The sequence below is a fragment of the Stenotrophomonas sp. YJH_SMC_6 genome, assembly GCF_059371335.1.
In genome coordinates this window covers 1-57,671 of sequence record NZ_JCAFUM010000005.1, presented here as the reverse complement: position 1 = coordinate 57,671, position 57,671 = coordinate 1, and the positions used below count along the sequence as shown (strand labels likewise).

43 protein-coding genes (1 of these 43 running past the window's edge) are annotated in these 57,671 nt (G+C 67.7%); 26 read left to right on the top strand and 17 right to left on the bottom strand.

Going from position 1 to position 57,671, the window contains the following annotated elements; translation table 11 throughout:
* Both AC5P9N_RS06780 and AC5P9N_RS06775 read right to left on the bottom strand, forming a co-directional pair.
* A protein-coding gene (locus AC5P9N_RS06780; RefSeq protein ID WP_076739444.1) for a phosphohexomutase domain-containing protein crosses the window boundary here: on the bottom strand, positions 1-311 show its start. Its footprint begins 1,036 nt before the window's first position; the window shows 311 of its 1,347 coding nt (coding positions 1-311); the start codon lies at positions 309-311; its stop codon lies beyond the left edge, outside the window.
* A gap of 96 nt (positions 312-407) precedes the next feature.
* The gene (locus AC5P9N_RS06775) at positions 408-3,725 is read right to left on the bottom strand and encodes a DEAD/DEAH box helicase (RefSeq protein ID WP_099484608.1); all 3,318 of its coding nucleotides are present in this window, start codon (positions 3,723-3,725) and stop codon (positions 408-410) included.
* Positions 3,726-3,882: 157 nt separating this feature from the next.
* Here AC5P9N_RS06775 and AC5P9N_RS06770 point away from each other — a divergent pair, with 157 nt between their 5' ends.
* Positions 3,883-4,614 carry a CoA transferase subunit A gene (locus AC5P9N_RS06770; protein WP_099484609.1) on the top strand — a complete coding sequence of 244 codons (732 nt, stop codon included), beginning with the start codon at positions 3,883-3,885 and terminating at the stop codon, positions 4,612-4,614.
* Position 4,615: 1 nt separating this feature from the next.
* Positions 4,616-5,248 (top strand): CoA transferase subunit B, encoded by a 633-nt coding sequence (locus AC5P9N_RS06765; RefSeq protein ID WP_099484610.1) that lies wholly within the window; start codon positions 4,616-4,618, stop codon positions 5,246-5,248.
* Between the two features lie 10 nt (positions 5,249-5,258).
* Here AC5P9N_RS06765 and AC5P9N_RS06760 read toward each other — a convergent pair whose 3' ends face one another.
* A complete protein-coding gene (locus tag AC5P9N_RS06760; protein ID WP_099484611.1) occupies positions 5,259-7,319 on the bottom strand; it encodes a glycoside hydrolase family 99-like domain-containing protein in 2,061 nt (686 codons plus the stop codon).
* A 125-nt stretch (positions 7,320-7,444) separates the two neighbouring features.
* Here AC5P9N_RS06760 and AC5P9N_RS06755 point away from each other — a divergent pair, with 125 nt between their 5' ends.
* On the top strand, positions 7,445-8,032 hold the full coding sequence (locus AC5P9N_RS06755) for an alpha-ketoglutarate-dependent dioxygenase AlkB family protein (protein ID WP_099484612.1): 588 nt from the start codon (positions 7,445-7,447) through the stop codon (positions 8,030-8,032).
* Positions 8,033-8,036: 4 nt separating this feature from the next.
* On the opposite strand, the gene AC5P9N_RS06750 is transcribed toward AC5P9N_RS06755, so the two are convergent.
* Genes AC5P9N_RS06750 through AC5P9N_RS06735 form a run of 4 tightly spaced genes read right to left on the bottom strand, consistent with a single transcriptional unit; the run spans position 8,037 to position 11,555 of the window.
* Entirely contained in the window at positions 8,037-8,678 is a 642-nt protein-coding gene (locus AC5P9N_RS06750) for an ABC-type transport auxiliary lipoprotein family protein (RefSeq protein WP_005407999.1), read from the bottom strand.
* On the bottom strand, positions 8,675-9,601 hold the full coding sequence (locus AC5P9N_RS06745; RefSeq protein ID WP_033835489.1) for an MlaD family protein: 927 nt from the start codon (positions 9,599-9,601) through the stop codon (positions 8,675-8,677). Before AC5P9N_RS06745 ends, AC5P9N_RS06750 begins: the two co-directional genes overlap by 4 nt.
* A 3-nt stretch (positions 9,602-9,604) precedes the next feature.
* Positions 9,605-10,432 carry an ABC transporter ATP-binding protein gene (locus AC5P9N_RS06740; RefSeq protein WP_049450006.1) on the bottom strand — a complete coding sequence of 276 codons (828 nt, stop codon included), beginning with the start codon at positions 10,430-10,432 and terminating at the stop codon, positions 9,605-9,607.
* Between the two features lies 1 nt (position 10,433).
* Entirely contained in the window at positions 10,434-11,555 is a 1,122-nt protein-coding gene (locus AC5P9N_RS06735; protein ID WP_005408002.1) for an ABC transporter permease, read from the bottom strand.
* Between the two features lie 93 nt (positions 11,556-11,648).
* Between AC5P9N_RS06735 and AC5P9N_RS06730 the strand changes: the two genes are divergently transcribed.
* Positions 11,649-12,908 (top strand): threonine/serine exporter family protein, encoded by a 1,260-nt coding sequence (locus AC5P9N_RS06730; protein WP_005408003.1) that lies wholly within the window; start codon positions 11,649-11,651, stop codon positions 12,906-12,908.
* Positions 12,909-12,988: 80 nt separating this feature from the next.
* On the opposite strand, the gene AC5P9N_RS06725 is transcribed toward AC5P9N_RS06730, so the two are convergent.
* From AC5P9N_RS06725 to AC5P9N_RS06715, 3 genes are all read right to left on the bottom strand, one after another.
* Entirely contained in the window at positions 12,989-13,372 is a 384-nt protein-coding gene (locus tag AC5P9N_RS06725; RefSeq protein WP_005408004.1) for an H-NS histone family protein, read from the bottom strand.
* A 222-nt stretch (positions 13,373-13,594) separates the two neighbouring features.
* Positions 13,595-15,298: a proline--tRNA ligase gene (locus AC5P9N_RS06720; protein WP_012479095.1), complete on the bottom strand. Its 1,704-nt coding sequence runs from the start codon at positions 15,296-15,298 to the stop codon at positions 13,595-13,597.
* A 692-nt stretch (positions 15,299-15,990) separates the two neighbouring features.
* Entirely contained in the window at positions 15,991-16,365 is a 375-nt protein-coding gene (locus AC5P9N_RS06715) for a DUF4124 domain-containing protein (RefSeq protein ID WP_005408006.1), read from the bottom strand.
* Between the two features lie 80 nt (positions 16,366-16,445).
* On the opposite strand from AC5P9N_RS06715, the gene pssA reads away from it, so the two are divergent.
* The 3 genes from pssA to rimI are packed head-to-tail and all read left to right on the top strand — an operon-like array spanning position 16,446 to position 18,228.
* Positions 16,446-17,222, top strand: coding sequence for a CDP-diacylglycerol--serine O-phosphatidyltransferase (gene pssA / locus AC5P9N_RS06710; RefSeq protein WP_005408007.1), 777 nt, complete (start codon positions 16,446-16,448; stop codon positions 17,220-17,222).
* A complete protein-coding gene (locus AC5P9N_RS06705) occupies positions 17,219-17,734 on the top strand; it encodes a hypothetical protein (RefSeq protein WP_099474664.1) in 516 nt (171 codons plus the stop codon). The genes pssA and AC5P9N_RS06705 overlap by 4 nt, the downstream gene beginning before the upstream one ends.
* Positions 17,731-18,228 carry a ribosomal protein S18-alanine N-acetyltransferase gene (gene rimI, locus AC5P9N_RS06700; RefSeq protein WP_099474662.1) on the top strand — a complete coding sequence of 166 codons (498 nt, stop codon included), beginning with the start codon at positions 17,731-17,733 and terminating at the stop codon, positions 18,226-18,228. The genes AC5P9N_RS06705 and rimI overlap by 4 nt, the downstream gene beginning before the upstream one ends.
* A 104-nt stretch (positions 18,229-18,332) precedes the next feature.
* Here the strand turns inward: rimI and AC5P9N_RS06695 are convergent, their stop codons facing one another.
* The 4 genes from AC5P9N_RS06695 to AC5P9N_RS06680 all read right to left on the bottom strand — a co-directional run bounded on the left by AC5P9N_RS06695 (position 18,333) and on the right by AC5P9N_RS06680 (position 24,191).
* The gene (locus tag AC5P9N_RS06695; protein WP_099474660.1) at positions 18,333-19,154 is read right to left on the bottom strand and encodes an EamA family transporter; all 822 of its coding nucleotides are present in this window, start codon (positions 19,152-19,154) and stop codon (positions 18,333-18,335) included.
* 149 nt (positions 19,155-19,303) lie between these two features.
* Positions 19,304-22,132 (bottom strand): valine--tRNA ligase, encoded by a 2,829-nt coding sequence (locus tag AC5P9N_RS06690; RefSeq protein ID WP_495223820.1) that lies wholly within the window; start codon positions 22,130-22,132, stop codon positions 19,304-19,306.
* A gap of 72 nt (positions 22,133-22,204) precedes the next feature.
* Complete coding sequence (locus AC5P9N_RS06685; protein ID WP_005408012.1) at positions 22,205-22,630, bottom strand: DNA polymerase III subunit chi; 426 nt, start codon at positions 22,628-22,630, stop codon at positions 22,205-22,207.
* Positions 22,631-22,712: 82 nt separating this feature from the next.
* Positions 22,713-24,191 carry a leucyl aminopeptidase gene (locus AC5P9N_RS06680; RefSeq protein ID WP_049441231.1) on the bottom strand — a complete coding sequence of 493 codons (1,479 nt, stop codon included), beginning with the start codon at positions 24,189-24,191 and terminating at the stop codon, positions 22,713-22,715.
* 104 nt (positions 24,192-24,295) lie between these two features.
* On the opposite strand from AC5P9N_RS06680, the gene lptF reads away from it, so the two are divergent.
* From lptF to AC5P9N_RS06665, 3 genes are read left to right on the top strand one after another with little or no spacing between them, the layout of a single operon-like run.
* Complete coding sequence (gene lptF / locus AC5P9N_RS06675) at positions 24,296-25,378, top strand: LPS export ABC transporter permease LptF (RefSeq protein WP_012479104.1); 1,083 nt, start codon at positions 24,296-24,298, stop codon at positions 25,376-25,378.
* Entirely contained in the window at positions 25,375-26,481 is a 1,107-nt protein-coding gene (gene lptG / locus AC5P9N_RS06670; RefSeq protein WP_005408015.1) for an LPS export ABC transporter permease LptG, read from the top strand. The genes lptF and lptG overlap by 4 nt, the downstream gene beginning before the upstream one ends.
* Before the next feature lie 55 nt (positions 26,482-26,536).
* On the top strand, positions 26,537-27,409 hold the full coding sequence (locus AC5P9N_RS06665) for a hypothetical protein (RefSeq protein ID WP_005408016.1): 873 nt from the start codon (positions 26,537-26,539) through the stop codon (positions 27,407-27,409).
* A 92-nt stretch (positions 27,410-27,501) separates the two neighbouring features.
* On the opposite strand, the gene AC5P9N_RS06660 is transcribed toward AC5P9N_RS06665, so the two are convergent.
* Positions 27,502-27,993 carry an RDD family protein gene (locus AC5P9N_RS06660; protein WP_099484615.1) on the bottom strand — a complete coding sequence of 164 codons (492 nt, stop codon included), beginning with the start codon at positions 27,991-27,993 and terminating at the stop codon, positions 27,502-27,504.
* 56 nt (positions 27,994-28,049) lie between these two features.
* On the opposite strand from AC5P9N_RS06660, the gene xerD reads away from it, so the two are divergent.
* Positions 28,050-29,027: a site-specific tyrosine recombinase XerD gene (xerD, locus tag AC5P9N_RS06655; protein WP_049418524.1), complete on the top strand. Its 978-nt coding sequence runs from the start codon at positions 28,050-28,052 to the stop codon at positions 29,025-29,027.
* A gap of 100 nt (positions 29,028-29,127) precedes the next feature.
* On the top strand, positions 29,128-29,910 hold the full coding sequence (locus AC5P9N_RS06650) for a DsbC family protein (protein WP_005408019.1): 783 nt from the start codon (positions 29,128-29,130) through the stop codon (positions 29,908-29,910).
* Positions 29,911-29,968: 58 nt separating this feature from the next.
* Here AC5P9N_RS06650 and AC5P9N_RS06645 read toward each other — a convergent pair whose 3' ends face one another.
* Positions 29,969-32,068: a glycosyl hydrolase family 18 protein gene (locus tag AC5P9N_RS06645; RefSeq protein ID WP_099484617.1), complete on the bottom strand. Its 2,100-nt coding sequence runs from the start codon at positions 32,066-32,068 to the stop codon at positions 29,969-29,971.
* A gap of 835 nt (positions 32,069-32,903) precedes the next feature.
* Between AC5P9N_RS06645 and purL the strand changes: the two genes are divergently transcribed.
* The 14 genes from purL (at position 32,904) to gspD (ending at position 57,293) form a co-directional block, all read left to right on the top strand.
* Positions 32,904-36,788, top strand: a complete 3,885-nt coding sequence (gene purL, locus AC5P9N_RS06640; protein WP_180863374.1) for a phosphoribosylformylglycinamidine synthase — start codon at positions 32,904-32,906, stop codon at positions 36,786-36,788.
* A 439-nt stretch (positions 36,789-37,227) separates the two neighbouring features.
* Entirely contained in the window at positions 37,228-44,409 is a 7,182-nt protein-coding gene (locus AC5P9N_RS06635; RefSeq protein WP_164212730.1) for an ESPR-type extended signal peptide-containing protein, read from the top strand.
* A gap of 157 nt (positions 44,410-44,566) precedes the next feature.
* On the top strand, positions 44,567-46,459 hold the full coding sequence (locus AC5P9N_RS06630; RefSeq protein ID WP_099484335.1) for a S8 family serine peptidase: 1,893 nt from the start codon (positions 44,567-44,569) through the stop codon (positions 46,457-46,459).
* A gap of 137 nt (positions 46,460-46,596) precedes the next feature.
* Positions 46,597-48,318, top strand: coding sequence for a type II secretion system ATPase GspE (gene gspE, locus AC5P9N_RS06625; RefSeq protein WP_099484334.1), 1,722 nt, complete (start codon positions 46,597-46,599; stop codon positions 48,316-48,318).
* A 24-nt stretch (positions 48,319-48,342) separates the two neighbouring features.
* The gene (gene xpsF / locus AC5P9N_RS06620) at positions 48,343-49,563 is read left to right on the top strand and encodes a type II secretion system protein XpsF (protein WP_099484333.1); all 1,221 of its coding nucleotides are present in this window, start codon (positions 48,343-48,345) and stop codon (positions 49,561-49,563) included.
* Between the two features lie 49 nt (positions 49,564-49,612).
* Positions 49,613-50,056, top strand: coding sequence for a type II secretion system major pseudopilin GspG (gene gspG, locus AC5P9N_RS06615; RefSeq protein WP_099484332.1), 444 nt, complete (start codon positions 49,613-49,615; stop codon positions 50,054-50,056).
* Between the two features lie 6 nt (positions 50,057-50,062).
* Positions 50,063-50,557, top strand: coding sequence for a type II secretion system protein XpsH (xpsH, locus tag AC5P9N_RS06610; RefSeq protein WP_099484331.1), 495 nt, complete (start codon positions 50,063-50,065; stop codon positions 50,555-50,557).
* Positions 50,554-50,979 (top strand): type II secretion system protein XpsI, encoded by a 426-nt coding sequence (gene xpsI, locus AC5P9N_RS06605; RefSeq protein ID WP_099484330.1) that lies wholly within the window; start codon positions 50,554-50,556, stop codon positions 50,977-50,979. The genes xpsH and xpsI overlap by 4 nt, the downstream gene beginning before the upstream one ends.
* Positions 50,976-51,608 (top strand): type II secretion system protein J, encoded by a 633-nt coding sequence (locus AC5P9N_RS06600; RefSeq protein WP_099484329.1) that lies wholly within the window; start codon positions 50,976-50,978, stop codon positions 51,606-51,608. Before xpsI ends, AC5P9N_RS06600 begins: the two co-directional genes overlap by 4 nt.
* Entirely contained in the window at positions 51,605-52,468 is an 864-nt protein-coding gene (locus AC5P9N_RS06595; protein ID WP_005408029.1) for a type II secretion system minor pseudopilin, read from the top strand. Before AC5P9N_RS06600 ends, AC5P9N_RS06595 begins: the two co-directional genes overlap by 4 nt.
* A complete protein-coding gene (locus AC5P9N_RS06590) occupies positions 52,465-53,610 on the top strand; it encodes a PilN domain-containing protein (RefSeq protein WP_005412206.1) in 1,146 nt (381 codons plus the stop codon). Before AC5P9N_RS06595 ends, AC5P9N_RS06590 begins: the two co-directional genes overlap by 4 nt.
* Positions 53,585-54,298, top strand: coding sequence for a type II secretion system protein GspM (gene gspM / locus AC5P9N_RS06585; RefSeq protein ID WP_043033848.1), 714 nt, complete (start codon positions 53,585-53,587; stop codon positions 54,296-54,298). Before AC5P9N_RS06590 ends, gspM begins: the two co-directional genes overlap by 26 nt.
* On the top strand, positions 54,288-55,082 hold the full coding sequence (locus AC5P9N_RS06580) for a type II secretion system protein, XpsN-like (protein WP_005408032.1): 795 nt from the start codon (positions 54,288-54,290) through the stop codon (positions 55,080-55,082). Before gspM ends, AC5P9N_RS06580 begins: the two co-directional genes overlap by 11 nt.
* Before the next feature lie 9 nt (positions 55,083-55,091).
* Positions 55,092-57,293: a type II secretion system secretin GspD gene (gene gspD / locus AC5P9N_RS06575; protein WP_005412208.1), complete on the top strand. Its 2,202-nt coding sequence runs from the start codon at positions 55,092-55,094 to the stop codon at positions 57,291-57,293.
* Positions 57,294-57,456: 163 nt separating this feature from the next.
* Here gspD and AC5P9N_RS06570 read toward each other — a convergent pair.
* The coding region (locus AC5P9N_RS06570; RefSeq protein WP_204304120.1) for a hypothetical protein at positions 57,457-57,671 on the bottom strand (215 nt) is incomplete at its 5' end.

The window sequence follows — 57,671 nt, the reverse complement described above, 5'->3', positions numbered from 1 at the left end:
TTGTAGTCCATCGGGTTGTGGCTGGCGGTCACCATCACGCCGCCGGCCGCGCCGAGGTGATCGGTCTGGAAGTAGACCTCTTCGGTGCCGCACAGGCCGATGTCGATCACCTCACGGCCGGTCCCACGCAGGCCTGCGGCCAGCGCATCCTGCAGTGCCGGACTGGTAAGGCGCACATCATGGCCGAGGACCACCGGGCCTGGAGCGAGCTGTGCGGCCAGGGCGACGCCGATGCGGCGGGCCAGGTCCTCGTTCAGTTCTTCCGGCACACGGCCGCGGATATCGTAGGCCTTGAAAGCGGGCAGGGGCATCGATCAGATCCTTTGTGAGCTCAGCCCTCGATTGTAGTCCCAGTCCCGTATGGGAATCGTTTCCATCGGGAAACGCTACCTGACTGGGTGTTCCGGTCAGTGCTGCGGCGGCCGCCGGCCCGGCCTGCGGGTGCGTTTGGCCGACAGGCCCGGCAGTGGCGCCAGCAGTGCCTGCACGTCTTCTTCGCTGAAGCGCGGCCCGGCGCTGCCACCGCCTTCGAGAATCGATTCGGCCAGCAGAGCCTTGCGCTCCTGCAGCTCGGCAATCCGCTCTTCGATGCTGCCTGCAGTGATCAACCGGTAGACGAACACCGGCTGCTGCTGGCCGATCCGGTGAGCGCGGTCACTGGCCTGGTTCTCGGCAGCGGGATTCCACCAGGGATCGAAATGGATGACGGTGTCGGCCGCGGTCAGGTTCAACCCCACGCCACCTGCCTTGAGGCTGATCAGGAACACCGGGATTTCACCCTGCATGAAACGCTGCACCGGCGTGGCCCGGTCCTGGGTATCACCGGTCAGGGTCACATAGGCCAGTCCCAGATCGTCCAGCGCCTGCGCGATCAGCGACAGCATGCCGGTGAACTGCGAGAACACCAGGATGCGACGACCTTCCTCGACCATCGGCGGCAGCATCTCGCGCAACAGATCCAGTTTGGCCGAGCCTGCAGCCCGTGCCGGTGCGTTGCCCGGCAGCAGGCGCGGATCGCAGCAGACCTGGCGCAGTTTCAGCAATGCATCCAGCACCACGATATGGCTGCGCGCCAGCCCGCTGCCGCTGATGGCCTCACGCACCTGCTTTTCCATCGCTGCACGCACGGTTTCATAGAGATCACGCTGGCCGCCCTCCATTTCGACCGCACGGGTAATGAGGGTCTTGGGCGGAAGCTCCGACGCGACCTGGTCCTTGCGTCGGCGCAGGATGAACGGGCGCAACCGCTGCGCCAGCAGCTGGGCACGGCGATGGTCGCTGCCGCGTTCGATGGGGTGGCGCCAATGCTGGTTGAACTGCTTCTCGGTGCCGAGCAGGCCAGGCAGCAGGAAATCGAACTGCGTCCACAGTTCGCCCAGGTGGTTTTCCAGCGGCGTGCCGGTCAGACACAGGCGATGGCGGGCCTGCAACGTGCGCAGGGTGACGGCAGCGCGTGATTTCGGATTCTTCACCTGCTGGGCTTCATCCAGAATCAGCAGATGGTAGGCATATGCCTGCAGCGCCTGCTCGTCGCGCCACAGCAGGGGGTACGTGGTCAGTACAAGATCGTGTTCGGGGATGGCCTCGAACAGCGCTTCACGTGCCGGTCCATGCAGGGTCAGCACACGCAGGGCAGGGGTGAAGCGTGCCGCTTCGCTCTGCCAGTTGTGCAGCAGCGAGGTCGGCACCACCAGCAGCGCCGGCTGGTCCAGGCGGCCACTTTCCTTCTCGACCAGCAGATGCGCCAGGGTCTGCAGAGTCTTGCCCAGCCCCATGTCATCGGCCAGCACGCCGCCCAAGCCCTGCTGGCGCAGGTACTGCAGCCACGACAGGCCCTCGAGCTGATAGGGGCGAAGCGTTGCCTCCAGCCCTGCCGGCGGCGGTACTTCGCTCGGTGCGGGTGCCTGCATCAGCCGCTGCACGAGCGCCTGGGTATCCTTGCGGCCACGGAACTGCAGGCGCGCAGTGTCCTGCAGCGCCTGCAGGCGGCCACGGTCAAGCGCAGACAGGCGCAGCGGCGCGCCACGCTGGGTAAACAGGTCCGCCAACAGGGCCATGATCGGCTTGAGTCGTGCGGCCCGCAGTGCCAGGCGCGTGTTGTCGCCCGTCGTCAACAGGATGTTCTCGTCGTCGCCGATGTCATCCAGCTGGCCACGCATCCAGCGAGGGTCGGCCTGCAGCACCTGCTGCAGCAGCGGAACCATCGACACATCGCGGCCTTCCACCTGGATGTCCAGGCCCAGGTTGAACCAGCCCGCGTCTTCCGGGTCCGCCTGGATGTCCAGGTCGATCTCCTCCACCCGGGTGATGCGATGGCGGAAATCCTCGTCCGCCTCCACCTTCCAGCCCAAGGCTTCCAGGCGCGGCACGTCGTCCAGCAGGAACCGTGTCCAGTCATGGGTACGCAGCTGGAACTGCGGGCCGGCGCCTTCCAGTGGCGCCCGCGGAGCCGTGTCGCGATGCAAGCCCACCGTGCGCAGCTCGGCCTCGCGCCGTGATTCCTCACCCAGGTCGCGGGGCAGCAGTGCGAGTTGGCCCTCCGGATCGTGGGCGAACAGGCTCGGATCATCCAGGAACCGCACGTGCTCGTCGTACTCGAAGGCCACGGTTGCGATATCGGCCCATTGCGAAGGGTCGCGGGGGCCGAGCCACGGCGGCCGGAATTTGATCGTATGCAGGCGCAGCACGGGGGTCATGGCGCTGATCTGCAGCGTAGGCAGTGTGTCGCCTGCACCGGGGCGCGGCAGCGCGGGGTCGATCTGTTGCAGCAGTTGCGCCACGATCGGTTCCTCATCGGGGAGCAGGTGGGGAAGGGCGAGAAACGCGTCCGCGTCCTCCGGCTTGACGTCCAGCAAGAGAAGGCCGACTTCACCGGAGACCGGATCCAGGTAACCGGCACTAGATCCCAGTACGAGGCCGTCCGCATCGCCTTCCACGCTCAGTGTCGGCGCCAGCAGCAACCTGCCGTGAGTCGTCTCTGCGCTCCACCCCAACGTACCGCGACGTGGTGCGCCGGGCCTGGCCGGCACGCGATCATGCATGCCACATGACACCCAGCCATGCCCGCTGGACACGATCGACTGCAGGATCGTGCCGACGTCGAACCACTCCGGCGGTTTTACCGACTGATGCAGGGCCCACAGCTGCGCCACCGCGGCCAGGTCGGCCTGCGTCAGGTAGGCGGGCGGTTCCAGCAACAGCTGAGGGGTGATTTCCTGCCACTTGTCGAACTCGATCGTATCGTCGAGGGCGTATTTGACGCGGCGGAGCAGGATGGAAGGCCGGTGATTGAACGTGGACAGCTCGAAGATGATGCCGCTTCTACGTGACCGGGGAGGCTGGGTTCTGACGGACTGCCAGCGTGACAGCTGTTCCAGCAGTTCGCGGCGTGGCGACTGGACCGGTTCGTGCTCCGACGCTGGATCGTCATCGCCCAGGTCTGCTGCGTCCAGCATGTGGGCGACCAGCACGGCTGCCACGTGCTTGCAGTGATGGCCGACAGGGCACGAGCATTCACTTTGCAGGCGGCTGCGAGGATGGCGCAGGCTGGCTTCCAGATCGATTTCCACCCGGTAGGGATATCTGGCCGAGCCTTTCACTTCGGCGATGAGCATTCCACTGGTCAGATGCATGTTGCGGACACCGGACAGGCAACGTTCGCTCTTTTCCAGTGTCCACGCGTCCATCCAGCGGAGCAGGTCTTCTTCGGTGTAGGTCTGGGCCATCAACGAGGGTGGGCCGGGCACGGGGCCGGCCATGGCAGGGGAACCGGGCATTCTACGGAACCCAGTGCGATGCCCGTGCAATGCTGCGGCGCATCCAGGCCCTTCGCCGCCCTCCAGCTAGAATGCCGTCATCCTCAACGTGCAGGGTAGTACAGCAATGCAGCAATCGACTTCCACCGGCAAGCGCAGTAAGCGCTTCGCCAGTGCGGCGGAGGCCCTGCAAGGGGTGGTCGCCGATGGCCAGACGCTGGCCGTGGGCGGCTTCGGCCTGTGTGGCATTCCCGAGGCCCTGATCGCCGCGCTGCGCGACAGTGGTGCCAAAGGGCTCACTGTGATCTCCAACAATGCCGGGGTCGATGGCTTCGGCCTGGGCCAGCTGCTGGAAACCCGGCAGATCAAGAAGATGATTTCGTCCTACGTGGGCGAGAACAAGGAGTTCGAGCGCCAGTTCCTGGCCGGTGAGCTCGAGCTGGAATTCAATCCGCAGGGCACCCTGGCCGAGCGCTTGCGTGCCGGCGGTGCGGGTATTCCGGCGTTCTTCACCGCCACCGGCTATGGCACGGTGGTGGCCGAAGGCAAGGAAACCCGCGAGTTCGACGGCAAGCACTACGTGATGGAAACCGCGCTGCGCGCCGACGTGGCGCTGGTCAAGGCGTGGACGGCCGACGAGGCCGGCAACCTGGTGTTCCGCAAGACCGCGCGCAACTTCAACCCTGCCTGTGCGATGGCCGGCAAGATCTGCATCGTGGAGGTGGAGGAGGTGGTACCGGTCGGTGCCATCGATCCGGACCAGGTGCACCTGCCGGGCATCTACGTGCACCGCATCGTGCACAACGCGCATCCTGAAAAACGCATCGAACAGCGCACCATCCGCGCGGAGGGCAACTGACATGGCGTGGACCCGTGACGAGATGGCGGCACGCGCCGCCCGCGAACTGACCGATGGTGCGTACGTGAACCTGGGCATCGGCCTGCCGACACTGGTCGCCAACCACATCCCTGAAGGCGTGGACGTGTGGCTGCAGTCGGAGAACGGCCTGCTCGGTATCGGCCCGTTCCCGACCGACGCGGAAGTGGACGCCGACCTGATCAATGCCGGCAAGCAGACCGTGACCGCACGCGCCGGTGCCAGCTATTTCGGCAGCCACGACAGCTTCGCGATGATCCGCGGTGGCCACGTCAACCTGGCCATCCTCGGTGCCATGCAGGTCACCGACAAGGGCGACCTGGCCAACTGGATGGTGCCCGGCAAGATGGTCAAGGGCATGGGCGGCGCGATGGACCTGGTGGCCGGGGTGCAGCGCGTGGTGGTGCTGATGGAGCACACCGCCAAGAACGGCGAGCACAAGATCCTGGCCGAATGCACGCTGCCGCTGACCGGCGTCGGCGTGGTCGACCGCATCATCACCGACCTGGCCGTGTTCGACGTCACCGATGCTGGTCTGGTGCTGGTGGAAGCGGCGCCGGGTTTGGGCGACGATGAGCTGAAGGAGAAGACCGGCGTGGCGTTTGCGCGCAGCTGAGGCCGGAGCCTCAGCGCTTTCGGGCGTAAGCATATTCCGAGGAGGAAGCGCGCGGGGGAGCGCCTTCCACCTCGGAGGTGTCGGCCACGGTGAACCCGGCAGCGGACACTACGGCTCCAGTCGCACGCTCGATGGCATGCGCCAGCGTGCCATCGATCTGCCCCGCTTCAGTGTCGAACATGCTCGGCAGCAGATGGGCATCGAGCAGCGGGCGCAGCGCCGGCAGGCGTACCCAGAACATGCTGCCGGACGCGAACTGCCCGTCACCGGGCGCGCTGTCCAGGCCCAGCAATGCCCACAGCCGCTCCATGCGCTGCGCATTGCCGCCGATGTAGTCGGCTACCTTCAGCAGGTGGCCCGCCGGAGCCATCAGGCCGATGCTGGGATTTGCCAGCAGATGGGCCAGGTTCGCCGCAGCCTGCGCAGTGCCCAGCAGCGCATCGACCATCTCGCGCCGCCACTGGTCACCATTGTCGCGGTGGGTGGAGCGCTTGGTGTGCAGCTTCAGCACCAGCGATTCGTTCTGCTGCAGCAATCGGTCGGCGGCGTGCAGGAACGGCAGGACGTCCCGGCCGTGGTTGTCGTAGACCCAGATCTCAGCGGTCAGGCCCTCCGCATCGATGATCGACTGCACCTGTGCCTGACGCTCGCCTGTGGTGGTGATGACCAGGCGTGCCTGTAGCCCGCTGTCCTTCACCGCCTGCAACAGCTCCGGCAGCGCATCCAGGTACCACGCGTGGATGACGATGCAGGGACGCGATGGAGCGGCCTGCGAGGGGACCAGCGCGCGCCGGGTGGCCTGCAGCCAGGCATGGCCGAGACGGGCATCCGGTTCAAGAACAGCGCTTTCCGCCCATTCGTTCCAGGCGTTGATGAACACCATGCGCCGGGCCTGCGGTACATCGCGTAGCCGCTCGTGCACCGTGTCGTGCAACCAGTCGCCGTAGCCACGCGGTGAAGCGTGCAGCAGCACGCGTCCGCGCCCGGGCCGCCGCGCCTCGTTGTCCCAGCCCGGGTTGACGCCTGGATACAACGGATAGTCCGCCAGCGGTGCACGGCGCATCTGTGCCGCCAGCTCACGCCAGTCGCGCACGTCGCCTTCGTAATCTGGATTGAGCAGGAACTGCGTGGTGCTCAGCTGGCGCGGGGCGGCAATGTTCGGTGGGAATTCCACTGCGGCATCGAACCCGATATCGCGGGGATCCGGGCGTTCGAAACTCTGCACATAGGCCAGATGGATCTCGCCGATGCCGTTGTCACGGCACCAGCCACGCCAGCGTGCCGCCGTAGCCTTGGGATCGGGCAGCAACTGCGGCCGGTACAGCAACAGCACCGGTCGTCCCTCGACCTTCAACGCACGCCGGTCGCGCAGGTAATCGGCAACGTGGGCGATGAACGCCAGGTCATCCTCGGCACTGTGCTGTTGGCCGATCAGTACATCCTGATTGCGCCCATCCCAGCGCCGGGTCCAGTTCTCGTTGGCCCAGCACAGGCAGAACGGCAGTTCAATCGTGCTGTCGGCCAGCCATTGGCGCAGGGGCTGCTCCATCAGCGTGTGGCCACTGAACCAGTAGAAATAGAAGCAGAAGGCGCCGATGCCATGGTCCGCGGCCAGTTTCGCCTGCGCGCGCAGCGTCTCGCCAACACGAAGGTCGTAAAAGCCCAGGTCGCCGGGCAGGCGCGGCTGCACATGTCCCTCGAACTGCGGCAGGGCACGGCTGACGTTACGCCATTCGGTGAAGCCCTTGCCCCACCAGGCATCGTTCTCTTCGAACGGATGGAACTGGGGCAGATAGAAGGCCACCAGCGTAGCTGGCAGCGTGGCAGGCAATGGCGCGTCATCTTCGGCGGCGTAGCCGATCGCCCGTTCATCGGCGCGCTGCAGTGGACGGGTACCGTCGGCAGCGGCGCCGATGCGACCACGCGGCGGAGGGGGACTCCAGCTGCCAATGCGATCCAGGCCCCGGTTGCGCAGCCGATCACGCAGCGACGCAGGCATCGGCAGGGCACGGAACAGTGCGCGCAGGACCGAGAAGGTGAGCTGGCGGATGCCGGGCGCCGCGTGGCTCATGGATGGAACCTGGGAAAAGAGGGGCGGCGCATGATTCGGGACCAACGGTGGGACTGCAGCCATTTTCCGGTAATCGTCGCTGCAACGGCAAATCCATCAAATCCATCAGGTGCTACTGTGCCGCCATGCTGTTCCCCCACGACCTTCCCGATGCCGACGTCCGCCACCTCCCGGCCTGGCTGTCTCCCGCCGAGGCCGATGCCTTGCAGCGCGATCTGCAAGCCGGCGTGCCGTGGGAGGTGCATCGCATCCGCATGTTCGGCAGCTGGGTGGATTCGCCACGGTTGAGCTGCTGGATAGGTGATCCGCAGGCGCGCTATCGCTTCTCGGGGGCAGAATTCGTGCCGCACCCGTGGCCGCCGTCCCTGCAGGGCATGCGCGAGCGCCTGCAGGACGATGGCTTCGGCCGCTTCAACAGCGTACTGCTGAACCGCTATCGCGGCGGTGGCGATTACATGGGCTGGCACAGCGACGACGAGCCCGAACTGGGCCCGGCGCCGGTGATCGCCTCGCTGAGCCTGGGCGCGGCACGGCGTTTCCTGCTACGCCGGCGTGATGATACGGCGGAGAAGACCGAGTACCTGCTCGGCCATGGCGACCTGCTGGTAATGGCCGGGCAGACCCAGCGTTATTACCAGCACGCGTTGCCGAAGATGGCGCGCGTGCAGGGCGAGCGGATCAACCTGACGTTCCGCTGGATTGCGCCACGCTGATCGATCAGCGCGTGACGGTCGGCTGGTCGGCCTGCCCGCTCACCAGCGTCCAGCCCACCACATCCTGCGCCAGCTGCTGCAGGCCGCGCTCGAACGCGGCGGTCACCGCCGGCACGTCGGTACTGCCGACCGGCTGTGCCTGGCGGAAGGTACGGTCGGCGACCACGCGCTGGTCGGCGACGTGGATCAGCTTGGCGTTGACCTCGATCACCACGGTCGGCGTGGCCTGGCCCTGGTAGTCCGACTCGAAGCGGCGCACGTCGGTGGACAGCTTGTAGTCGGCGCGGATGCCGGCGGTGCTGCGGGCGACGCCGTGGATGCGTCCGGAATCCTCAAAGCCGCGCAGCAGGGTGTCCTCGATCATGTCGGTGGCCGGCTGGGCCCAGCTGGCGCCCTTGTAGATCTCCAGCTGCGACGGCGTCGGTCGCACGTTGATGCGCGGGCTGTCGACCATGCGTGCGGCGCTGGGCTTGGCCAGTACCAGCTGCCAGCTGGCCTGCGGCCACGCCGGATCGGCCTTCACCTGCACGGCGGGCGAGTACAGCGTCACTGCGGTTTTCTCGCTGCTGCCAAGGATGGAGCAGCCGCCCAGCAGGGTGACCAGCGAAGCGGCCAGCAGCAGGCGCGGAAGGGGCATCGGGCTCATTTGGGTTCGAACTCCTTCGGTGCGTCGCGGCCCAGCAGGTAGCGCGCGGGATTGTTCTCGAGGCGGTCGCTGACCCGGCGCAGGTCGCGGATCAGGCCGCGCAGTTCGGTCAGCGTCGGGCCCAGCTGGCCGAGGCCATCATTGGCGAAGCTGTTGATCGCGGCGCGGTTCTCGCCAAGGATCGAATCGGCGTTGCCGGCGGCCGAGTCGAGCTTGGCCAGCGTGCCGTCCAGCTTGTCGATGATGCCCGGAAGCTGCTGCACCAGATTTTTATCCAGGCGCTCGATGGTGCCGTTGGTGGTCTTCAGCGTGGTGTCCAGACTGCGGGCGGCATCGCGCGCGCTGAGCAGCAGCGCCTGCGTGCCCTGGTCACGGTCGGCCAGGCCGCCGCTGATCGTCTCCAGGTTGGCCAGCGTCGCGTTGATCGAGGCCACGTTGCGGTCGCTGAGGATCTGGTCCATGCGCTCGACGATGCGGTTGGCGACGTCGGTGATGTTCTGCAGCGCCGACGGCGTGGTCGGGATGATCGGGGCCGGGTCCTTGTTGACCGTGGTCAGCGCCGGCGACTGCGGCGTGCCGCCGCTGAGCTGGATGATCGACGGGCCGGTCAGGCTGGTGATCGCCAGCTTGGCACGGGTATCGGTCTTGACCGGGGTGGTCGAGTTCAGGCGGATGCGTGCGACCACCTGGCGCGGGTCGTCCGGCACGAGGTTCAGTTCGATGATCGAACCGACCGCGATGCCGTTGTACTGCACCGGGCTGCCCACCGACAGGCCGGTCACCGCCTCGCGGAACACCACGCGGTATTCCTGCCAGGTGCGGTCGGAGGAGTACTTGGCCGCCCACAGGCCGAAGGCCAGCAGGGCCAGGCCGGTGATCAGGGTGAACGCGCCGATCAGCACGTAGTTGGCTTTGGTTTCCATGGCTCAGGCACTCTCGATCTGTTCGCCGCGCGCGGCACGCGCACGCGGTCCGTGGAAGTATTCCTGGATCCACGGATGATCCAGTTTCTCGATGTCCGGCAGCGGCGCGTTGGCCACCACTTTGCGGTCGGCGATCACCGCCACCCGGTCGCAGATGGCGTACAGCGTGTCCAGGTCGTGGGTGATCAGGAACACGGTCAGCCCCAGCGCCTCCTGCAGGGTCTTGATCAGGCGGTCGAACGCGGCCGCACCGATCGGGTCGAGGCCTGCGGTCGGTTCATCCAGGAACAGCAGCGGCGGGTCCAGCGCCAGCGCGCGGGCCAGGCCGGCGCGCTTGCGCATGCCACCGGACAACTGCGATGGCAGCTTGTTGATCGCATCGGCGGGCAGGCCGGCCAGCTTCACCTTCAGCAGCGCCAGCTCGTAGTGCCAGCGCTCGGGCAATTCGCGGTGGTGTTCCTTCAAGGGCACCTGCACGTTCTCGCCCACGGTCAGCGATGAGAACAGGGCGCCGTCCTGGAACAGCACGCCGGTATTGCGTTCGATGTGCAGGCGGCTCTCGGCGTCGTCGGCACGCGCATCGCGGCCCAGCACTTCGATCTGGCCGGCGTCGGGCGTGCGCAGGCCCAGGATCGAGCGCATCAGCACCGACTTGCCGGTGCCCGAGCCACCCACCACGCCCAGGATCTCGCCACGGCGCACGTCCAGGTCCAGGTCTTCATGCACGGTCTGGCTGCCGAAGCGGTTGACCAGCCCGCGCACGCGGATGGCCAGGTCGTGGCCGTCGCCGTCCTGCATGGGTATTGCTTCGGGAGTCGGATGCGTGCTCATGTCACCAGTCCATGTGCATGAACCACAACGCCGCGAAGGCGTCGATGATGATCACCAGCGAGATCGTCTGCACCACGCTGGAGGTGGTGCGTTCGCCGACCGACTGCGCCGTGCCTTCCACCTTCAGCCCTTCCAGGCAGCCGATCAGGCCGATCACCAGCGCGAACACCGGCGCCTTCGACAGGCCGACCAGCATGTGCCGCACTTCCATCGTCTCGTGCATGCGCGCGATGTACATCTGCGGCGGGATGTCGAGGTCGAACGCGCCGACAGTGATGCCGCCGGCCAGGCCCGCGATCATCGCGATGAAGGTCAGCAGGGGCAGGGTGACCAGCAGCGCCAGCAGGCGTGGCAGCACCAGCAGGTCGATCGGATCCAGACCCAGCGTGCGCATCGCGTCGATTTCCTCGCGCGCCTTCATCGCGCCGATCTGCGCGGTGAACGCACTGGCGGTGCGGCCGGCCAGCACGATCGCGGTCAGCAGTACCGCGAACTCGCGCAGGAAGGCGATGTTGACCAGCTCGACCACGTAGATCTCGGCGCCGAAGTCGCGCAGGATCGTCGAGCCGAGGAAGGCGATCACCGCGCCGACCAGGTAGGACAGCAGCGCCACCAGCGGTACTGCGTCCAGCCCGACCTGCTCCATCTGGTGCACGGTGGCGGTCAGGCGGAAGCGACGGGGTTCCTTGACCAGGCGTGCTGCCTTGACCAGGTTCTCGCCGAGGAAACTGCACAGCGCCTTGATGTTGTGGCCAGTGGCATGGACGCTGACACCGAGCCGTTCCAGCGCGGCCAGCACGCCGAAATCGCGCTTGGGCCGGGGCCGGTCGTCGGCCACTTCCTCGATGGTGCAGACCAGCGCCTGGTGGTCCGGCCGGAACTGCAGTGCATCCTCGCCAAGGTCGGCGCGATGCGCTACGCGCAGTACCTGCAGCACGCCGGCCGAATCCATCTTCTCGATGCCGGTGGCGTCGATGCCGGTCAGCGTGTCGGGAACGCCGCGCAGGACTTCGGCCGCGGCCAGCGCGGTCTTCAAGGTCCAGGTGCCGGACAGGCGGATCAGGCCCGGGTCATGGGCATCCTGTTCGAGCTGGGGGGCGTGGTTCGGGGTCACTTGGGCCATTCGGGTCGCAGCATAACCGTTCTGTCTGGGGCATCGCGTCGAACCCGGATGAATTTATCCAGTGCGGCCCGGCAGTAGGTAATACTACGGCGCATGTCCGCAGACGCTCACACGATCCCCACGCCCCAGGCCACCTACGCGCAGCGCGTGGCCTTTGTTTCCGAGATCGCCGGACGCCTGCACAGCTACGGCACCACGGCCCAGCGCCTGGAAACGGCAGTGGTGGCACTGGCCCGCCAGCTCGATCTGGATTGTGAACCGTGGTCGAATCCCACCGGTATCATCCTCAGTTTCAGCGACCCGGCACAGGCGATCGGCTCCAGCGACATCACCCGCGTGATCCGTCTGGCACCCGGCGAGAACGACCTGCACAAGCTCAGCGTCGCCGACCATATCGCCGAGGAAGTGGCCAACGGGCGGATGAGCATTGCCCAGGGCCACACCGCGCTGCGCCAGCTGGACAAGGATCCGGGCCGGCGCGGCAAGCTGCGCACCATTCTTTCATTCACCCTCGGCGCGGCCGGCGTGGCCGGCATGTGGAAGCTGCCGTGGCTGGACATCGCCACCGCCGGTGTCATCGGGCTGATGATCGGCCTGCTCGGCATGGTCACCGACCGTCGCCCGGCCACCCGCGAAGCGGCCGAGGCGCTGGCGGCGCTGCTGGCCGGCATGGTCGCAACCCTGGTCGCGTCCTTTGTTGGCGCACTCAACCTCAACACGGTGATCATCGCCTCGCTGGTGGTGCTGCTGCCCGGCATGTCGCTGACCAATGCGGTCAATGAACTCGCCAGCCAGCATTGGGTCTCAGGTACCGCGCGCTTCGCCGGCGCGTTGACCACCATCATGAAGCTCAGCGTGGGCGCGATGATCGCGGTGACCCTGGCTGATGTACTCGGCCTGGACCCGGTGATCCGCGCCACGCGGCCGCAGGGGCCGTGGGTGGAGTGGGGTTCGCTGCTGACCGCGGCATTCGCCTTCGCGATGCTGTTCAAGGCCAACCGGCGCGATTACCCGTGGGTGATCGCGGCCTCGGTGGCGGGTTACGCGATCTCCAAGTTCGGCGGGCACGCCTGGGGCGCGCCGGCCGGCATCTTCCTGTCAGCGATGTTGCTGACCGCCGGTGGCAATCTGTTCGGCCGCCTCGTTGGCCGCCCAGGAGCGATCATCCGCCTGCCCGGCATCATCATGATGGTGCCCGGCAGCACCAGCCTGCGCGGCGTGCTGACCCTGGTCCAGCAGCAGGACGTTGGCGCGGGCCAAAGCGTGTTCCTCACCGTGCTCAACGTGGTGATGGCGCTGGTGGCCGGCCTGCTGTTCGGCAACCTGCTGATGCCGGCGCGCAAAACCCTGTAGGTGTGGACCGTTGGCCCGCACACCGAAGAATGAAAAACGCCGGCTTCCGCCGGCGTTTTTCATTGCATCCCGGTCCGGCCTCAGGCCTTCTTGATCAGGAAATCTTCCGGCTTCTTGTTGCCCTTGGCGGTCAGCTCGGCCATCCAGCGCGGCTGCTTGCCACGACCGGTCCAGGTTTCCTTGGGGTTGGCCGGGTTGCGGTACTTCGGGGCAACCTTGCCCAGCTTGCGGCCGGCGGTCTTGGACGGTGCCTTGGCTGCCGGGGCGGCTTTGCGCGCGCGCGGGGCCGGGGCGCCGCCGAACAGTTCTTCGATGGTGTAGCCCTCGGTCTTGGCCAGCTTGGTCAGCTGGGCCCGGACCTTGGTGATTGGCCGGCGCTTGGCGACGATGGTCTGCTGCTTCTTGGCGGTACGGATCAGGGCGCCCAGCTCGCGTGCCGACAGGCCGGTCAGGTCAATGCTCATTTACGGTTACTCCGGAAACTAAAATGTGGACGGGACGAGCCAGTCCATGGCGTCGCGGGACAGAATAAAGATGAATTAATCACAGCACAAATGCAGGCGGGTCATGGCCTGGCAGCATCCCGGCTGCATTGCGTCGATTTTGACCGGATTATGTCCGCTGCAATATTGCTCAACTGGGCGACAGGCAAAAAAAGACCGGGGCGTGCCCCGGTCTTCTCCTGATCAGCCCTGCAGTCGCTGCAGCAGGGTGGCCTTGTCCAGGCTTTCCGCTTCGCTGGCGCGGCGCGAGCGGTACTCGTAGGTACCGGCGCCCAGGCCGCGCTCGCTCACCACCACGCGGTGCGGAATGCCGATCAGTTCCATGTCGGCGAACATCGCGCCCGGGCGCAGGCCACGGTCGTCCAGCGCGGCATCGAGGCCGGCGTCGCGGAGTTCCTGCAGCAGGCTGGCAGCAGCATCGGCCACGGCGGCGTCGCCCTTCGGGTTGATCACGCACACCACCACCTGCCACGGCGCCATCGCGTCCGGCCAGATGATGCCGGCATCGTCATGGTTCTGTTCGATCGCGGCAGCCACCACGCGCGAGATACCGATGCCGTAGCAGCCCATCGCCATCACCGCCGCCTTGCCGTTCTCGTCCAGCACGGTGGCATCCAGCGCTTCGGCATATTTGCGGCCGAGCTGGAACACGTGGCCGACTTCGATGCCACGGGCGATCTTCAGTTCGCCACCGTCCAGCGCGCGGTCACCGGCACGCACGTTGCGGATGTCGGCCACTTCCGGTTCCGGAAGGTCGCGGCCCCAGTTGACCCCGGCCAGGTGGAAACCGACTTCGTTGGCGCCGACGACGAAGTCGGACATCGCGGCCACTTCGCGGTCGGCGACCACGCGGATGGCCTTGGCCGGGGCGACCGGGCCGAGGAAGCCCGGCACGCTGCCCAGGTACTCGGCGATTTCCGCCTCGCTGGCGAAGCGCTGCTCGTCCAGGCCGGCGACCTTGGCCAGCTTGATCTCGTTGACCTCATGGTCGCCGCGCACCAGCACCAGCACGAACTGCTGTGCTTCGCCTTCACCGGCGATCAGCGCCACCGACTTCACCGTGCGCTGCAGCTCGATGCCGAGCAGCGCCGCGACGTCCTCGCAGGTTTTCTGGGTAGGGGTGTCGACCTTGCGCATGGCTTCACTGGCAGCCGCGCGCGGTGCCGGATCGGCGGCGATCGCCGCTTCCATGTTCGCGGCGTAGTCCGAACCGGTGGAGAACACCAGCGCGTCCTCGCCGGAATCGGCGATGACGTGGAATTCCTGCGAGGCATCACCACCGATCGCACCGGAGTCGGCCTGCACCATGCGGAAGTCCAGGCCGAGGCGGGTGAAGATGCGGCTGTAGGCCGACTTCATGTTCTCGTATTCGCGCACCAGGCACTCATCGTGCAGGTGGAACGAATAGGCGTCCTTCATCAGGAACTCGCGCGAGCGCATCACGCCGAAGCGCGGGCGGATCTCGTCGCGGAACTTGGTCTGCACCTGGTAGAAGTTCACCGGCAGCTGCTTGTAGCTGGACAGCTCGCTGCGCGCGAAGTCGCAGGCGGCTTCTTCGGCGGTCGGGCTGTAGCAGAACACCTGGTCCTTGCGGTCCTTGATCTTCAGCAGCTGCGGGCCGAACTTCTGCCAGCGCCCGGTCTGCTCCCACAGTTCCTTCGGCTGGATGGTCGGGATCTGGAATTCCACGGCACCGGCGCGGTCCATTTCCTCGCGCACGATGCGTTCAACCTTGCGCAGCACGCGCAGGCCCAGCGGCGACCAGGTGTACAGGCCCGATGCCAGCTTGCGGATCATGCCCGCGCGCAGCATCAGCCGGTGGCTGGTGAGCTCGGCGTCGCTGGGGGTTTCCTTGGTGGTGTGCAGGTGGAACTGGGAGAGGCGCATCGTCGGCTTCGGATAACGGCAGAGACGCCTATTCTGCCAGCCCGGCCGGGGAGAGGGGTATCGGCAGGGCTGCGCCCTGCACCCGCAGTAGTGCCGGCCGCTGGCCGGCAACCTCAGAAGCAACTGTCGAAGCAACAGCGAGCTTCCCGTGGGATGGCGGGGTGGGTCCGGTTGCGGGAGACGCCGTAAACCCATCCCTGAAGTGACCCCCGGGGCTTGGCCGCGGCATCCATGCCGCGGACACTCCCGCAACCGGACCCACCCCGCCTTCGACAGTTTCCTGCGAGCTGTCGGAATGGCTCCTGGGGTCAGATCCGTTTTCCGTAGGAAAACGGATCTGACCCCGGATTCAATTCGAGATCTGACAGATTTCATCCACGCATGGCGTGGATCTACCACCGTCACCAGGAACCTGTCGGGGGTGGGGCGGTGTGGGTTGGCAGGACCGTTGGCGCCATGGATGGCGCCATCGAGCCCCCAGGGGTGAGGGCGCTTTGCTTGCGAAGCACTGCTTCGCAAGCGCCCGAACGCACAGCCGCCAGCGGCTGGGCCGGACCCCGGAAGGGGGGTTTACGGCGTGTCCTGCCAGCCCACACCGCCCCGCCAAACCAGTAGAAAACCAGAGCCGCTTTGGCATTTGACGTTGCCGTTGCTTGAAGCAGGTGCAGGGCTGCAAGCCCTGCCGATAACCCTCACTCTGCCGGGCAGTAAGCCTTGATGGCGGCCTCCGCCAATCCCTTCTGCGCGCTGCGCTGTTCCGCAGTCAACGCGGTATCGGCCTTCCCGTCGCCATTGGTGTCCTGCATCACCTGGCCGGAGCCTTCCAGCAGGGCCAGGTTGGCACGGGCGGTGCTGCACTGCTCCGGCACCGGCGCGGCCGGGGTTTCGGCGCTGGCCGCGGCCTGCGGGGTGCGGGCCTGCTCGCGGGTCTCGAACTTCTTGCCCGCCGGCGGGGTCTCCGAATACTGGGTCACGCCATGGGCGTCCTTCCATTTATAGACCGGGCCGGCCACGGCGTTGGCACTGGCCAACAGCAGCAGGCATCCAAGGCAGGACAGGGCACGCATGGCAAACTCCGCGGAATGGGCGTAGAACGCCGATTGCAGCATTGGCGCCGAGCACTGGCAAGTCGATTAAACTGGATTCCATGGACCCGATCACACCGCCGCCGCGTTCGCGCACGATTTACCTGCTGCCCAACCTGTTCACCACCGCCGGCCTGTTCGCCGGCTTCTACGCGATCATCGCCGCGGCCAACGGGGATTTCGTCAATGCCAGCATCGCCGTGTTCGTGGCGGCGGTGATGGATGGCCTGGACGGGCGCGTGGCGCGCCTGACCGGTACCAGTAGCGAGTTCGGCGTCCAGTACGACTCGCTGGCCGACCTGGTCAGCTTCGGCATGGCCCCGGCGCTGGTGATGTACCACTGGTCCCTGTCGTGGCTGAAGTTCGATGACCCGCTGCTCGGCCGCGTCGGCTGGGCCGTGGCCTTCCTGTATGCCGCCTGCGCGGCGCTGCGCCTGGCCCGCTTCAACACCCAGGTCGCGGTGGTCGACAAACGCTGGTTCGTCGGCCTGGCCAGCCCGGCCGCGGCCGGGCTGATGATGTCCTTCGTCTGGGCCTTCGCCGATGGCAACCTGGGCTGGGACGGCAACCAGCTGCGCTACGTGGCGCTGGCGGTGACGATCGTCGCGGCGCTGTTGATGGTCAGCCGTATCCGCTTCTGGAGCTTCAAGGGTGGCGGCGCCAAGGGCACCCGTTCCGACCGCGTGCCGTTCCTGGTGCTGGCCCTTGTGCCGGTCGCCATCGCCATCGCGGTGATCGACCTGCCGCGCGTGCTGTTCGCGGTCGGCATCCTGTACGCCTTGTCCGGCCCGGTGATGTGGGCCGTGCAGCGCCTGCGCAAGAAGCCCGAGGCCGCGTGAGCCAGGAACTGCCCGTGCTGTGGTCACCGGCCCAGCAGGCCTGGCTGCAGGCCATGGGCTATACCGTCTATCACGACGGCCAGTTGGCTGCGGAGCTGGATGCCGCGCTGCAGTTGAGCGTGGCCGAAGCCGAAGCCGATGCGACTGCCGCGCCAGCGGTGGAGCAGGTGCGGGCACCAATCGCACCCGCGCGCGAGCCTCCGGTTGAAGCCACACCGGGTTCCCGCCAGGAACGCCCGGCACCTACGCGTCGCGAGACCCCGGTCAGCGCACCGGACACCGCGCCCGCCGCTGCCCGCCCGCTGCCGGGTGTCAATGCCCGGCAACCGGTGGTGCGGCTGCCGGATCGCCTGCAGATCGCGTTGCTGCGTGCCTCCGGCTGCAATCCCAACGATCCGGCCACGCAGGCGCTGATGGACAGCTGGCCGCTGGATCAACTGCGCCAGGACCCGGCGGCCAAGCGCGCGCTGTGGCCGCAGCTGCGGGCCCTGCGCAAGCGGGGCGGCGCATGAGCGCGGTCAGCCAGCCCGGTCCGGTCAGCCTGCGCGCACTGCGCGAGAGCGACCTCAATGCGGTGATGGCGATTGAAGTGCGTGGGTATCCGTTCCCCTGGACCCGCGGCATCTTCGTTGATTGCCTGCGTGCCGGTTATCCCGGCTTGGCGATGGAGCGCGATGGCCAGCTGATCGGCTACGGCGTGCTCAGCATTGCCGCCGATGAGGCACATGTATTGAACATCTGCATCGATCCGCTGGCGCAGTCGCGTGGGCTGGGTCGTCAACTGCTGCGCGCACTGGTGCAGCTGGCGGGCAACCGGGGTGCGCACCGCGTGTTCCTGGAAGTGCGTCCGTCCAATACACCTGCGCTGGCCCTGTACCACAGCGAAGGTTTCAACGAGATCGGCCGCCGTCCACGTTACTACCCGGCCGCACAGGGCCGCGAAGACGCGGTGGTGATGGCGATCGAACTGGTCGACGGCGACCTGCAGACGATGCCGCCGCTGTAACGGAGAAGGGTTGCCGGCCAGCGGCCGGCACTACCGGTGGATCTCCGCTGTCATCGACACGTCACCTGCCGTGGTAGGTGCCAACCTTGGTTGGCACGCTTTTCTCACGCCAGCCGCAGTGCCAACACACCGCCGACGATCAGCGCCGCTGCCAGCCAGCGCGCACGCGGGATCCGCTCGCGCAGCAGGAACACCGAGATCAACAGCGCGAACAGGATCGATGATTCACGCAGCGCTGAGACCATCGCGACGGGGACCTGGGTCATCGCCCACAAGGCCATCGCATAGGACGCCGTGGTGCCGACACCACCGGCGAGGCCCAGGGGCCAGTGCTGGCGCGCATAGGCCAACACCGCGCCGCGCCGGGTGTACAGCGCCCACAGGGGCAGTGGAATGCCCGACAGCAGGAACAGCCACAGCGTGTAACTGAGCGCGCTGCCGGACTGTCGCGCGCCCTGCGCATCGACCAGGGTGTAGGTGGCGATCATTGCCGCGGTCAGCAGTGGCAGGCGCAGTTGCCCGCCACGTGCGCCCAGTGCCATGCACAGGATGCCGGTGCTCACCAGCACCACGCCCAGCCACGCGGCAGGTGGCAGTTGCTCGCCCAGCAGGGTGCCGGCCAGCGCAACCAGGATCGGCGCGCTGCCACGCATCAGCGGATAGGCCAGGCTCATGTCGACCTGCTGGTAGCAGCGTGCTACCAGGCCGTAGTAGGTCACCTGCAGCAGCACGGATGCAGCCAGCCAGGGCCAGCTGTGCGCGGCCGGGAACGGTAGGAAGGGCAGGGCGGCCGCCGACAGCAGCGCGGCGCTGCCGGTGACCAGCACGGTGCCGAGGAACTTGTCCGGCCCGCGTTTGACGATTGCATTCCAGCTGGCGTGCAGGGCCGCAGCCGCGAGGACCAGCAGGAAGATGGAAAGAGGCATCGGGCGATGATGCCATGCCGGGGAAATGTTCCGGGTCTGGTGGGTGCCAACCTTGGTTGGCACATCGCTCAGTGCGGACCAAGGTCTGCACCCACCAGAGCGAGGCAGGGTAGGTGCCAACCTTGGTTGGCACGCAGCAGAGCGCGGCGTTACAGCTTCGCGCGCTGCTCGCGCAGGCCGGCCAGCTGGGTGTTCCAGTCGGCCAGTCGCACGCGTTCCTGCTCGACCACGGCCGGCGGCACCTTGTCGGTGAACTTGGCCAGCTTGGCCTCGCTCTTTTCCTTCTCTGCTTCGACGCGGGCGATTTCCTTGTCCAGGCGCACACGCTCGGCATCGAGATCGACCAGGCCTTCCAGCGGCACCAGCAGCTTCAGTTCACCGACGATCGCGGCGGCGGCTGGCGGTGCGCTTTCGCCTTCGGCCAGCCACTGGATGCTGTCCAGCTTCAGCAGGAACGACAGCGAGGCACTGAAGCGTTCGATGCGCACGCGGTCCTGTTCCAGGCCGGCCTGCAGGCGCAGCGGCACCAGCTTGGACGGGGCGACGTTCAGTTCGCTGCGCACGCGACGCACCGCGCTGATCACCGCCTTCAGCCATTCCACGTCGGCCTCGGCCTGGGCGAAATCGCCTTCGAACTCGGCGGCGGTCGGATACGGGCGCAGCGACAGCGTGGTTTCGGCCAGGCCCAGGCGTGGGGCCAGCTGCTGCCACAGCTGTTCGGTGATGAACGGGGTCAGCGGGTGCAGCAGGCGCAGCAGCGCTTCCATCACGTACAGCAGGGTGTGGCGGGTGCTTTCGGCATCGGCGGCGTCGGCACCGTTCAGCGCCGGCTTGCTCAGTTCCAGGAACCAGTCGCAGAACGCGTTCCATGCGAACTCGTACAGGCACTGCGCCAGCAGGTCGAAGCGGTAGGCGGCGAAGTGGCCCTGCGCTTCGGCGGTGGTGGCCGCCAGCCGCGCGAGGATCCAGCGCTCGGCATCTGTGCGTGGCTTGGGCACGCCGGTGAACGCCGCGCCCTCAGTGTTCATCAGCGCGAAGCGGCTGGCGTTCCACAGCTTGTTGCAGAAGTTCTTGTAGCCCTCGGCGCGGTTCATGTCGAACTTGATGTCGCGGCCGTGGGTGGCCAGCGCGGCGATGGTGAAGCGCAGCGCATCGGCACCGTGGGCGGCGATGCCGTCCGGGAATTCCTTGCGGGTGGCCTTCTCGATCTTCTCAACCATCTTCGGCTGCATCAGACCGCCGGTGCGCTTGGCGACCAGGTCGTCGATGGTGATGCCGTCGATGATGTCCAGCGGGTCGAGCACGTTGCCCTTGCTCTTGGACATCTTCTGGCCCTGGCCGTCGCGGATCAGGCCGGTGAAGTAGACGTCCTTGAACGGGATCTTCCCGACCAGGTTGTCGGTGGCCATGATCATGCGCGCCACCCAGAAGAAGATGATGTCGAAGCCGGTGATCAGCACCGACGACGGCAGGTAGCGGTCGAAGCCGCGCTCGGCCATGGCCTGCTCGTTGGGCCAGCCCAGGGTGGAGAACGGCCACAGCTGCGAGGAGAACCAGGTCTCCAGCACGTCGCTTTCCTGGTTCAGCACCACGTCGCTGCCCAGGTTGTGCTTCGCCCGCACTTCCTCTTCGCTGCGACCGACGTAGCAGCTGCCGGTGGCTTCGTCGAACCACGCCGGAATGCGGTGGCCCCACCACAGCTGGCGACTGATGCACCAGTCCTGGATGTTGTTCATCCAGTGGCGGTAAGTGTTGATCCAGTTCGGCGGCACGAAGGAAATGCTTCCATTCTCGACCAGTTCCAGGCCGCGCTTGGCCAGGTCGTCCATCTTCACGAACCACTGGTCGGTCAGGTACGGCTCGATCACCTGGCCGGTGCGGTCACCGCGCGGCACCTGCAGCTTGTGCGCCTTGGTCTCGACAAGGATGCCCAGGTCTTCCAGTTCGGCCAGCACGGCCTTGCGCGCGGCGTAGCGGTCCAGACCCTGGAAACGCTCCGGCGCGTTTTCGTTCAGCGCTGCCACCGGGGTGAACAGGTTGATCATCGGCAGGCTGTGGCGCACGCCCACTTCGTAGTCGTTGAAATCATGCGCTGGGGTGACCTTGACCACGCCGGTGCCGAACGCGCGGTCCACGTAGTCGTCGGCGATCACCGGCACGCGGCGGCCGGTCAGCGGCAGCACCACGCTCTTGCCGATCAGGTGCGCGTAGCGCTTGTCTTCCGGGTGCACCATCACCGCGGTATCGCCCAGCAGGGTTTCCGGGCGGGTGGTGGCGACCACCAGGTAGTCGCGGGTTTCGCGCAGGGTTTCCACGCCGTCGGCATCGCGCTCGACGTGCTCGTAGCTCAGGCCCTCATCCAGCGTGTAGGCGATCGACCACAGGAAGCCGTCTTCCTCGGCGCTCTCCACTTCCAGGTCGGAAATGGCGGTCTTCAGCACCGGGTCCCAGTTGACCAGGCGCTGGCCGCGGTAGATCAGGCCCTGCTCGTACCAGCGCACGAAGGCTTCGTTGACTGCCGCCGACGGCTGCGGGTCCATGGTGAAGGTGCTGCGCGACCAGTCGGCGGAGGTGCCGAGGCGGCGCATCTGGCGCTCGATGGTATCGCCGGACTGCTGCTTCCACTCCCAGACCTTGCCGATGAAGCCTTCGCGGCCCAGCGAATCACGGGTCTCGCCCTTGCCTTCCAGCGCCAGGTTGCGGCTGACCACCATTTCGGTGGCGATGCCGGCGTGGTCGGTACCGACCTGCCACAGCGTGTCGTAGCCGCGCATGCGGTGGTAGCGCACCAGCGCGTCCATCAGGGTCTGCTGGAACGCATGGCCCATGTGCAGCGTGCCGGTCACGTTCGGCGGCGGCAGCAGGATGGTGTACGGCTCGCCCGTGCCGGACGGCTTGAAGTGGCCGGCCTTCTCCCAGGCCTCGTAGAGGTCGGTCTCGAAGGACTTCGGGTCGTAGCTGGAGGCGAGTTGGGTCATGCGGGGGAACCAGGAGGTAATCGTTGAAGGATCAGGGCGCGGCGGCGGCCCATCAAGGGGGCCGGGGCGCGCTTACATGTCGTGCTTGTTCAGCTCGTAACCGGCGGCCTTGTACTGGCGCCAGCGTTCGCGCAGCGGTTCGCGCGCTTCCGGATCGGCCGGGACCACTTCCAGCACGCGTTCGCACTGGCCCAGCCAGGGTTCATCGCGCAGGTTGATCACCAGCGGGCGTGCCGGCGCGTCGGTGCCGGGTACGGCGATCAGCACCAGGGCCTCTTCCTCGTCCATGTCTTCGCCGGCGATCTGGTGCGGGATGTAGGCATCGTTGTCGAACGCCCACAGCAGCTCGTCCAGCTCCTCGGCCTGGGCCTGGTCGCGGGCCAGCACCAGGGTGAACAACCCGGCGTCGTTGGCCTTGCGCGCCAGTTCGCAGACCAGGCGCAGCGGCTCGGTCAGGAAGCGGGGCTTGGCGATCAGGTAGAAGTCGGCGCGGGGCATGGCAGGATCCGGGTCAGGCAGGGGCCCGGCGGTGCCGGGCGAGGCCCTGGCCAGCGGGGGCCGGCCAGGGTCGGGTACGGCATCAGGCGCGTGCGGCCTGGTCCAGCAGCCACTGGCTCAGCAGGCCGACCGGGCGGCCGGTGGCCATGCCACGCTTGCCTTCATCGCTGGCCACGCCGGCGATGTCCAGATGGGCCCAGCGCTGGCCTTCGGTGAAGCGCGACAGGAAGCAGCCCGCGGTGATCGCGCCGGCCCAGCGGCCGCCGATGTTGTAGACGTCGGCGAAGGTCGAATCCAGCATCGGCTGGTACTCGTCCCACAACGGCAGGCGCCAGGCGCGGTCGAACACATGCTCGCCGGCGGCCAGCAGTTCATTGGCCAGGTCGTCGTGCTTGCTCATCAGGCCGGCGGTCTGGTGGCCCAGGGCGACCATGCAGGCACCGGTCAGGGTGGCGACGTCGACCAGCGCGGCCGGTTCGAAGCGCTGCGCATAGGTCAGCGCATCGCACAGGATCAGGCGGCCTTCGGCGTCGGTGTTGCCCACTTCGATGGTCTTGCCCGACATCGAGGTGATCACGTCGGACGGGCGGTAGGCGTTGCCGTCGATGGCGTTTTCCACCGCCGGCACCACCACCACCAGGTTCAGCGGCAGCTTGGCCTTGACCGCGGCGACGAAGGTGCCGATGACGTTGGCGCCACCGCACATGTCGTACTTCATCTCTTCGATGCCGCCCTGGGTCTTCAGGTTGACGCCACCGGTATCGAAGGTGATGCCCTTGCCGACCAGCACGTACGGCTTGGCGTCGCCGCCGCCGGTCCACTTCAGCACCACCAGGCGCGGGCGGTTGGCCGAACCACGGGCCACGGCCAGCAGCGAGCCCATGCCCAGCGCTTCCATCTGGTGCTCATCGAGAATCTCGGCCTCGGCACCGTCATGCTCACCGGCGAACTTCACGCCCACCTCGGCCAGGTAGGCCGGGGTGCAGTAGTTCGGCGGTAGGTTGCCCAGCTCGCGGGCGAACTCGACACCGGCGGCGATGGCCTGGCCCTGGGCCAGGGCCAAGGCGTCGTCACCGGCGATGGCCAGCTGGGCCAGGCCGGCGTCGTCGGTCTTCTTCTTGCCCAGAGTGGCGGTGTAGCGGTAGGCAGCGTGATCGGCGGCGATCACCGCCTGGCGGATCGCCCAGGCCGCGTCGCGGTCCTTGATGGCCACTTCGGACAGGGTGAACAGTGCGCTGCGGGTAGCGCCCGCTTTCAGCGCGCGCACGGCGTCGCCAACGGCCTTCAGGTACTGCGGCACACCGAAGCGGGCGGCGTCACCGAGACCGACCACCAGCACGCGCGGGGCGGACACGCCCGGCAGGTCGTGCAGCAGGGTGGTGGCGCCGGTCTTGCCGGACAGGTCGCCGCGCTGGGCCAGCGAGGTCAGGCGGCCGCCGCTGGCGGCGTCCAGGGCCTGTGCGGCGGGGGTCAGGGTATGGTCGGCATACGCGCCGACCACCAGGCAATCAACGGCGGCGGCGGCCGGAGCAACGTGGTTCAGGGTGAATTCGAGGGCCATTGAGCAGATTCCATTGGCGAGTCCGTACAATCGCAGGCCGTTTACGCCCAGACAGTAGACTGGGCGGCACCGCGAACGAACCCCAGAGTTTAAACCACCGCCCCATGCTGAAGCTCGACCGATACCTGCTGGGCGATTTCGTCCAGAGTTTCCTGGCTACCCTGATCGTCCTGCTGGTGGTCAGCGTGGGCGGCGTGCTGGTGGACATCCTCGGCAACATCGCCGACGGGCGCCTGCCGGCCAAGCTGCTGTTCTCCCAGCTGGGCCTGCAGTTCATCGCCTACCTGCCACTGATCCTGCCGCTGGCGTTGATGCTGGGCCTGCTGCTGGCGGTGGCCCGTCTCTACCGCGACTCGGAAATGGCCGTCATCACTGCCATTGGCGTTGGCCCCAGGCGCCTGCTGCGGCCGCTGCTGATGCTGGTGGTGCCGGTGGTGGCGCTGGTCGGCGCCTGCTCCTTGTGGCTGGGCCCGTGGGCCGGCCGGGTGGCCGAGCAGATGATCATCGAGGCCAATCGAAGCGTGCTGATGGCGGGCCTGGAGCCGGGCCGCTTCACCCAGCTGCCCAATGGTGGCGTGGTCTACCTGTCCTCGATCTCGCCCGATGGTACCCAGCTGGGCCGGGTCTTCCTGCAACGGCAGAAGGACGATCGCCTGGAAGTGGTGTCCGCCGCAGGGGGGCGCATGTTCTTCGAAGGCGCCCGCCAGCGCTTCCTGGAGCTGGATGATGGCCACCAGGTGGAAGGACCGGTGGCCGGGGGGCTGGATTACCGCCTGGCCACCTTCGCCCGCAACGATGTGGCCCTGCCCGACGGTGCGCAGACCCGTACCGGCGATGATCCGGAGCTGATGCCGACCACGCAGCTGTTCGGCGATGACCGGCCCGAGGCGCAGGCACAGCTGCATCGCCGCCTTGCCCCGCCGTTGATCGCACTGGCGTTTGCGCTGCTGACCGTGCCGCTGGGCCGCAGCTCGCCGCGCCAGCAGCGCTACGGGCGGATGATGCTGGCGCTGATGGCCTACATGGTGGGCACCAACCTGATGTTCATCGGCAGTGGCTGGATCGCCAACGGCAAGATTCCGCCTGCGCTTGGCCTGTGGTGGCTGACCCTGCCGCTGCTGGCGCTGGCGATCTGGATGTATGCACGTGATGGCCGCCTGGGCCGCCCGAAGGGAGCCCGCGCATGAGACTGCGTCCGATGCGTTTCGACCTGTATCTCGGCCAGTCGGTGTTCACCACGGTGCTGCTGACCTGGGCCGTACTGGTGGGCCTGGACGTGGTGATGGCGTTTTCCGGCGAGTTCAAGGACATCGGCAAGAACGGCTACACCCTGGGGCATGCGGCCGCCTGGGTGCTGTATACGGTGCCACGCCGTGCCTACACCATGTTCCCCACGGCTGCGGTGATCGGTGCACTGATGGGCCTGGGCCAGCTGGCCGCGACCTCCGAGCTGACCGCGCTGCGTGCGCTGGGCCTGTCGCGCAAGCGCCTGAGCGTATCGGTGGCCATCGCCCTGTCGTTGCTTACCGCAGTGATGGTGCTCAGCGCCGAGACGCTGGGCCCCTGGGGCCAGGACCGTGCCGATGCGCTGAAGTCCAGTGCCAAATGGGGGCGGGACATCTCCACCACCCGCTATTCCGGTTTGTGGGCGCGCGAGGGCGATACCTTCCTCAGCGCCGCCGGTGGCGAAGAGCAGCTGGTGGGCGACAAGGGCACGCGGTTGATCCTGCGTGACGTGCGCCTGTATCGCATCGCCGAGGATGGTCGGATCGCCTCGCTGACCCATGCGGACACGGCCGAGCATGACCGTGACGGCTGGGTGCTGACCGGCGTGCGCCGCGATACCTTCGGTGAACGTTCGGCCACGCGCGAGGAAGTGGCGCGCGAGCCGTGGAACTCCAAGCTGGACGCTGGCGCGCTGGCCACCGGCATCGCCAAGCCGCGCAACCTCAGCGTGGCCGAACTGCGCACCAGCATCGAATACCGCGAGCGCAACGGTCTGGATGCGCGCGACTACGAGGATGTGTACTGGAGCCGCTGGTTCTACCCGGTGAACGTGCTGGCGCTGTGCCTGGCGGCGGTGCCGTTCGCGTTCGGCTCGCTGCGCAGTGGTGGCATGGGCAAGCGCCTGTTCCTCGGCATCCTGTTCGCGCTGGGCTTCTGGCTGCTGCAGCTGTTCTTCGGCCGCATGGCCGGCGCGTTGAAGTTCGATTACCGCATTGCCTATGCGTTGCCGCCGATCGTGATGCTGGCGATATCGGGATTGCTGTTCCGACGCAAGTCGGGTTGATTCCCAGGGAGCCGGGCAAGGCCCGGCTGTTTCCGTTTCCACTTCAAGGACGAACATGAGCTTCCAACGCTTTCTGCCGTACATCGCGGCCGTGCTGCTTTCTGCCGGCTGCAGCCGGTCCACCGTCGACTTCGAGATCGACAACCCGACCGATGCACCGCTGACCTTGTCGGTCGACCAGCAAGTGCATACCCTGCCGCCGCACACCTCCATGCCCCTGGTCCTGGAGCCGGGCCAGTACCGACTGCAGAGCGAGAAGATCGGCAGCGTACGCATGGTTGTCTACGCCGATGGGATCGGTGGGTTGATCAACCCGGCCATGGCCGAGTACGTGATCGTCACCGAGCAGTACGTCACCAGCAAGACCAACTCCGGTGGCCTGGCGTCGAAGATCGAACTGAACGACGTGGAGATCGAGGGCCCCTACGTGAAGGCGACCGGTATGTTCATTCCGCGTCGTTGGGACGTTGGGCTGATGGGGGAGCTGCCCGATACGGTGGTGTCCAACAGCCCGGATACCTCGTCCGACTACCGGACCAAGCTCTACAACGTGCCCGGCTTCTTCAAGTACCTGGACGCCGGGGAAGACCTGAAGGCGGCCTTCGGGCCGGGCGGCTACCAGGTGCCGGCGGCATCGGTGGCATTCACCCCGGCCCAACTGCCGGCGCTCCCGGCGGCCTATGAGGCTCAGGGCAAACCGATGCGCGACCTCTATGCGCGCTATCTGGCGGCCACCGACGCGGGGGAGCAGAGGCGCCTGAAGAAGGCCAGCCTGAAGCTGTGGCAGGACTTCGTAAAGACCCGTGCGCAGTTGAGCGGACAGTCGCCGGTGGCCGATGATGTGCAGGCCAATGCGTTTGCGTCCGCCTTCTTCGACCTCTGGACGCAGCCGGCGGTGATCCTGCCGGACCCGGCGCCAGCCGGCTGATCGCTGCGTTGATCGTGTAGAGCCGAGCCCATGCTCGGCTATCGAGTGCATCGCGAAACTGCCGAGGATGGCTCGACGCTACTGGATGCGCATCAGCGCTTGGGCATGCGCACCACGCGGGTGCCGCTGGCGCGGTCGTGCCAGGTCAGCCGCTGGCGGTCAGCCCATGCCCACCAGAATCCCAGGCCGCCCAGCAGCAGCGACAGCGTGCCCACCACGAAGCGCAGCCAAAGCTGCGTGCGTCGCAGGGGCGCGCCATCACTCGATTCCAGCTTCAAGCGCCACGGCCGCATGCCCAGCGTCTGCCCACCACGGCGCCAGCTGGCCGTGGCATACCACCCCGTGACCAGCCAGCACACCGCCCACAGCAGCCACTGCCAGGCGCTGAACGGTGCGATGTTCTCGCGCTGGGCGTGGCCGCTGAAGGTGTAGGCAAGGGTGAACAGGGTGCCGGCCAACATCCACAGCGCCAGCACCGGAAGCGCGTCGTAGACCATCGCCAGCACGCGCCACAGCAGCAATGCACGCGGGCGGGACAGCTCGGTAGTGGCCGCAGGGGCCGTATCAATGGCGGGGCGGGACATGCGCCGAGCATACGCAATGCTGGCCGCATCCGCAGTGGCCCTCGTATCCTGCACGCATGGCCCTTGTTTCCACCCCCGCCGAACGCCGCCAGCTGGTGCAGCAACTGCCCGAGCTGCGCGCCGACGACAGCGTGCGCATCCAGCGCTTCCTCGATGCGATCTGGGCCGAGAACGGCCTGGCCCGCGCCACCCTCGACAGCTACCGGCGCGACCTGGAAGGGCTGGCGCGCTGGATGGATGGGCGCGATGGTGGCCTGGCCGGCATCGAGCGCCCGGGGTTGTTCGACTACCTGGCCTGGCGCACCCGTCATGGCTGGTCGCCGCGCAGCAATGCGCGGTTGCTGTCGGCGCTGCGGGCGTTCTTCGCCGATGGCGTGCGCCGTGGCGAACGCGGCGAGGACCCCAGCGCGCTGCTGGATCCGCCCAAGCTGCCACGATTGCTGCCCAAGGCGCTGGCCGAAAGCCAGATCGACGCGCTGTTGGCAGCGCCGGATATCGACAGCCCGCTGGGCCTGCGCGACCGCGCCATGCTGGAGTTGATGTACGCCGCCGGCCTGCGCGTGAGCGAGCTGGTGCTGCTGCCGGCCACCGCGGTCAACCTGCGCCAGGGCGTGCTGCGGGTCACCGGCAAGGGCAGCAAGGAACGGCTGGTGCCGCTGGGTGAGGAATCGCAGCACTGGCTGGAGCGCTATCTACAGGCATCGCGCCCGCTGCTGGTCGGCAAGGGCAAGGTGCAGGCGCTGGCCGATGGGCAGACCCCATTGTTTGTCGAGCCGACGCTGCATGCGCTGACCCGGCAGGCGTTCTGGCACCTGGTCAAGCGCCACGCGCAGGTGGCCGGCATCGACCCGGCGCGGATCAGCCCGCACGGCCTGCGCCACAGCTTCGCCACCCATCTGCTCAACCGCGGTGCCGACCTGCGCGCGCTGCAGATGCTGCTTGGCCACAGCTCGTTGTCGACCACCCAGATCTACACCCTGGTGGCGCGCGAGCACCTGCAGAAACTGCACGCCCGGCATCATCCGCGCGGCTGAGCCGTGTCCTGAACCCCGGCCCCGGGCGGTACGCGGCGTCGCGGCCCGGTGCCGGTGGCTGTGTCAGAATCCGGGGTCTTCTTCTGTCGCGGACTGCTCCATGCTCCGATTTGCCATCGCCGCCGTGTTCGGTGCGCTCAGCCTGACTGCCTGCGCCCAGCCGGCCCCGCCAGCCGCCAAGGCGCCTGCCGCTGCTGCCAAGCCCGGCCCGGCCGCCAACGCGCCAGCCGACCAGGCCGTGCGCGCCGCGTTGACTGCCCTGAACCCCGGTTTCAAGGTGGACTACATCGGTGCCGCGCCGTTCCCCGGCTTCCGCGAGGTGGTCGTTTCCGGCCAGCTGCTGTACGTGTCCGACGACGGTCGCTACCTGTTCCAGTCGCAGCCTTACGACACCCGTGCCAAGGGCCCGGCCAACAGCGAAGGCCTGCTCGGCTACCGCCGCGATCTGCTGGCCAAGGCCAACCATGGCGACCGCATCGTGTTCGCCGCGCCGAATGCCAAGTACACCATCAGCGTGTTCACCGACATCGAGTGCGGCTATTGCCGCAAGCTGCACCAGGACATCGCCGAGCTCAACCGCAACGGTATCTCCGTCGAGTATCTGGCATTCCCGCGCATGGGCCTCGGCAGCAAGGACTACACCGACATGATCTCGGTCTGGTGTGCGGCCGATCGCCGCCAGGCACTGACCAACGCCAAGCGCGGTGGCAACGTGCCGGCAAAGAACTGCACCAACCCGGTGGCGATGCAGTACGCACTGGGCCAGCAGCTGGGCGTGAACGGCACGCCGGCGATCTTCGCGCCGGACGGCACCCAGCTGGGGGGCTACCTGCCGCCGGCGCAGCTGCGCGCGGCGCTGGAAAAACTGTCGGCCAAGCGCTGATCGGCGCCGACCTTTTCCTGTAGAGCCGGGGATGCGTGTCGCATCCCCGGCTTTTTTCTTACTTCAGGCCATCACTGACCGCCTTGGTCAGCGTGCCCTGCGCATCATCACCACTGAACTCCCAGACGAACGCGCCGCCCAGGCCCTGGGTCTTCACGTAACCCATCTTGCGGGTGATGTTGGCCGGGGTGTCGAAGCTCCACAGCGTGCTGCCGTTGTAGATCCAGGTGGCACCGGCGGTGTTGTCGGTGTAGCCCGGCCACGCTAGGTTCTTCAGCACCTTCCAGTCCTCGATGCCGGCTTCATACGTGGCCGGGGCAGCGCCGGTCGCGGTCTGGTACAGGCCGTTGTTGGCGTTGGCCACACCGGTCCAGCCACGCCCGTAGTAGCCGATGCCCAGGTTGAGCTTGGCGGCAGGCACGCCACGGCTGATGAAGGCCTCGATGGCGTCGTTGCTGTTGTACAGCTTCTGGTCGCCGGTGGACGGATCATTCGGCGAATCGAACAGCGCCGACTGGTGATTGGTCTTCGCATCCCACGCGCCGTGGAAGTCGTAGGTCATCACGTTGATGTAGTCCAGGTACGGGTGGTACGCGGCCGGGTCGGTGACGCGGATCTTGTCGATGCCGGCACCCACCGCCACCGTCAGCAGCAGGCCCGGACGCACTGCATCGAGCTGGCGGCGGAACTCGGCCATCAGCGCGGTGAAGTTGGCGTTGTCTTCCGGCTTGCCGCATTCGATGCCGCACGCCACCGGGTATTCCCAGTCGATGTCGATGCCGTCGAACACGCCCAGCGCGGCACCGGCACCACCGGCACCGTCGGTTACCGGCAGGTTGCCCTTGATGTAGGCATCGATGCACGAGGCGACGAAGGCCTGGCGGTTTTCCGGGCGCGCCGCGCTGGAGAAGCCGCGCGACCAGGTCCAGCCACCCAGCGAGATCAGCACCTTCATGCCGGGGTACTTGGCCTTGAGCTGCTTGAGCTGGTTCCAGTTGCCGCGCAGCGGCTGGTCCCAGGTATCCGCGCTGCCACTGACACTCTCGGCGGCACTGAAAGCCTTGGTGTAGTCGGCGAAGGCATCACCACCGGCACCGCTGTTCGGATCCGACGGCTGGGTGACGCCCACTTCGCAGCGGTTGTTGCGCACGTTGCCGAAGGCGTAGTTGATGTGGGTCAGGCGCGCGGCCGAACCGCTGCTGTCGATGTTCTTGACCCGGTAGTTGCGGCCGTAGATGCCCCACTGGGTGAAGTAGCCGATGACCCGCTTGCCGGTGGTGCCGCCGTCGCCGGCCAGCGTGGTGGCGCTGATCTCGGTGCCCTGCGCGGACGCGTTGCCGGCGTTGTCGCGGGCACGCACACGGTAGCGGTAAGTGGTCGATGCAGTCAGGCCGCCATCGACGTAGCTGGCACTGGATGGTGAACCGACCAGGCTGCCATTGCGGTACACGTCATAGCCGGCCACGCCGCTGCCACCGGTGTTGTCGGTGGACGGGCTCCAGCTGAGCGCGATGCTGTTGGCGGTACGTGTGCCGACCGCCAGTCCGCCCGGCACGCTCGGTGCGGTGGTATCGCCACCGGCGGCGTTGACGGTGATGGTGATGGTCGCGGTGCTGCTGGTGGCGTTGTTGTTGTCGGTGGCTACCGCGCGCAGGGTGTGGCTGCCGGCGCTGGCATTGGTCCAGCTGGCCGCATACGGCGCACTGGTGGCCACGCCCAGCGTGCTGCCATCGCGGAAGAACTCGACCTTGGCGACGCTGCCGTCCGGATCACTGGCGGTAGCGGTCACGTTGACCGTGCTGCCGGCGCTGAAGGTGGCGCCGTTGGCCGGCGAGGTCAGGCTGACCACCGGCGGCTGGTTGGCGCCGCTGCCATCGCAGGCACCGAGGTTGGTGTAGTAGGGCGCACCGGCCGGATGGTCCGGCGGCGCGTTCCAGATGTCCTGGTTCGCCCGATAGAGGACGCCTCCTTTCTGCAGGGTATCGCCGGCCCGGTAGATCTTGGCCTGGTCCCACTGGGCCACGCCGGCACAGCTGGCGGCCTGCGCCAGGCCGGGCAGGGCAGCGGCACCGGCGGCCACGGCAAGCAGCCAGGCCAGGCGGCGGGGACGACAGATTCGGGTCGCACGTTCGGCACTGCGCACAATCGGGTCGTACATGGGTAAGTCTCCGATCAAAGGGCGCGCGGGCCCCGATGGCGCCGCGCGTGACGCAGGTCCGGGCGTCGCCCGGGAAGGCGACGGGTGGGGCCGGACGGAGGTACCTGGGAGGCCGGGGAGAGAGTCCGGCGCCAGGTGGGGACAACGTTGTCATCAATCGCGTGGTCAATCCGTGAGCAAGCGCATGGTTCCGGGATTCGGATGGAGAGCGGCGCTGCGCGCGGTCGGCGGCCATCGGCGGAGCCCCTCGTGGCTGGGGTGGGTCGCTTACAGCGGATTTCTGGGGGTTGGCCGGGCGGGTGGGCTGCGCAGGGGACGCTGCAAGTACGTCCATGTAAGCTCGGTCGCCGCATCCATGCGGCTCACGCCCCTGCGCAGCCCACCCGCCCGGCCACGGACAGGTTCCTGCGCGGTCAGCCACGAAAGACAGAACAAAAAATCAAAAGCAGAAGCCGGTCGCTGCGCTCTTAAATGCCTGACTTCCGACGTTCCCTTGTTGCCGGCCAGCGGCCGGCACTACCGGGGAGCGTCCACGCATGGCGTGGATCTACCGCAGATCGCGGAAATCTGTCGGAGGCGGGGTGGGTCCGGTGGCGGGCGGCCAGATCAGTCCGCGGCATGGATGCCGCGGCCAAGCCCCCAGGGACGGGTTTACGGCGTCCCCCGCCACCGGACCCACCCCGCCATCCCACGGGAACCCAGCTTTTGCTTTGGCAGTTGCTGTTGCCGTTGTCGTTGCCCTGGCCTCGGCGGGTGCCGGGCGCCGCCCGGCCAAAGCCCTTCCCCCGCTTCCGGTACAATGTCGGGCCCGTTTCCCAACTACGGTTCCCCGGACATGATGGTCCTCGAGGGCGCGCCCGCCCTGTCGCCGTTCCGCCGCGAACGTCTTGAATCCCGCCTGCAGTCCATCGCTCCCTCCCTGCGCATCAGCGGTGCCTGGCACGTCTACTTCGTGCAGCCCGAAGGCAGCGCCGCTCCCGACCTCGCCACCCTGTGCCGCATCCTCGAAGCTGCGCCGCAGGCAGAAGCCGTGGCCGACGGCGCGGTCAGCCGCATCGTGGTGCCGCGCCTGGGTACGCTGTCGCCGTGGTCGAGCAAGGCCACCGAACTGGTGCGCGGTGCCGGCCAGCCGGTAAGCCGGGTCGAGCGGGGCCTGCGCATCGACGTGCAGGGCTGGCCGGCCGATGCCGACGTGCAGCAGGCGCTGGTCAAGGCACTGCACGACCCGATGACGCAGTCAGTGCTGGAGACCGTGCAGCAGGGCCAGGCGCTGTTCTCGGCGCCCGCCCGCGGCGAACTGGAACGCGTGCCGGTGGACCAGCTGGAGGCCGCCAACGAGCGCCTCGGCCTGGCCATGGCCCAGGACGAGATCGATTACCTGCGCGAACGCTTCACCGCGCTGGGCCGCTCGCCGTCGGACGTCGAACTGATGATGTTCGCGCAGGCCAATTCCGAGCACTGCCGCCACAAGATCTTCAATGCCAGCTGGACCATCGACGGCCAGGAGCAGGACCGCTCGCTGTTCCGGATGATCAAGAACACCCACCAGCAGACCCCGCAGCACACGCTCAGCGCGTACAGCGACAACGCCGCGGTGATCGAAGGCCATCCGGCGTCGCGCTACCGCCCGGATCCGGCCAGCGGCGAGTACCGTCGTGAACCACAGGTGCCCAGCGCGTTCCAGATCAAGGTGGAGACCCACAACCATCCGACCGCCATCGCACCGTTCCCGGGCGCCTCGACCGGCGCCGGTGGTGAAATCCGCGACGAAGGCGCGACCGGCCGCGGCGGCAAGCCGAAGGCCGGCCTGACCGGTTTCTCGGTCTCGCACCTGCGCATTCCCGAGCTGCCGCAGCCGTGGGAAGCGCCGCGCGCGCTGAACCCGCGCATGGCGCCCGCGCTGGAAATCATGACCGATGGTCCGCTCGGCGGCGCCGCGTTCAACAACGAGTTCGGCCGCCCGAACCTGCTCGGCTACTTCCGCAGCTTCGAGCTGCCTGAAGGCGCCGACCTGGTGCGCGCCTACGACAAGCCGATCATGCTGGCCGGCGGCCTCGGCGCCATCGACCGCATCCAGGTCGACAAGATCCAGCTGCAGGCGGGTGATGCGGTCATCGTGCTCGGTGGCCCGGCGATGCTGATCGGCCTGGGTGGCGGTGCCGCCAGTTCGGTGGCCTCCGGCGAAAGCGCCGAGGACCTGGACTTCGCCAGCGTGCAGCGCGACAACCCGGAAATGGAACGCCGCTGCCAGGAGGTCATCGACCGCTGCGTGGCGATGGGCAGCAACAACCCGATCAAGTTCTTCCACGACGTCGGTGCCGGTGGCCTGTCCAATGCCATCCCCGAGCTGCTGCACGACTCCAAGGTCGGTGGCGTGATCGATCTGGGCAAGGTGCCCACCGATGATCCGTCGCTGTCGCCGATGCAGTTGTGGTGCAACGAATCGCAGGAACGCTACGTGCTCGGCGTCGCCCAGGAGCGCCTGGCCGAGTTCGCCGCGCTGTGCGCCCGCGAGCGCTGCCCGTTCGCTGCGGTCGGCGTGGCCACCGCCGAGGAACACCTGGTGGTGGCTTACGGTGCCGTGCCGGGCCACACCCCGGCCGATGCGCCGATCGACCTGCCGATGGACGTGCTGTTCGGCAAGCCGCCGAAGATGCACCGCGATACCGCGCATCCGCCGGCACCGCGCTGGCCGGCGCTGAAGACCGCGGGTCTTGATCTGCAGGAAGCGGGCCTGCGCGTGCTGGCGCACCCGACGGTGGCCTCGAAGAACTTCCTGGTCACCATCGGTGACCGCAGCGTCGGCGGCCTGACCGCACGCGAGCAGATGGTCGGCCCGTGGCAGCTGCCGGTGGCCGATGTGGCCATCACCGTGGCCGACTTCGACGGCGTGGCCGGTGAAGCGATGTCGATTGGCGAGCGCACCCCGCTGGCCCTGCTCGATGCGGCAGCTTCGGCACGCATGGCGGTGGGCGAAGCGCTGACCAACCTGTGCGCGGCCCCGGTCGATGCGCTGGATGAGATCAAGCTGTCGGCGAACTGGATGGCCGCTGCTGGCCACCCGGGCGAGGACGCGCTGCTGTACGACGCGGTGAAGGCCGTGGGCATGGAACTGTGCCCGCAGCTGGACATCAGCATTCCGGTGGGCAAGGACTCGCTGTCGATGCAGGCGCAGTGGCACGACCAGGGCCAAGCGCACAAGAGCGTGTCGCCGGTGTCGCTGGTGATCTCTGCGTTCGCACCGGTCGCCGATGTGCGCCAGCAGCTGACCCCGCTGCTCGACCGCGACGTGGAAAGCGAGCTGTGGCTGATCGGCCTTGGCGCCGGCAAGCAGCGCCTGGGCGGTTCCATCCTGGCCCAGGTGCATGCCGACCACGGTGACCTGCCGGCGTTCGCCGGCGCTGCCCCGGATCTGGACGACCCGCAGCGCCTGCGTGGCTTCTTCGAGCTGATCCGCGATGCGCGCCAGGCCGGCCTGCTGCTGGCCTACCACGACCGCAGCGACGGCGGTGCCTTCGCCGCGCTGTGCGAAATGGCCTTCACGTCGCGCCTGGGGCTGGACATCACCCTCGATGCCTGGGGCGACGATCCATTCCGCAGCCTGTTCAACGAAGAGCTGGGCGCGGTGGTGCAGATCGCACGCGAAGACCGCGCAGCGTTCGCCGACCTGGTCGAGCGCCATGCACTGACCGAGTGCGCGCAGCGCATCGCCAAGCCGACCACCGCACCGGTGGTGCGCGTGTCGCTGGCTGGCGAGAACCTGGCTGAATGGCGCTGGGAGTCGCTGTTCGACGCATGGTGGTCGGTCACCCACGCGATGCAGAAGCGCCGCGACAACCCGGCCAACGCCGACGCCGAGCGTGAGATCGCCCGTGCCTTCAACGCACCGGGCCTGAAGCCCAAGCTCAGCTTCGACATCAATGAAGACGTGGCCGCCCCGTTCATCAGCACCGGTGCGCGTCCGCGCGTGGCCGTGCTGCGCGAGCAGGGCGTCAACGGCCAGATCGAAATGGCGAACATCTTCGAACGTGCCGGCTTCCGGCCCTTCGATGTGCACATGAGCGACCTGATCGAAGGCCGCGTCGCCCTGCAGGACTTCACCGGCCTGGTCGCCTGCGGCGGCTTCAGTTACGGCGACGTGCTTGGCGCTGGCCGTGGCTGGGCCACCTCGATCCTGGAGCGCAGCGCGCTGCGTGATGCCTTCGCCGCGTTCTTCGCGCGCGAGGACAGCTTCGCCCTGGGCGTGTGCAACGGCTGCCAGATGATGAGCCAGCTGAAGGACATCATTCCCGGTGCCGAACACTGGCCGCAGTTCCGCCGCAATGCCAGCGAGCAGTTCGAAGCCCGTACCGCGCTGCTGGAAGTGGTGGAATCTCCGTCGATCCTGCTGCGTGGCATGGCCGGTTCGCGCCTGCAGGTGGCAGTGGCGCATGGCGAAGGCCAGGCGGTGTTCGACAACGCGGTCGACCAGGCCGCGGCCCGTGTTTCGCTGCGCTATATCGATGGCCACGGCAACGTGGCCAGCCAGTACCCGCTGAATCCGAACGGTTCGCCGGACGGCATCACCGGCCTGACCAGCAGCGACGGCCGCGTGACCATCATGATGCCGCACCCGGAACGCACCCCGCGCGCGCTCAACATGAGCTGGGCCCCGGCGGAGTGGCAGGGTGATTCGCCGTGGATGCGCATGTTCCGCAACGCGCGGGTGTGGTGCGGCTGATCGCACCACACCGCGCAGGCATCAATGCCGTTGCGTATGGAAAAACCCGCCGTTGATCGGCGGGTTTTTTCTTTGCGCGTGTGAAAATCCTGATGCACCCGCGAGTTACATGGATTTTCAGGCGACAGGGTTGCGTCACGCGTCGCTAACAAAATCCTTTCATAAACAGGGAAAAGAGTGAACTGCTTCACGGCACTAGGATTTGTCGTGTCAAAGTCTTGACGATCTGCAAAGTTGCCGTTAACACTTGAACCCCGTTTCAAAATCATTCATTTCGCAGTAACCGGTTGGCGCACGCGCTCGGTTTTCTGTCGCTGCGCGCCGTTCGGCAATACCCCGCAGTAAATCACGCGAATAAACGCCCCCAGGGGACGTTGGGCCGGAAAGCCCAGCGGTGGCGTTGCTTTGCCCAAAACCAGTCCAATCAGGAGCCGTACCGATGAATCGGATTTATCGCAAGGTCTGGAACAAAGCATTGGGTCAGTTGGTGGTGGCCTCGGAACTGGCTTCCTCCGACAGCAGCAGCGGTGGGGTCGTCGACCAGCGCCGCGGTGCGACACAGGCCACGCCCGCACTGCTGGCGGTGGCACTGGGCCTGGTATTGGGATTGGGCATGAGTGGCTCTGCCACCGCACAGTCGGTGCAGATCGGCGGTAGCGCCACCTGCGTGGCATTCAGCGGCAAGCTGCTCGAAAAGTGCCTGATCGAAGGCTCGGCCACGGCCAAGGGCAGCAATGCGGTGGCGATCGGCAGCAACAGCAGTGCCAGTGCGGCCAACAGCGTGGCGCTGGGCGCCGGCTCCAAAGCCACGCGTGCCAACACCGTCTCCGTCGGCGATGCAGGCAAGGAACGGCAGGTCACCAATGTCGCCGCAGGCACGCAGGCGACCGACGCCGTGAACAAGGCGCAGCTGGACGCGCAGGCGCGCGCCACGCAGGCCGCGCTGGCCGACGTGGCCGCCGACGGCAACCGGTACTTCAAGGCCGACGGCGCAGGCGATGACAGCGACGCGGCGAAGATCGAGGGCGAGGGCGCACTGGCCGCCGGTGCCGGTGCGCAGTCGCTGGCCAACGCCACCACTGCCATCGGTACCCAGGCCATTGCTGCAGGCATCGGCGCCAGCGCATTCGGGCAGGGCGCGCTGGCGATCGGCGATGCCAGCGTGGTGGTCGGGCAAAGCGCAGCAGCGTTCGGCCTTGGCGATACCGCCGTCGGTGCCAGCGCGTACGCCGCCAGCGAAAACGGTGCAGCAACGGCACTGGGTGCACTGTCCGAAGCCACCGCCGATGGCGCGACCGCCGTCGGTGGCGGTGCCGTAGCGATGGGCCCCGGCAGTACCGCATTGGGCCGCGGCGCCACGGCTGCCAGCGAAGCCTCGATTGCAGTCGGTGCGTTCAGCACGGCCGTCGGTGAATACAGCACCGCGCTGGGCTCCAATTCGGCCGCGGTCGCTACCGGCAGCGTGGCGTTGGGCGCCGGTTCGCTGGCTGACCGTGTCGATACCGTGTCCGTCGGTGCCGCCGGATATGGCCTGACCCGCCAGATCACCAGCGTTGCCGCCGGCACCGAAGATACCGATGCGGTCAACGTTGGCCAGTTGAAGGATGTTGCCGCAGTGGCCGATGCCACCGCCAAGCGCTTCCAGGCCACCGGCAGCAGCAACAGCGATGCCGGTGCGCTGGCTGAAGGTGACGACGCGCTGGCCGCAGGCGAGGCCGCCAATGCCATCGGCACTGGCACCACGGCGGTCGGTGCCGGTGCCACTGCCGTTGCGCAGAACGCGACTGCGGTGGGCAACAACGCACTGGCCTCGGGCCAGAACAGCGCAGCATTCGGCAACAACGCGCAGGCCAACGGACCGGGCAGCGTGGCCGTCGGTGGCGCTGCGGTGGATGCCAACGGCAACCCGCTGATCACCAGTGGTGGCGTGCCGGTGGTCACCGGCGCCACCAGTGCCGGTGTGGGTGGCACGGCCGTCGGCGCCAGTGCCGATGCCAGCGGTTTTGCCGCGTCGTCCTATGGCGTGGGGGCCTATGCGTCCGGCGCGCAGGCGTCGGCGTTCGGTGCGGTCTCCAATGCCATCGGTGATTACTCCACGGCATTGGGTACGCAGAGCAATGCCACGGGCACCAGCAGCGTCGCCATTGGTGGCCCGGCCGACCTGATTCCCGGCCTGGGCTTCTTCGTACAGACACAGGCCAGTGGTGAAGCCGCGACCGCGGTGGGTGCCGGCGCCATCGCCAGCGGCGACCGTGCCGTGGCCAACGGCAGCCTCAGCGAAGCCTCCGGCGCCGAAGCCACTGCGGTGGGCTACTTCGCCTATGCGCCGGGCGAGAACGCCAGCGCGCTTGGCGCGCAGACCTGGGCCAGTGGTGCGCAGAGCACCGCACTGGGCTACTACGCTACGGCACGCGGCGCCAACAGCGTCGCGCTGGGCGCGAACTCCGAAGCGGTGCGTGCCAACAGCGTGGCCGTCGGCAGTGCCGGCAACGAGCGGCAGATCACCAGCGTTGCAGCCGGCAGTGAAGCCACCGATGCGGTGAACAAGGCGCAGCTGGATGCGGTGGCCAGCACCGCCGACAGCACCGCGCGCTTCTTCCAGGCCCAGCCTGAAGCTGGCAGTGATGCCGGTGCGCTGGCGGAAGGCGAGGGTGCCATCGCGGCCGGTTCGTCGAGCAATGCGATCGGTGCCGGCGCGGTTGCACATGGCGCGGCCGCGTCGGCCATCGGCGATGACAGCGTGGCGGTGGGCCGCAACAGCACGGCCACCGGCAATGGCGGTGTCGCCATCGGTGGCCTGGGCCAGGCCTACGATGAGTTCAACCAACCCATCATCGGTGCAGATGGCAAGGCGCAGCAGGTGGGTACCACGGCCGTGGCCGATGCCACGGCAGTCGGTAGCGCTGCGCAGGCCAGCGGTGCAGCCAGCAGCGCCTTCGGCAATGCGGCCAAGGCCAGTGGTGACAACAGCTTCGCCGCCGGCGGCAAGTCGCGCGCCACCGGCGCGTATGCGGTGGCGGTGGGTGACAGTGCGTTTGCCAGCAGCGATGACAGTACCGCGGTGGGCGGCTACAGCTGGGCCACCGCCAGCGGCGCCAGCGCCTTTGGTTCCGGTGCGTGGGCGACCGCCACCAATGCCTCGGCGTTCGGCAACGCGGCGTGGGCCAGCGGCGCTGGCGCCACGTCGATCGGTTACAACAGCTGGGCCAACGGAACCAGCGCCACCGCAGTCGGCCGTGGTGCCTTCGGCTATGGCGACAACAGCGTGGCGCTGGGCTTCCAGGCACTGGGCAACAGCATCAACAGCATCGCCATCGGCACCAACACGGTGGCCGGCGGCGAAAGTGTGATCGCGCTGGGTGCGGGCAGCAATGCCAGTGCCAGCAACGCCGTCGCACTCGGCGCGGGCTCGGTCGCCAACCGCGCACGCACGGTGTCGGTGGGCAGCAGCGGCAACGAGCGCCAGGTCACCAACGTCGCCGCCGGTACCCAGGCCACCGATGCGGTGAACAAGGCACAGCTGGATGCGGTGGCAAGTACCGCAGCAACCACCAGCCGCTTCTTCCAGGCCAGCGGCAACGGCGACGATGTGGCGGGTGCGCTGGTGGAGGGCGACAACGCACTGGCCGCAGGTGATGCAGCCAACGCCATCGGCAATGGCGCCACCGCGCTTGGCAGCGGTGCCAATGCGCTGGCCGGCAACGCGCAGGCGATCGGCTTCAACGCGCTGGCGACCGCCGCCAATGCCAGTGCCGTAGGCGCCAATGCACAGGCCACCGGCGAATACGCCACCGCGCAGGGTGCGGAAAGCGAAGCCAGCGGTGAGCAGAGTGCAGCGTTCGGCTCGGCCAGCATCGCCAGCGGCGCAGGCAGCACCGCCAGCGGTGCCTTGTCCGAAGCCTCCGGCGAAGAAGCCGTAGCCGTGGGCTACTTCAGCAACGCCAGTGGTAGTGGTGCCACCGCGGTCGGCAGCGAGAGCGTGGCCAGCGGCACGGCTGCGGCAGCGTTCGGTATCGGTGCCGAAGCCACCGGTGGTTACAGCACCGCCATCGGCGGCTATGCACAGGCTTCGGCCTTCAATGCCACCGCTTTTGGCAACTTCGCCAACGCCTCGGGTTCCAACAGCGTGGCGCTGGGCGGCGATTCGCAGGCGTCCGGCGCCTACAGCACCGCCACCGGCCAGGGCAGCCTGGCCACCGGCACCAACAGCGTCGCCATTGGTGGTTCGCTGTTCGGCACGCTGGCCACCGAAGCCTCGGGCAACTACTCCACGGCGGTGGGCGGTGGCGCCTGGTCGGGAGGCATCAACAGCACCGCACTGGGCAATGCGGCGGAATCGCGCGCGGCCAACAGCGTGGCGCTCGGTGCGGATTCGATTGCGGACCGCGACAACACCGTGTCGGTGGGCGGCGGCGGCAACACCCGCCAGATCACCAACGTGGCCGATGGCACGCAGGGCAACGATGCGGTCAACAAGAACCAGCTCGATGCCGTAGCCGCCGCCGCGGAAAAGACCAGCAGGCAGTTCCAGGCCAGCGGCAATGCCGATGGTGAAACCGGAGCGCTGGTGGAGGGCGACAATGCGCTGGCCGCCGGTGATGCGGCCAACGCCATCGGCAACGGCGCTACCGCGTTGGGCAGTGGTGCCAATGCGCTGGCCGCCAACGCCACCGCAGTCGGCATCGATGCGCTGGCGACCGGCAACAACGCGGCGGCACTGGGCAGCACGGCACAGGCCACCGGCGAGGACAGCCTGGCCCTGGGCAGCGGCGCCAGCGCCAGCGAAGTGGGGACAAGCGCAGTGGGCGCGCGTGCACAGGCCAGCGGTGTCTACAGCACCGCCAACGGTACTGAATCCAACGCCAGTGGCGCACAGTCCCTTGCCAGCGGCTTCCGCAGCGCGGCCTCCGCCGATGGCACCACAGCGGTGGGTGGCTATGCCGAAGCGACCGGTCGCCTCGGCACCGCACTCGGCTACGGCTCGGCTGCCAGCGGCGCCAACACCACGGCGGTGGGCTTCGGGGCCGCGGCGGCGGGTACCGGCGCGGTTGCGGTGGGTCAGTCGAGTGAAGCCAGCGGTGCGGAAAGCGTGGCGATCGGCGGCAGCACCTTCTTCGGCCTGATTCCGTCGCGCGCCAGTGGCACCGGTGCGGCAGCATTCGGTGCCGGTGCATGGGCCACCGAGGATTACGCTACCGCCATCGGCTGGAATGCCTGGTCGGCAGGCACCAACGCCACGGCGCTCGGTGCCAATGCCACCGCCAATGGCAGCAACAGCGTTGCGCTCGGTGCCGGTTCCAAGGCTGACCGCGACAACACGGTGGCCGTTGGCAAGGCCGGCAGCGAACGCCAGGTCACCCACGTTGCAGCCGGTACCGAAGCCACCGATGCGGTGAACAAGGGCCAGCTCGACACCGTTGCCAGTGTCGCCGACAAGACCAGCCGGCAGTTCCAGGCCAGCGGCAATGCCGATGGCGAGGCCGGTGCACTGGTCGATGGCGAAAATGCGCTGGCGGCCGGCAATGCGGCCAATGCGATCGGCAACGGCGCGACCGCGCTGGGCAGCGGCGCCAACGCCATGGCCACCAACGCCACGGCGGTTGGCTTCGATGCACTGGCCACCGGCAACAACGCTGCCGCACTGGGCAATGCTGCGCAGGCCAGTGGTGTCGACAGCGTTGCGCTAGGCAGCGGCGCCAGCGCCAGTGAAACCGGCGCCAGCGCCACTGGCGCCGGGGCCCAGGCCAAGGGCCCCTACAGCACGGCCAACGGTGCGCAGGCCACGGCTACCGGCACGCAGTCGCAGGCCAGTGGTTTCCGCGCCAGTGCCTCGGCCGATGGCGCTTCGGCGCTGGGCAGCTATGCCGAAGCCAGCGGCCGCCTGGGTACCGCGGTCGGTTACGGCAGCAAGGCCACCGGTTTGAATGCCACGGCGGTGGGTGTCAGTGCCAACGCTTCGGCTGCCGGCAGTGTCGCACTGGGTGGAGGCTCGGTGGCCGATCGTGCCAATACCGTGTCCGTCGGCAGTGCCGTCAACAACCGGCAGGTCACCAATGTCGCCAACGGTACCGAAATCAATGACGCAGTGAATCGCGGGCAGCTGGACGCCGTTGCGTTCACCGCCAACACCACCAACCGATATTTCCGCGCCAATGGCACGGGAACCGCGAACGCCATCGGTACCGATTCGGTAGCGATGGGCTCGGTGGCCAATGCGGCGGGCGCACGCAGCATCGCGCTGGGTGCCAATGCCACGGTGTCTGCCTCCGGCGCACTGGCCGTTGGCGCCGGTGCGGGTGCGGTCGGCGTCAACTCGGTTGCAATCGGTGCTGGAGCGCGTGCGCTGGATGCCAATGTTGTGTCGGTGGGCAGTGGCAACCCCACCGATGGCCCGGCCACCCGCCGCATCGTCAACGTGGCTGATGGCCGCATCGCTGCCGGCAGCAGTGACGCGGTGACCGGTTCCCAGCTCAATGTCACCAATCAGCGCGTGGGCGCAGTGGAAACCCGCGTCGGCGATTTCGATTCACGCATCGCCACGGTGGAGACCACGGCGGCCAGTGCGGTCGGCTACGACGACGCCAGTCGTGACCGCCTGACCCTGTCCGGCTTCCAGGGCACCACCATCGACAATGTCGGTGCCGGCAGCATCGCCGCCGGCAGCCGCCAGGCGATCAATGGCGGCCAGCTGTTCCAATCGCTCAGCGATGCCGCCAGCTTCCTCGGCGGCGGTGCCAGCGTCGGCATGCAGGGCGTATTCGTGGCACCGAACTATGTGATCCAGGGCGCCACCTACAGCAACGTCGGCGATGCATTGGGTGCGCTGGACCGCAAGGTCAGTGAGATTGACCGCCGTACTGCAGGTGGCACGCGTGCAGGTGCTGCCAGCCTGCGCGCAATGAGTGCCTCCCTGGATGAAAGCGCACTGGCCAGCGTTGCCGAAGCACCGGCGGCGGCCGATGCAGCACCGGCCAGCAGCGCACGCGTGCAGGGCACGCCGACCGCTGCGGCGGCGGGCGCGGGCATCCCGGTGGGCACCCCGGCATCGGGCCTCAACGCGGTCGCCATGGGCGACGGCGCAGTGGCCAGCGGCGCCTCGTCCACCGCCATCGGCCAGGGGGCCAATGCCACCGCTGCGAACGCGGTGGCGCTGGGCCAGGGCTCGGTCGCTGATCGTGCCAACACGGTCTCGGTGGGCAGCGAAGGCAACGAACGCCAGGTCACCAACGTGGCAGCCGGTACCACCGCCACCGATGCGGTCAACAAGGGCCAGCTCGATCGTGGCATGGCTACCGCCAACAGCTACACCGACAGCCGCGTCCAGGCCGTCGCCGACAGCTTCGATGTGTTCAAGGGCGAGATCGACGGACGCCTGCGCCACATGGATCGCCGCATCGACCGCCAGGGCGCGATGAGCGCGGCGATGCTCAACATGGCCACCAGTGCTGCCGGCATCCGTACCCAGAACCGGGTCGGCGTCGGCATCGGCTTCCAGGGCGGTGAATCGGCACTGTCGCTGGGTTACCAGCGTGCGATCAGCGATCGCGCCACGGTGACGTTCGGCGGCGCCTTCAGCAGCGACGACAGCTCGGTCGGCGTCGGTGCCGGCTTCGGCTGGTAAGCCACTCCATCGCGCCGGCGGCCACCCACGCCGGCGCAGCACCTGCAACGAGGGCCTGGGGGGAGGTCACGGCAATCCCGGCTGGGCCGGCCGGGAGTCGTCAAGGAATGATGGCCGCAGTGTTGGTTCGATCCATGACCCAGAAGAGGAATTCGACGTGATCAAGAAGCAGAACCTTCGCATCAATGTGTTGGCAGCCGCCGTGCTGTCGCTGACCGGTGTTGGCCTGGCACAGGCCGCCGACCTGAAAGCAAATGCGCCGTTGTCCGGCCCGAAGACGCAGCAGGTGGATGGCATCATCGTGAAATACCGCGCTGGCAGCGCCGCAGCTGCCGATGCGAACGCCAAGCTGGCCGTGGTCAACTCGGCCATCGCCCGCGCCGTGCCGGCAGGTACCAACGCGGCTGCGCGCAGTGCCGCGCTGCGCCCGCAGGTGGCCCGCAAGCTGGGCATCGGTGCCGATCTGATCCGCCTGCAGGGAGGGATCGCGCGCGCCGAACTGGACAAGGTGCTGGGCGAACTGAAGGCTGACCCGACCGTCGAGTATGCGGTGGCCGACGCCATCATGTATCCGATCGATGCTGCGTCGTCGCCGCGTGCGGACGCCGTCGCGAAGTCCGATGCGTCGCCCAACTTCGTGCCCAACGATCCTTACTACCAGAGCCACAACTGGCACTTCCACAACCCGGTCGGCGGCGTCAACGCACCGGCCGCATGGGACGTCTCGCAGGGCGAGGGCATCGTGGTGGCCGTGCTCGATACCGGCATCCTGCCCGAGCACCCGGATTTTGCCGCCGGCACCCTGCTGGAGGGCTACGACTTCATCAGCCAGGCCAGCCGCTCGCGTCGTGCCGCCGACGGCCGCGTGCCAGGTGCACTCGACTACGGTGACTGGATGCCCACCGCCAATGCCTGCTACGACGGTTCGCCGGTACGCGACAGCAGCTGGCACGGTACCCATGTGACCGGCACCATCGCCGAGGCCACCAACAACGGCCTGCATACCGCCGGCCTGGCCTACAAGGCCAAGGTGCTGCCGGTGCGCGTGCTCGGCTATTGCGGTGGCACCCTGTCGGACATCACCGACGCCATCACCTGGGCCTCGGGCGGTACCGTGGCCGGCATTCCTGCCAACCAGAATCCGGCCGAGATCATCAACATGAGCCTGGGCGGCTCCGGCAGCTGTGATCCGGCCTACCAGGCGGCCATCACCGGTGCCACCAACCGCGGTACCCTGGTGGTGGTGGCAGCCGGCAACGACTCGATGAATGTCGCCAATGCCCGCCCGGCCAACTGCGATGGCGTGGTCTCGGTCGGCGCGACCGGCATCACCGGCGCCATGGCCTACTACTCCAACTTCGGTACCCGCATCGATCTGTCCGGCCCGGGCGGTGGCGTCACCGACGGCAATCCGAACGGCTATGTCTGGCAGGCGGTGTCCAGCAGCAAGACGTCGCCGCCGGCAGCCGGTTCCACCGAGGGTTACACCCTTGGCGGCAAGGCCGGCACGTCGATGGCGGCGCCACATGTGGCTGCCGTCGCCGCGCTGGTGCAGAGCGCGCTGATCGCCGCCAACCGCGACCCGCTCGCGCCGGCGGGCATGCGTACCCTGCTGAAGGAAACGGCACGTCCGTTCCCGGTCAGCATTCCGACCGCCACCCCGATCGGTACCGGCATCGTCGATGCCAAGGCCGCGCTGGACAAGGCCCTGGAAGAGCCATGCACCGAGAACTGCGGGCCGGTGGCCAAGCCGCTGACCAACAAGGTGGCCATCGGCGGGTTGAGTGGTGCCGCCGGCAGCAGCGTGCTTTACAGCTTCGAAGCCGCGGCAGGCAAGCAGCTCAGCGTCATCACCTATGGTGGCACCGGCAACGTCTCGGTCTACCTGGCCAAGGGCCGCGAGCCGAGTGCCACCGACAACGATGCGCGCTCGACCCGTCCGGGCACCTCGGAAACGGTGCGGGTGACGGCACCGACTGCCGGCACCTACTACATCAAGGTGGTGGGCGAGGCGGCTTACAGTGGTGTGAGCATTCTCGCCACGCAGTAAGCGCGCAGTGCGGTAGTTGAATGGCCGAAGCCCGTCACCCGCATGTGACGGGCTTCGTCTTTTTACGAAAGCGGGCGGCGGGGCGACGGAAATCACGACGTAACTGCTAAAGTCGAGCCGATTGACAGGAGAGTCACGTGAACGCCCTTGCTGCAACCGCTGCCGACGACGCCGAAGGCCGCATCCTGGATGCGTTGTTGGCGTGTGGCCGCCTCAAGGAGAGCGATCTTGCACGGGCACGGCCGCTGCACGCGGAGGCCGGCGGCAGCCTGCTTGGCCTGCTGGTGCGGCTGGGGCTGGTGTCCGAACGTGACCAGGCGCAGGCCAGCGCCGAGGTGCTGGGCCTGCCGCTGCTGGATGGCAAGCAGCTGCCGGATTCACCGCCCCAGGGTCTGGCCGAGGGCCTGCCGCTGTCCCTGCGTTTCCTCAAACAGTTCCATGTATGCCCGCTGGCGCTGGATGAACAGGGTGTACGGCTGTGGCTGGCCGATGCCCACGATCCCTATCCGCAGCAGGCTGTGCAGCTGGCACTTTGCGTACCGGTGACCCCGGTGCTGGGCATGCGTGCGGAGATCGATGATCTGGTCGAGCGCTGGTTCGGCCAGGGCCGCAGCGCGATGGGCGCGATTGTTGAAACCGCAGACGGCGAGGGCGGCGCGGTCGACGATATCGAGCACCTGCGCGACCTGGCCTCGGAAGCGCCGGTGATCCGCCTGGTCAACCTGGTGATCCAGCGTGCGGTGGAACTGCGCGCTTCGGACATCCACGTCGAGCCGTTCGAAAGCCGGCTGAAGGTGCGTTACCGCGTCGACGGCGTGCTGGTGGAAGGCGAAAGCCCGCCGGCCAACCTCACCGCAGCGGTGATCAGCCGCATCAAGATCATGGCCCGCCTCAACATCGCCGAGCGCCGCCTGCCGCAGGACGGCCGCATCATGCTGCGCGTGCAGGGCAAGGAGCTGGACCTGCGCGTGAGCACGGTGCCGACCGCGCACGGCGAAAGCGTGGTGATGCGCTTGCTCGACCGCGAAACGGTGGTGTTCGATTTCCATCGTCTCGGCTTCACCGATGCGTTCCTGCCGCAGTTCCGCAAAGTGCTGGAACAACCGCACGGCATCCTGCTGGTCACAGGCCCGACCGGTTCGGGCAAGACCACCACGCTGTACACCGCGCTGAGCCAGCTCAACACCGCCGACGTCAAGATCATCACGGTGGAAGATCCGGTCGAGTACCAGATCGAGGGCATCAACCAGATCCAGGCCAAGCCGCAGATCGGCCTGGACTTCGCCAACGCACTGCGCAGCATCGTGCGTCAGGACCCGGACATCATCATGATCGGCGAAATGCGCGACCTGGAAACCGCGCGCATCGCGATCCAGTCGGCGCTGACCGGCCACCTGGTGCTGTCCACCCTGCACACCAACAATGCGGCCGGCGGCATCACCCGCCTGCTCGACATGGGCGTGGAGGACTATCTCCTCACGTCCACCATCAACGGCATCCTGGCCCAGCGCCTGGTGCGTCGGCTGGAGCCGACCCACGCCGAACGCTATGAAGCCTCGCCGGAGGAGATCGAGCGTTTCGAGCTGCGCCGCCTGCAGCCGGAAGGGCCGATCCATCTATACCGCCCGAAGCCTTCGGCACTGGCGCCGACTGGTTACCTGGGCCGCACCACCATCATGGAATTCCTGGTGATGAACGATGCGCTGCGCCGCGCGGTGATGCGCCGCGATGGCATGGGCGAGATCGAACGCATCGCCCGTGAAGCCGGCATGCGCACGATGTACGAGGATGGTCTGTCCAAGGCGCTGAGCGGGCAGACCACCATCGAGGAAGTGCTGCGCGTGACCGAGGAAAGCTGATGCGCGCAGGACGCCGGGGCTGACATGCCGAACTACCGCTACAAGGCGCTCAATCCGCACGGCGAGATCTTCGACGGGCAGATGGAAGCCGCCAGCGAGGCCGAACTGGTCGCGCGCCTGCAGGATCAGGGGCACCTGCCGATGGAGACCCAGCTGGCCGATGGCGGCGTGGTCGGCGGCAGCAGCTGGCGCACGCTGCTGCGCCAGCGCCCGTTGCAGGGCGCGGCGCTGCTGCAGTTCACCCAGCAGCTGGCGACCCTGCTTGGCGCCGGCCAGCCGCTGGACCGTGCACTGTCGATCCTGCTCGGGCTTCCGGAAGACGAACGTTCGCGCCGCGCGATCACCGACATCCGCGACGTGGTGCGCGGCGGTGCGCCGCTGTCGACCGCGCTGGAACGCCAGCACGGCCTGTTCTCGCGCCTGTACGTGAACATGGTGCGTGCTGGCGAGGCGGGTGGCAGCCTGCACGAGACCCTGCAGCGGCTGGCCGACTACCTTGAACGCAGCCGCGCGCTGCAGGGCAAGGTGATCAACGCACTGGTCTATCCGGCCATCCTGCTGGTGGTGGTGGGCGGTGCGCTGCTGTTCCTGCTCGGTTACGTGGTGCCACAGTTCGCGCAGATGTACGAAAGCCTGGACGTGGCGCTGCCGTGGTTCACCAATGCGGTGCTGCAGCTTGGCCTGTTCGTGCGCGACTGGTGGGTGCTGCTGCTGGTAGTGCCCGCAGTGCTGGCACTGTTCTTCGAACGCAAGGTACGGCAGCCGGCATTCCGGCTGGCGCTGGATGGTTGGCTGCTGCAGCGTCGCGGCATCGGCCGCCTGCTGGGCGAACTGGAAACCGCACGGCTTGCGCGCACGCTGGGCACCCTGCTGCGCAACGGCGTGCCGCTGCTCGGTGCGCTGGGCATCGCCCGCAACGTGCTGGGCAACCGTGCGCTGGCTGCCGATGTCGAAGCGGCCGCCGATGAAGTGAAGAACGGTGCCGGCCTGTCGCTGGCGCTGTCGCGCGGCAAGCGCTTCCCGCGCCTGGCGCTGCAGATGATCCAGGTCGGCGAGGAGTCCGGTGCACTCGATACCATGCTGCTGAAGGCCGCCGACACGTTTGAACAGGACAGCGCCCGTCGCATCGACCGTCTGCTGGCCGCGATGGTGCCGGCGATCACCCTGGTGCTGGCCTCGGTGGTCGGTGCGGTGATCGTGGCCGTGCTGGTGCCGTTGTACGACCTGACCAATGCCATCGGCTGATGATGGCTCCCTACGCAACCCCGACACTCCGCAACCGAAAGGACCGACCATGATTGCTTCCCGTCGACCGATCCGCCTTTCCTTCGCCGCCGCGCGCAACCAGTCGGGCATGAGCCTGCTGGAGATCATCATCGTCATCGTGCTGATCGGCGCGGTGCTGACACTGGTCGCCAGCCGCGTGCTGGGCGGTGCCGATCGTGGCAAGGCGAACATCGCCAAGGCCCAGGTGCAGACCGTTGCCTCCAAGGTCGACAACTACCAGATCGATACCGGCAAGCTGCCGGGCTCGCTCAACGATCTGGTGACCGCACCGGCCGGTGTCGGCGGCTGGCTGGGCCCGTACGCCAAGCCGGCCGACCTGAATGACCCGTGGGGCCACGCGCTGGAGTACCGCGCGCCGGGCGAAGGCCAGCCGTATGAACTGATCAGCCTGGGCAAGGACGGCAAGGCCGGTGGCAGCAGCGTCGACGCTGACATCCGCTACCAGCCGTAACCGGGCATGACGCATTTCCTGCCGCGGCGGCTGCCTCGCCCTCGCCTGCACGGCAGGCGCGCAGCGGGCCTGTCGCTGCTGGAAATGCTGCTGGTGATCGCGCTGATCGCCGCGATCGGCCTGATCACCGCCGCGGGTCTGTCGCGCGGCTTTGCCGGCATGCAGCTGCGCAGCGCCGGCAAGGACATCGCCAACCAGCTGCGCATGGTGCGCGCCCAGGCCATCGCACGCGGTGAACCGCAGCGCTTCGTGATCGAACCGGCGCGTCGCCACTGGCAAGGTGCGAACCAGCGCCAGGGCGACGTCCCGGCGCAGCTGCAGGTGCAGTTCGAAGGCGCCGCGCAGCTGGCCACCGCACCGGGGCAGGGCGTGATCGAGTTCCATCCCGATGGCGGCTCCAGTGGTGGCCGCATCCGCCTGCAGCGTGAGGGCGCCGAATGGCGCATCGATGTCGGCTGGCTGACCGGCGAGGTCCGCTCCGGCCCGTGGCAGGCGCCATGAAGCGGCGGGCGCGTGGTTTCACCCTGCTGGAAGTCATCATCGCCTTCGCCTTGCTGGGCCTGGCGCTGACGCTGCTGCTGGGCAGCCTGTCAGGTGGCGCGAAACAGGTCCGAGAGGCCGAGCTGCGCACGCGTGCGGTGCTGCATGCGCAGTCGCTGCTGGCCGAAGCCGGTGTCGCCGCGCCATTGCAGGTGGGCAGCCAGCAGGGCGACTGGGAACAGGGCCGATACCATTGGGAGCTGCAGGTACAGCCATGGGTCGAGCCGCGTGCCGCCAACGCGGTACAGGCACAGGCGCAATCGCCGGGGGCTCCCTGGCTGGCCGAGCTGCAGCTTCAGGTGCGCTGGGGCGAAGACGAACGCGAACAACTGCGCTGGCGCAGCCTGCGCCTGCTGCCGCCGGACCTGGAGAGCGCGCGATGAAGCGACGCGCCGCAGGCTTTACCTTGGTGGAAGTGATGCTGGCCACGGTGCTGTTGGCCGGTGGCCTGGCGTTGGCCTTTGCCAGCGTGCGCTCGGCGATGGCGGTGAGCCAGCGTGCCGAGCAGATTGCCGCCGAGAGCGAACGCATGCGTGCGGTCGAGGCTCTGCTGCGGCGGCAGCTGGCCGGTGCGCTGCGCACGCCGCTGGAAGTGCCCGATCCCACCCGCGAACCGATCTTCTTCCAGGGCGAAGAGCAACGCATGCTGTTCGCGGCCGATCTACCGGGCTATCTGGGCCGTGGCGGTGCCTACCTGCACGCACTGCAGGTGGATGGCCGCAGCGGCCAGCAACGCCTCCTGCTCGACCTCGTGCTGCTGCAGGAGGGCGAGCGCATCGCCGAAACTCCGCCGCGCCCACCGGAGGTGCTGGTGGAGAACCTCAAGTCGGTGCAACTGCGCTATCGCGGCATCGATGCCAGCACCGGGCAGGTGACTGATTGGATGCCGCGCTGGGATGACACCCGGCGCCTGCCGATGCTGGTGGAGATCCAGATCGTGCCCGCCAAGGGCGCTCCCTGGCCTGCACTGGTGGTCGCTCCGCGCGCGGGCGGCAGTGGAGGAGCGCGATGAGCCGGGCGCACGGCGCGGCGCTGGTACTGGTCCTGTGGCTGATCGCCCTGATGACGGCGCTGGTGGGCGCGTTCGCGTTGAGCGCGCGGGTCGAGCACCTGCAGCAGCGGGTGCTGGATGATGATGCGCGTGGCCAGGAGCGTGCACGGGCGGGACTTGAGTACGCGCTGACGCGCCTGTCCGCCGATCCGCAGCGGGCGCCCTGGCGCGCCGATGGCCGTGTCTATCGTTGGCAGTTCGATGACGCCAGCATCGAGATCAAGGTGCTGGACGAGAACGGCAAGATCAACCTGAACCTGGCCGACGTGGCCCTGCTGAGCGCCTTCCTCAAGGCGCTGGGTGAAGACGAAGCGCAGGCCCGCCAGCTGGCCGGCGCGATCGTCGACTGGCGCGACGAGGACAGCCTGCTGCAGCCCGGCGGCGGTGCCGAAGCGCCCGACTATGCCGCCGCAGGCCTGCCCTATGGCCCCCGCAACAAGCGTTTCGAGACGCTGGGCGAGCTGCAGCGGGTACTCGGCATGCGCGGCCCGCTGTACCAGGCCATGCTGCCGCACCTGACCCTGTACAGCCGCCAGGCGCGCCCGGATCCCCAGTTTGCCAGCGCGCCGGTGCTGACCGCACTGGGCCTGGATGCGGATACCGTGCTGGCGCAGCGCGCACAGCAGGAGCGTGACGCAGATACCGCTGGCGGTGCGACAACGCTTGCCAGCAGCAGCGGCACCTATAGTATCGAGTCTCGTGCAACCGACGGCAGTGGACGCCGGTCGGTGTTGCAGGCAGTGGTACGCAATGGCTCGGGCGGGGTTCCCGGGCGGTCCTACACAGTGCTTCGCTGGGAGCAGGGAATGACAGCAAGATGACGGCATGGCAGGACAGTGTGCGGCAGGTACAGGGCCGGATCGGCCCTGGCGCCGGCCGTTTCCTGCGCTGGTGGCGGCAATCGCTGCTGGCCTGGGTGCCGGCACGTTGGCAGTGGGCACTGGGCTGGGCACAGGCGCGCCTGCTGCTGCAGCGCGAAGGCGACCATCTTCAGGTCTGGCGTGAGGCGGGGGAGCGCCGCGAACCGGTCGTACGGCTGCCGTGGCCGCTGTCCCCGGCCGAACTGGATCGCGTGCTGGAAGCCCGCCTGCGCAGCTTGCCGCGGGTGTGGCTGCTGCCGGCAGGCGATGTGCTGCGCCGGCAGCTGCGCCTGCCGGCGGCGGCGGCTGACCGCCTGCGTGCGGTGGTCGGTTTCGAGATCGACCGGCAGACGCCTTTCGAATCCAGCCAGGTCAGCTATGACGTGCGTGAACGTGGCGCGGCGGGCGAGGGCCAGCTGCAGGTCGAACTGGTGGCCTGGCCGTTGCGGCAGCTCGAGGCCTGGCGCAGCAACGTGGGCCAATGGGCCGATGCATTGTCCGGTGTCGATGCCATTGACGCGCAGGGCAACATCCTGCAGGTGAACCTGCTGCCGCCCGCGCAGCGTCAGCTGCAGGCCGACCCGATGCGGCGCTGGAACCTTCTGCTGGCCGTGGCCGCGGTGGTGATGCTGGTGCTGTCTGGCCTGCAGGTGCTGGACAATCGCCGCGCGGCAGCCGACGAACTGCGTGCCCAGGTGGAGCGCAGCGCGCGCAGTGCGCGTGGCGTGGCCAGCGAACGTGCCCAGCTGCAGGCGCTGATCGACGGTGCCGCGTTCCTTGAAAAGCAGCGCGGCCAGCGCGCGGGTACGGTGGAGATCTGGAACGAACTGACCCGGCGCCTGCCGGAGGGAACGTACCTGGAAAAACTGGCCATCGAGAACAACAACCTGCAGCTGATCGGCCTGAGCCGCGAGGCCTCGCAGCTGGTGCAGCTGCTGCAGGATGCGCCGCAGTGGCGCAAGGTCAACCTGACCGGCGTACTGCAGGCCGATGGCGCCGCCAGTGGCCGCGACCGCTTCACCATGACCGCTGAACTGCAGCCGTTGCCGGCGGCAGCCCCGAACCGGGAGGCGGCCGATGCCGATGCCAAGCGCACGCCGTGACCGCTGGCTGGCACTGGCACTGTTGCTGGCAGTGCTGGGCCTGGCCTACCTGCTGCTGGTGCACCCCTGGTTCACCCGGCCGCTGCGCGAAATCGATGCTGATGTCGCCGCCCTGCGCGAGCGCGAGCAGCGCGTGCAGGCGCAGCTGCAGCAGCAGCCGCAGATCGAACAGCGCCTGCGTGCCACCCGCGAGGCACTGCAGCAGCGGCCGGGCTTCCTGCGCGAGGCCACCGCCGAGGCTGCAGCCGCTGCGCTCGGCGCGAAGCTGCAGGATGCGGTGGCGATGGCCAGCCCGGGCAACCGCAGCTGCACCATCAGCAACCGCACGCCGCTCACCGACAACCGCCGCGACGCCGAGTTCGTGCGCGTCGCCATGCAGGTGCGCCTGCGCTGTGGCGTGGCCGAACTGGCCACGGTGCTGCACAGCCTGGAGACCGGCAGCCCGCGCCTGTTCGTCGACAACCTCAACCTGATCGCGCAGCGCTTCCAGCAGTCGCCGAATGAATCCGGGCTCGGCCTGGATGTGTCATTCGAACTGGCTGGTTACCTGCTGCCGGGGGCTGCTGCCGATGGCAGTGCGCCGACGCCTGCCGCCGAACCGGTGTCCGCGCCGCAGCCGCCTTCAGCGCCACCCGCCCCCGCACCGGCGGCGCCGGTCGAGGGACAGGAGGTCGCTGATGAAACTTGAGCAGATCAGCCTGCGCACCGGTTTCCTGCTGGCCCTGGCCGGTTGGGCTGCGGCGGTCTGGCTGGCCACCGGCTTCGGTCTGGGCAGCCAGTTGCCAGGTGCGGATGGCGATGCCGATGCGGTGCCTTCGCTGCCGGTGCTGCCGCCGTTGGCCGCAGAACGGATGCCCAGCGCCGACAGCTACAGCGCGATCGGCGAGCGACCGCTGTTCGCCGAGGACCGCAGGCCGAAGCCCTACCTGCTCGGTGGCAGCGAGCCGGCCGCCAGCGCCGCGCTGCGCCTGACCGGCGTGCTGCTGACCGGCGACTTCGGCATGGCCACCTTCACCACCGAACAGAACCGTTCGCTGCGGCTGCGCCTCAACGGCGAAGCGGTGGACGGCTGGCAACTTGTGGGGCTTGCGCCGCGCCAGGCCACGGTGATCGGCCCAAGCGGCAGCCAGGTGCTGGAACTGGCCGTGTTCAATGGCCAGGGCGGCGAGCCGCCCACCGTACTGCGGGGTGCCAATGGCGCGCCGCCGGCGGGTGCGGTCGTTGTGCCACCGCCGGCGGGCGCACCGCCGATGCCATCCCCACCTCCGGCTGCTGCAACCGCAACCGCGCAGCCGCAGCCCGCCAGCAGCGTGCCATCAGCCGCCGCCGCGGCACCTCCTGCCAACACCAATGGCCCCAGCGAAGCGCAGATGCAGGCCATCCGCGAACGCATCCAGGCCCGTCGCCGCCAGCTGCAGCAACAACAGCAGCAACAACCGTCGCCGCCCCCGGGCGATGGCACCAACCGATAGAGTGAATGCATGAGCCTGCGTTTTCTTCCCTGGTCCTTTGCCCTCGCGCTGCTGGTCGGCTGCAGCACCGTGTCCGCGCCGCATGTGCAGCGCAAGGGCAATCTGTCGCCCACTGCCGAGGCCGGCCAGGCAGCTGATGTCGCAGCAGATGCTGCCCGTGACGCCCAGGGCGCTCCGCAGGCGGTGATCCGCCGTGGCACCGGCACCATGATCAACCGCGAAGCAGCACGTGCACCGGCACCGGCGCTGCATGGCGCCAGCACCGGTGAAGCAACCTTCAATTTCGAAGGCGAGTCGGTGCACGCGGTGGTCAAGGCCATCCTCGGTGACATGCTGGGCCAGAACTACGTGATCGCACCGGGCGTGCAGGGCACGGTCACCCTGGCCACGCCCAAGCCGGTGTCGCCGGCGCAGGCGTTGAACCTGCTGGAGATGGTGCTGGGCTGGAACAACGCCCGCATGGTCTACAGCGGTGGCCGCTACAACATCGTCGCTGCCGACCAGGCGCTGGCCGGTACGGTTGCGCCGAGCACGGCGCCTGCAGCCAGTGCGCGTGGCTTCGAGGTACGGGTGATCCCGCTGCAGTTCATCTCCGCCACCGAGATGAAGAAGGTGCTGGAGCCCTATGCGCGGCCCAATGCGATCGTCAACGTCGACAGCGGCCGCAACGTGATCACCCTGGGCGGTACCCGCGCCGAGCTGGAAAACTACATGCGCACCGTCGAGATCTTCGACGTCGACTGGCTGTCGGGCATGTCGGTGGGCGTGTTCCCGATCCAGTCGGGCAAGGCCGAGCAGGTCGCTGCCGATCTGGAGAAGGTGTTCGGCGAGGAGAGCAAGACCCCCAGCGCCGGCATGTTCCGTTTCCTGCCGCTGGAAAACGCCAACGCCGTGCTGGTGATCACCCCGCAGGTGCGTTACCTGGACCAGATCCAGCAGTGGCTGGACCGTATCGATACCGCCGGTGGCAGCGCCCGCCTGTTCTCCTACGAGCTGCGCTACATCAAGGCGCGCGACCTGGCCGAGCGGCTGAGTGAAGCCTTCGCCAGCAGCGGCAACCGCGGCGGCTCCAGCCCGGCATCGCTGGCACCCGGCGCGATTCCATCGCAGCTGGGCAGCGACGGCGAGCGCGGCATGGACAGCAACAACAGCAGCAGTTTCGGTTCGACCCCGGGCAGCGGTTCCAGCGGTGCCGGCAACGGCAGCATGAACCTGCCGCAGCGCCAGTCCGGCAACGTCAGCGTCAGCCTGGAAGTGGAAGGCGATCGCGTGGGCGTCTCGGCGGTGGAGGAGACCAATACCCTGCTGGTGCGTTCGAGCCCGCAGGCCTGGCGCTCGATCCGCGAGGTGATCGAGAAGCTGGACGTGATGCCGCTGCAGGTGCACATCGAAGCCCAGGTGGCCGAGGTATCGCTGGATGGTGACCTGAAGTACGGCGTGAACTGGTTCTTCGACAATGCCGTGGCCGGGCGTGCCCTGACGGGAGCATTGGGCGGCGTGACCCTGCCGGCAGCAGCGGGTGGCTCCTGGAGCAGCTTCGCCGGTGCCGCAACCGGTGGCGAAGGCCTGGGCTGGGCATTCACCGGCCACAATGGTGCGGCGGTGGTGAGCGCGCTGGACAAGGTCACCGATGTACGCCTGCTGCAGACCCCCTCGGTGTTCGTGCGTAACAACGCCGAGGCCACGCTCAACGTGGGCGACAAGGTGCCGATCAACACCACCACGGTCAACACCGGTATCGGCACCGGCACCTACAGTTCGGTGCAGTACATCGACACCGGCGTGATCCTGAAGGTGCGCCCGCGCGTAACCCGCGATGGCACGGTGTTCCTCGATATCGTGCAGGAAGTGAGCAGCGCCTCGAACGTGCCCGACAACTGCAATCCGACCGAGCGCAACTGCAACCCGCGGATTTCCACCAAGAAGCTGTCGACCGAAGCGGCGGTGCAGAGCGGCGACACCATCATGCTGGCCGGCCTGATCACCGATTCGGCCACCGATGGCAGCAGCGGCATTCCCGGCCTGAGCCGGATTCCGGTGGTCGGCGCGCTGTTCGGGCAGAAGAGCCGTACCAGCCGTCGTTCCGAAGTGATCGTGCTGCTGACCCCGAGCATCGTGCGCAACAGCCAGGAAGCGCGGAATCTGACCGACGAGTACAGCCAACGCTTCCGAGCGATGGAACCGCTGAACCAGCCGCGCGCAAAGAAGTAAGGGGTTTACGGCCGGGCTGCGCCCGGCACCCGCAGAGGCCGAAGCTGGAGCAACAGCAACAGCAACAGCAACAGCGGGTTTACTGAGGGATGGCGGGGCACTGTGGGTTTGCGGGGACGCCGTAAATACGTCCATGTAGGCTTGGTCGCCGCATCCATGCGGCTCACACCCCGCAAACCCACAGTGCCCCGCCTTCGACAGTTGCCTGCTGCTGTTGGTAGGTGTCGACCTTGGTCGACACGATCCACGCCATGCGTGGATGACTCTCCATCGAAATCGAATATTTCGAGATCTGAAACATCTGAGCCGAGCATGGCTCGGCTCTACAGAAGGCAATGCCCGACAGATCGCGGAAAACTGTCGAAGGCGGGGTGGGTC

What these genes read in the sequence shown, in the direction of transcription:
- AC5P9N_RS06775 (WP_099484608.1), bottom strand. Translation starts at nt 3,725, where the DNA reads ATGGCCCAGACCTACACCGAAGAAGACCTGCTCCGCTGGATGGACGCG.
- AC5P9N_RS06770 (WP_099484609.1), top strand. Translation starts at nt 3,883, where the DNA reads ATGCAGCAATCGACTTCCACCGGCAAGCGCAGTAAGCGCTTCGCCAGT.
- AC5P9N_RS06765 (WP_099484610.1), top strand. Translation starts at nt 4,616, where the DNA reads ATGGCGTGGACCCGTGACGAGATGGCGGCACGCGCCGCCCGCGAACTG.
- AC5P9N_RS06760 (WP_099484611.1), bottom strand. Translation starts at nt 7,319, where the DNA reads ATGAGCCACGCGGCGCCCGGCATCCGCCAGCTCACCTTCTCGGTCCTG.
- AC5P9N_RS06755 (WP_099484612.1), top strand. Translation starts at nt 7,445, where the DNA reads ATGCTGTTCCCCCACGACCTTCCCGATGCCGACGTCCGCCACCTCCCG.
- AC5P9N_RS06750 (WP_005407999.1), bottom strand. Translation starts at nt 8,678, where the DNA reads ATGAGCCCGATGCCCCTTCCGCGCCTGCTGCTGGCCGCTTCGCTGGTC.
- AC5P9N_RS06745 (WP_033835489.1), bottom strand. Translation starts at nt 9,601, where the DNA reads ATGGAAACCAAAGCCAACTACGTGCTGATCGGCGCGTTCACCCTGATC.
- AC5P9N_RS06740 (WP_049450006.1), bottom strand. Translation starts at nt 10,432, where the DNA reads ATGAGCACGCATCCGACTCCCGAAGCAATACCCATGCAGGACGGCGAC.
- AC5P9N_RS06735 (WP_005408002.1), bottom strand. Translation starts at nt 11,555, where the DNA reads ATGGCCCAAGTGACCCCGAACCACGCCCCCCAGCTCGAACAGGATGCC.
- AC5P9N_RS06730 (WP_005408003.1), top strand. Translation starts at nt 11,649, where the DNA reads ATGTCCGCAGACGCTCACACGATCCCCACGCCCCAGGCCACCTACGCG.
- AC5P9N_RS06725 (WP_005408004.1), bottom strand. Translation starts at nt 13,372, where the DNA reads ATGAGCATTGACCTGACCGGCCTGTCGGCACGCGAGCTGGGCGCCCTG.
- AC5P9N_RS06720 (WP_012479095.1), bottom strand. Translation starts at nt 15,298, where the DNA reads ATGCGCCTCTCCCAGTTCCACCTGCACACCACCAAGGAAACCCCCAGC.
- AC5P9N_RS06715 (WP_005408006.1), bottom strand. Translation starts at nt 16,365, where the DNA reads ATGCGTGCCCTGTCCTGCCTTGGATGCCTGCTGCTGTTGGCCAGTGCC.
- pssA (WP_005408007.1), top strand. Translation starts at nt 16,446, where the DNA reads ATGGACCCGATCACACCGCCGCCGCGTTCGCGCACGATTTACCTGCTG.
- rimI (WP_099474662.1), top strand. Translation starts at nt 17,731, where the DNA reads ATGAGCGCGGTCAGCCAGCCCGGTCCGGTCAGCCTGCGCGCACTGCGC.
- AC5P9N_RS06695 (WP_099474660.1), bottom strand. Translation starts at nt 19,154, where the DNA reads ATGCCTCTTTCCATCTTCCTGCTGGTCCTCGCGGCTGCGGCCCTGCAC.
- AC5P9N_RS06690 (WP_495223820.1), bottom strand. Translation starts at nt 22,132, where the DNA reads ATGACCCAACTCGCCTCCAGCTACGACCCGAAGTCCTTCGAGACCGAC.
- AC5P9N_RS06685 (WP_005408012.1), bottom strand. Translation starts at nt 22,630, where the DNA reads ATGCCCCGCGCCGACTTCTACCTGATCGCCAAGCCCCGCTTCCTGACC.
- AC5P9N_RS06680 (WP_049441231.1), bottom strand. Translation starts at nt 24,191, where the DNA reads ATGGCCCTCGAATTCACCCTGAACCACGTTGCTCCGGCCGCCGCCGCC.
- lptF (WP_012479104.1), top strand. Translation starts at nt 24,296, where the DNA reads ATGCTGAAGCTCGACCGATACCTGCTGGGCGATTTCGTCCAGAGTTTC.
- lptG (WP_005408015.1), top strand. Translation starts at nt 25,375, where the DNA reads ATGAGACTGCGTCCGATGCGTTTCGACCTGTATCTCGGCCAGTCGGTG.
- AC5P9N_RS06665 (WP_005408016.1), top strand. Translation starts at nt 26,537, where the DNA reads ATGAGCTTCCAACGCTTTCTGCCGTACATCGCGGCCGTGCTGCTTTCT.
- AC5P9N_RS06660 (WP_099484615.1), bottom strand. Translation starts at nt 27,993, where the DNA reads ATGTCCCGCCCCGCCATTGATACGGCCCCTGCGGCCACTACCGAGCTG.
- xerD (WP_049418524.1), top strand. Translation starts at nt 28,050, where the DNA reads ATGGCCCTTGTTTCCACCCCCGCCGAACGCCGCCAGCTGGTGCAGCAA.
- AC5P9N_RS06650 (WP_005408019.1), top strand. Translation starts at nt 29,128, where the DNA reads ATGCTCCGATTTGCCATCGCCGCCGTGTTCGGTGCGCTCAGCCTGACT.
- AC5P9N_RS06645 (WP_099484617.1), bottom strand. Translation starts at nt 32,068, where the DNA reads ATGTACGACCCGATTGTGCGCAGTGCCGAACGTGCGACCCGAATCTGT.
- purL (WP_180863374.1), top strand. Translation starts at nt 32,904, where the DNA reads ATGATGGTCCTCGAGGGCGCGCCCGCCCTGTCGCCGTTCCGCCGCGAA.
- AC5P9N_RS06635 (WP_164212730.1), top strand. Translation starts at nt 37,228, where the DNA reads ATGAATCGGATTTATCGCAAGGTCTGGAACAAAGCATTGGGTCAGTTG.
- xpsF (WP_099484333.1), top strand. Translation starts at nt 48,343, where the DNA reads ATGCCGAACTACCGCTACAAGGCGCTCAATCCGCACGGCGAGATCTTC.
- gspG (WP_099484332.1), top strand. Translation starts at nt 49,613, where the DNA reads ATGATTGCTTCCCGTCGACCGATCCGCCTTTCCTTCGCCGCCGCGCGC.
- xpsH (WP_099484331.1), top strand. Translation starts at nt 50,063, where the DNA reads ATGACGCATTTCCTGCCGCGGCGGCTGCCTCGCCCTCGCCTGCACGGC.
- xpsI (WP_099484330.1), top strand. Translation starts at nt 50,554, where the DNA reads ATGAAGCGGCGGGCGCGTGGTTTCACCCTGCTGGAAGTCATCATCGCC.
- AC5P9N_RS06600 (WP_099484329.1), top strand. Translation starts at nt 50,976, where the DNA reads ATGAAGCGACGCGCCGCAGGCTTTACCTTGGTGGAAGTGATGCTGGCC.
- AC5P9N_RS06595 (WP_005408029.1), top strand. Translation starts at nt 51,605, where the DNA reads ATGAGCCGGGCGCACGGCGCGGCGCTGGTACTGGTCCTGTGGCTGATC.
- AC5P9N_RS06590 (WP_005412206.1), top strand. Translation starts at nt 52,465, where the DNA reads ATGACGGCATGGCAGGACAGTGTGCGGCAGGTACAGGGCCGGATCGGC.
- gspM (WP_043033848.1), top strand. Translation starts at nt 53,585, where the DNA reads ATGCCGATGCCAAGCGCACGCCGTGACCGCTGGCTGGCACTGGCACTG.
- AC5P9N_RS06580 (WP_005408032.1), top strand. Translation starts at nt 54,288, where the DNA reads ATGAAACTTGAGCAGATCAGCCTGCGCACCGGTTTCCTGCTGGCCCTG.
- gspD (WP_005412208.1), top strand. Translation starts at nt 55,092, where the DNA reads ATGAGCCTGCGTTTTCTTCCCTGGTCCTTTGCCCTCGCGCTGCTGGTC.